Annotated in this window: 40 protein-coding genes (2 of these 40 running past the window's edge); 13 read left to right on the top strand and 27 right to left on the bottom strand. The window is 56.3% G+C overall.

Annotated elements, in window-relative coordinates; genetic code table 11:
- The 11 genes from xrtJ to HDF14_RS11925 all read right to left on the bottom strand — a co-directional run.
- A protein-coding gene (xrtJ, locus tag HDF14_RS11975; protein ID WP_183976889.1) for an exosortase J crosses the window boundary here: on the bottom strand, window positions 1–164 show its 5' portion. It extends 1,495 nt beyond the left edge of the window; 164 of the gene's 1,659 nt are visible here — the first part of the coding sequence; the start codon lies at window positions 162–164; its stop codon lies beyond the left edge, outside the window.
- Between the two features lie 57 nt (window positions 165–221).
- Entirely contained in the window at window positions 222–413 is a 192-nt protein-coding gene (locus tag HDF14_RS11970) for a PExPT-CTERM protein (RefSeq protein ID WP_183976887.1), read from the bottom strand.
- Between the two features lie 257 nt (window positions 414–670).
- A complete protein-coding gene (locus tag HDF14_RS11965; RefSeq protein WP_183976885.1) occupies window positions 671–3,373 on the bottom strand; it encodes a M1 family metallopeptidase in 2,703 nt (900 codons plus the stop codon).
- Window positions 3,374–3,754: 381 nt separating this feature from the next.
- Window positions 3,755–4,579 (bottom strand): methyltransferase domain-containing protein, encoded by an 825-nt coding sequence (locus HDF14_RS11960; RefSeq protein ID WP_260698212.1) that lies wholly within the window; start codon window positions 4,577–4,579, stop codon window positions 3,755–3,757.
- A gap of 431 nt (window positions 4,580–5,010) precedes the next feature.
- A complete protein-coding gene (glk, locus tag HDF14_RS11955) occupies window positions 5,011–6,066 on the bottom strand; it encodes a glucokinase (protein WP_183976883.1) in 1,056 nt (351 codons plus the stop codon).
- Window positions 6,067–6,864: a 6-phosphogluconolactonase gene (pgl, locus tag HDF14_RS11950; RefSeq protein WP_183976881.1), complete on the bottom strand. Its 798-nt coding sequence runs from the start codon at window positions 6,862–6,864 to the stop codon at window positions 6,067–6,069.
- Window positions 6,865–7,045: 181 nt separating this feature from the next.
- On the bottom strand, window positions 7,046–8,593 hold the full coding sequence (zwf, locus tag HDF14_RS11945) for a glucose-6-phosphate dehydrogenase (protein ID WP_183976879.1): 1,548 nt from the start codon (window positions 8,591–8,593) through the stop codon (window positions 7,046–7,048).
- A 372-nt stretch (window positions 8,594–8,965) separates the two neighbouring features.
- Window positions 8,966–9,598: an HAD family hydrolase gene (locus tag HDF14_RS11940; RefSeq protein WP_313899551.1), complete on the bottom strand. Its 633-nt coding sequence runs from the start codon at window positions 9,596–9,598 to the stop codon at window positions 8,966–8,968.
- Complete coding sequence (locus HDF14_RS11935; RefSeq protein ID WP_183977449.1) at window positions 9,595–10,446, bottom strand: oxidoreductase; 852 nt, start codon at window positions 10,444–10,446, stop codon at window positions 9,595–9,597. Before HDF14_RS11935 ends, HDF14_RS11940 begins: the two co-directional genes overlap by 4 nt.
- Window positions 10,447–10,667: 221 nt before the next feature.
- Window positions 10,668–12,665 carry a transketolase gene (tkt, locus tag HDF14_RS11930; RefSeq protein WP_183976877.1) on the bottom strand — a complete coding sequence of 666 codons (1,998 nt, stop codon included), beginning with the start codon at window positions 12,663–12,665 and terminating at the stop codon, window positions 10,668–10,670.
- Between the two features lie 108 nt (window positions 12,666–12,773).
- On the bottom strand, window positions 12,774–15,230 hold the full coding sequence (locus tag HDF14_RS11925; protein ID WP_183976875.1) for a glycoside hydrolase family 15 protein: 2,457 nt from the start codon (window positions 15,228–15,230) through the stop codon (window positions 12,774–12,776).
- 199 nt (window positions 15,231–15,429) lie between these two features.
- On the opposite strand from HDF14_RS11925, the gene HDF14_RS11920 reads away from it, so the two are divergent.
- Window positions 15,430–16,047, top strand: a complete 618-nt coding sequence (locus HDF14_RS11920; RefSeq protein ID WP_183976872.1) for a superoxide dismutase — start codon at window positions 15,430–15,432, stop codon at window positions 16,045–16,047.
- Window positions 16,048–16,143: 96 nt separating this feature from the next.
- Here HDF14_RS11920 and HDF14_RS11915 read toward each other — a convergent pair whose 3' ends face one another.
- Entirely contained in the window at window positions 16,144–17,202 is a 1,059-nt protein-coding gene (locus HDF14_RS11915; RefSeq protein ID WP_183976870.1) for a hypothetical protein, read from the bottom strand.
- Window positions 17,203–17,757: 555 nt separating this feature from the next.
- Between HDF14_RS11915 and HDF14_RS11910 the strand changes: the two genes are divergently transcribed.
- Complete coding sequence (locus HDF14_RS11910) at window positions 17,758–18,345, top strand: hypothetical protein (protein ID WP_183976868.1); 588 nt, start codon at window positions 17,758–17,760, stop codon at window positions 18,343–18,345.
- Window positions 18,346–18,678: 333 nt separating this feature from the next.
- Here the strand turns inward: HDF14_RS11910 and typA are convergent, their stop codons facing one another.
- Window positions 18,679–20,511 carry a translational GTPase TypA gene (gene typA / locus HDF14_RS11905; RefSeq protein WP_183976866.1) on the bottom strand — a complete coding sequence of 611 codons (1,833 nt, stop codon included), beginning with the start codon at window positions 20,509–20,511 and terminating at the stop codon, window positions 18,679–18,681.
- Between the two features lie 248 nt (window positions 20,512–20,759).
- Between typA and HDF14_RS11900 the strand changes: the two genes are divergently transcribed.
- The 5 genes from HDF14_RS11900 to HDF14_RS11880 are packed head-to-tail and all read left to right on the top strand — an operon-like array spanning window position 20,760 to window position 25,956.
- Entirely contained in the window at window positions 20,760–21,395 is a 636-nt protein-coding gene (locus HDF14_RS11900) for a cysteine dioxygenase (RefSeq protein WP_183976864.1), read from the top strand.
- A gap of 49 nt (window positions 21,396–21,444) precedes the next feature.
- A complete protein-coding gene (locus HDF14_RS11895) occupies window positions 21,445–22,911 on the top strand; it encodes a circularly permuted type 2 ATP-grasp protein (protein ID WP_183976862.1) in 1,467 nt (488 codons plus the stop codon).
- A gap of 12 nt (window positions 22,912–22,923) precedes the next feature.
- On the top strand, window positions 22,924–23,910 hold the full coding sequence (locus HDF14_RS11890) for an alpha-E domain-containing protein (RefSeq protein WP_183977440.1): 987 nt from the start codon (window positions 22,924–22,926) through the stop codon (window positions 23,908–23,910).
- A complete protein-coding gene (locus HDF14_RS11885) occupies window positions 23,911–24,921 on the top strand; it encodes an acyltransferase family protein (protein ID WP_183976860.1) in 1,011 nt (336 codons plus the stop codon).
- A gap of 39 nt (window positions 24,922–24,960) precedes the next feature.
- Complete coding sequence (locus tag HDF14_RS11880) at window positions 24,961–25,956, top strand: transglutaminase family protein (protein ID WP_183976858.1); 996 nt, start codon at window positions 24,961–24,963, stop codon at window positions 25,954–25,956.
- Here HDF14_RS11880 and HDF14_RS11875 read toward each other — a convergent pair.
- From HDF14_RS11875 to HDF14_RS11850, 6 genes are all read right to left on the bottom strand, one after another.
- Window positions 25,953–26,720 carry an SDR family oxidoreductase gene (locus HDF14_RS11875; RefSeq protein WP_183976856.1) on the bottom strand — a complete coding sequence of 256 codons (768 nt, stop codon included), beginning with the start codon at window positions 26,718–26,720 and terminating at the stop codon, window positions 25,953–25,955. The two genes, HDF14_RS11880 and HDF14_RS11875, sit on opposite strands and share 4 nt — an antisense overlap.
- 19 nt (window positions 26,721–26,739) lie before the next feature.
- Window positions 26,740–28,092, bottom strand: coding sequence for an FAD-binding oxidoreductase (locus tag HDF14_RS11870; RefSeq protein WP_183976854.1), 1,353 nt, complete (start codon window positions 28,090–28,092; stop codon window positions 26,740–26,742).
- A gap of 89 nt (window positions 28,093–28,181) precedes the next feature.
- On the bottom strand, window positions 28,182–28,583 hold the full coding sequence (gene rplT, locus HDF14_RS11865) for a 50S ribosomal protein L20 (RefSeq protein WP_183976852.1): 402 nt from the start codon (window positions 28,581–28,583) through the stop codon (window positions 28,182–28,184).
- A 242-nt stretch (window positions 28,584–28,825) separates the two neighbouring features.
- Window positions 28,826–29,023, bottom strand: a complete 198-nt coding sequence (rpmI, locus tag HDF14_RS11860) for a 50S ribosomal protein L35 (RefSeq protein ID WP_158790949.1) — start codon at window positions 29,021–29,023, stop codon at window positions 28,826–28,828.
- 185 nt (window positions 29,024–29,208) lie between these two features.
- Complete coding sequence (locus HDF14_RS11855) at window positions 29,209–29,829, bottom strand: GNAT family N-acetyltransferase (RefSeq protein ID WP_221304661.1); 621 nt, start codon at window positions 29,827–29,829, stop codon at window positions 29,209–29,211.
- Between the two features lie 99 nt (window positions 29,830–29,928).
- Window positions 29,929–30,195, bottom strand: coding sequence for a hypothetical protein (locus HDF14_RS11850; protein ID WP_183976850.1), 267 nt, complete (start codon window positions 30,193–30,195; stop codon window positions 29,929–29,931).
- A gap of 293 nt (window positions 30,196–30,488) precedes the next feature.
- Here HDF14_RS11850 and gyrB point away from each other — a divergent pair, with 293 nt between their 5' ends.
- On the top strand, window positions 30,489–33,140 hold the full coding sequence (gene gyrB, locus HDF14_RS11845; RefSeq protein ID WP_183976848.1) for a DNA topoisomerase (ATP-hydrolyzing) subunit B: 2,652 nt from the start codon (window positions 30,489–30,491) through the stop codon (window positions 33,138–33,140).
- A gap of 51 nt (window positions 33,141–33,191) precedes the next feature.
- Here gyrB and HDF14_RS11840 read toward each other — a convergent pair whose 3' ends face one another.
- The 6 genes from HDF14_RS11840 to HDF14_RS11815 all read right to left on the bottom strand — a co-directional run bounded on the left by HDF14_RS11840 (window position 33,192) and on the right by HDF14_RS11815 (window position 49,115).
- Entirely contained in the window at window positions 33,192–35,768 is a 2,577-nt protein-coding gene (locus HDF14_RS11840) for a beta-glucosidase (RefSeq protein WP_183976846.1), read from the bottom strand.
- 115 nt (window positions 35,769–35,883) lie between these two features.
- Window positions 35,884–37,644 carry an MOSC and FAD-binding oxidoreductase domain-containing protein gene (locus HDF14_RS11835; RefSeq protein ID WP_183976844.1) on the bottom strand — a complete coding sequence of 587 codons (1,761 nt, stop codon included), beginning with the start codon at window positions 37,642–37,644 and terminating at the stop codon, window positions 35,884–35,886.
- Window positions 37,645–37,797: 153 nt separating this feature from the next.
- Complete coding sequence (locus HDF14_RS11830; RefSeq protein ID WP_183976841.1) at window positions 37,798–40,917, bottom strand: S9 family peptidase; 3,120 nt, start codon at window positions 40,915–40,917, stop codon at window positions 37,798–37,800.
- A 244-nt stretch (window positions 40,918–41,161) separates the two neighbouring features.
- Window positions 41,162–43,162: a hypothetical protein gene (locus HDF14_RS11825; RefSeq protein WP_183976839.1), complete on the bottom strand. Its 2,001-nt coding sequence runs from the start codon at window positions 43,160–43,162 to the stop codon at window positions 41,162–41,164.
- Between the two features lie 260 nt (window positions 43,163–43,422).
- Window positions 43,423–45,459, bottom strand: coding sequence for a beta-N-acetylhexosaminidase (locus tag HDF14_RS11820; protein ID WP_183976837.1), 2,037 nt, complete (start codon window positions 45,457–45,459; stop codon window positions 43,423–43,425).
- A 71-nt stretch (window positions 45,460–45,530) separates the two neighbouring features.
- The gene (locus HDF14_RS11815; RefSeq protein ID WP_183976835.1) at window positions 45,531–49,115 is read right to left on the bottom strand and encodes a TonB-dependent receptor; all 3,585 of its coding nucleotides are present in this window, start codon (window positions 49,113–49,115) and stop codon (window positions 45,531–45,533) included.
- Between the two features lie 237 nt (window positions 49,116–49,352).
- On the opposite strand from HDF14_RS11815, the gene HDF14_RS11810 reads away from it, so the two are divergent.
- The 5 genes from HDF14_RS11810 to HDF14_RS26565 all read left to right on the top strand — a co-directional run bounded on the left by HDF14_RS11810 (window position 49,353) and on the right by HDF14_RS26565 (window position 56,062).
- Window positions 49,353–50,597: a tetratricopeptide repeat protein gene (locus tag HDF14_RS11810; protein ID WP_183976833.1), complete on the top strand. Its 1,245-nt coding sequence runs from the start codon at window positions 49,353–49,355 to the stop codon at window positions 50,595–50,597.
- 114 nt (window positions 50,598–50,711) lie between these two features.
- A complete protein-coding gene (locus HDF14_RS11805) occupies window positions 50,712–51,791 on the top strand; it encodes a LacI family DNA-binding transcriptional regulator (protein WP_183976831.1) in 1,080 nt (359 codons plus the stop codon).
- A 230-nt stretch (window positions 51,792–52,021) separates the two neighbouring features.
- Entirely contained in the window at window positions 52,022–54,733 is a 2,712-nt protein-coding gene (locus HDF14_RS11800; RefSeq protein WP_183976829.1) for a glycoside hydrolase family 2 protein, read from the top strand.
- Window positions 54,734–54,971: 238 nt separating this feature from the next.
- Entirely contained in the window at window positions 54,972–55,409 is a 438-nt protein-coding gene (locus tag HDF14_RS26570; RefSeq protein ID WP_260698239.1) for a hypothetical protein, read from the top strand.
- A complete protein-coding gene (locus tag HDF14_RS26565) occupies window positions 55,364–56,062 on the top strand; it encodes an APC family permease (RefSeq protein WP_313899567.1) in 699 nt (232 codons plus the stop codon). Before HDF14_RS26570 ends, HDF14_RS26565 begins: the two co-directional genes overlap by 46 nt.
- Before the next feature lie 46 nt (window positions 56,063–56,108).
- Here HDF14_RS26565 and HDF14_RS11790 read toward each other — a convergent pair whose 3' ends face one another.
- Both HDF14_RS11790 and HDF14_RS11785 read right to left on the bottom strand, forming a co-directional pair.
- Window positions 56,109–57,164 (bottom strand): VWA domain-containing protein, encoded by a 1,056-nt coding sequence (locus tag HDF14_RS11790; protein WP_183976827.1) that lies wholly within the window; start codon window positions 57,162–57,164, stop codon window positions 56,109–56,111.
- A gap of 10 nt (window positions 57,165–57,174) precedes the next feature.
- Window positions 57,175–57,671, bottom strand: partial view of a hypothetical protein gene (locus HDF14_RS11785; RefSeq protein ID WP_183976825.1) — the end only. 2,467 nt of this gene lie beyond the right edge of the window; only the last 497 of its 2,964 coding nucleotides appear in the window; its start codon lies off the right edge, out of view — the gene reads right to left on this strand; its stop codon occupies window positions 57,175–57,177.

Here is a 57,671-nt window from a genome sequence, read left to right as displayed (position 1 = left end):
TCCATGGTCCATAAGGTCCATAGAGCGCCCACGGTTGAAAAGATCGTGGACAGGCCCAGGATCGCAACAAGCGCCGCAAGCCCCGCGGCCCGGGATGCGCTCAGCCCCTCCGCTCCAGCCGATCGGAGCGGGCTGACTTCAGCGGTAGCGGGTAAAGTTGACATACAGATCTTGATCCAGGCAGCGCACCGGAGGAGTTAGGTGGCAAACCCAGTGGAATGCTACTTGGAAGAGTTGCGACGAGCCTTAATGCGAGCACGTACCGAAACGAAAAATGCACCTGCTGAGCCTACAACTGCAAGAATTGCAGTCGGATTCTCGGGGGAGTTCACGCATCCGTCCTGAGCGTGCAGCGGAAGAGCGACGGACGAGACGAGGGCGATGCCGGCGAGTACGAACCAGGTTTTCTTCATTTGTGTCCTCAATTGGGAAGGTACCGTTACGAAAGTTGAAAGTCAACGCAGAATCCTGCTCCCTTCATAACACTTTTGGGTACTCTTAATAATTTAATTCCTTGTCTACAAATGGCCGCTGCCAGCCTCCCCGACCTAAGACCACGCCCCTGCAACATCAGCCACCCCATGGACTTGACCCGTGTCTCCCCTCCCATCGACCCGAGTTCTATATATGCCGACTTTACTTGGACTTAAGTTGTACAAACCGCCTTCGTTCACTTCGCCTGAACCTGTAACCATGCATGCAGCTTCGGCTCTTGAACCGCCCGGACTTCAATGCAGTCGTTGATACTGTCGACCGCCTTTGCTAGAGTCCTCTCCGCCGCCGCAACCTTGTGTGTGGCAAAGAAACCAATCACCTCGTCTCTCTGTTTCACAGTACAAAACGACCCGGTAGCCTCCACCACCTCCGCTCCGGACGAGACCGTAAACTGAGCCCGCACCTGCTCCCAGTTCTTCCCGACATAGTCCCAGGCCTGGTCGCGGGTCTCGCGGTCGCGCATCAGCGTCGTCAGCATAGTCCCGCTGTCCTGGTTTCGAACCTCTCCTGAAGCAATCAGGTCAAGCGTCCGCTTCACCAACGCCGGATCACGAAACTGCCCCAGCAGCCGCAGCGCGTCGGTCTGCAGCGCCGGATCGCTGAAGTTTCTGCTCACCGCCAGCACTTTGTCATAGAGCGCCACATCGCCATGGGCCGCGCTTATCTGCACCGCCGCGTCCGCAAGCGCGGAATCCAGCGTCTTATCCTTTTGACTGTTTACGGCGAACACACGCGCCGTCAGCATCTGCGCCTCAGCCAAAACGGTGGGGTCACGCGCCTCCCCCAACAATTGGAACAGCGTCCCGCGAAGCTGCTGGCGATCATATGACTCCTTCTTCGCCGGGCCTCCAAGCGCGCTATACGCCGGCCCAAACTGCCGCCTGAGCACTGCAGCCAGTTCCTCACGGTCCTCATCCGTCGCGATATCCGAGTCAATCTTCTGAATCTCCTGATGTGCCGTATCGATCACAGCCTCACTAGGATCCTGCTTCAACTTCAACACCAGATCCAGGTAATCTCCCACTGCAACGTCTCCCGATCGCACCAGCGCCCACCGATCGCCCAACAGCCCAATCCGCTCCGGCGGCGTCAGCGAGCTCTCCGCCCTCGCCGAAATTGCCTCGAACTGCGCCGGCGTATAAACCGTGCGGTAGTAGCCTTTCGCTCCAGCATTCGCGAAGAAGAAAGGCAGTCCCTCCGCCTCTAGCATCTGGGGATGGAATGGTGAAGCATCCGGGGTCATCGCTCGACAGACAGGTTGTCCCTCCGTCTTCAGGCAGATTGGGATAGTCCACTTCCACTCCGGCAAGCGACCAGCCACCGGCCGATTCGTCTCCACCTCCGAGAGGAACCGGTTTCCCGTCACTGGAAACCCTCCAGCCTGCCGCTCGCCAAACGTCAGTAGCGGCACACCCGGCTGCGTCACAAAACTCGACATGATCTTATCCACCGGCAGGTGCGAGTTCGCCGTCTGTGCATTCCAGAAATCTTCCGCCGTCGCATTCGCATAAAGATGCGCCTTCAGATAGCTCTGCACGCCCTGCCGAAACACCTCCGCCCCCAGATAGTTCTCCACCATTCCGATCACCGCGCCCGCTTTGCCATACGAGATTCCGTCGAACATCTCATTGATCTCATCCGGCGTATCGGCCGTTGCGCGAATCGCTCTCGTCGTCTTCTGCGCATCAAGATCCAGCGTATCGTTCAGCGCCTGCGCATCGTCCTCGGCAAAGTTCCACTCCGGGTGCCACGTTGCCCCCGCCTTAGTCTCCATCCAGCTCGCGAAGCCTTCATTGAGCCACAGATTGTCCCACCACTGCATCGTCACCATATCTCCGAACCACTGGTGCGCCGTCTCATGCGCCACTACCGTCGCAACGCGCTTCTTCTCACCAATCGTCCCGATCTTTGGCTCCACCAGCAGGTCAGTCTCGCGATACGTAATACAGCCGAAGTTTTCCATCGCGCCTGCTTCAAAGTCCGGCAACGCGATCATATCCAGCTTCGGCATCGGATATTTAATCCCAAAGTATGTGTCGTAGTAATGCAGAACGTACTTCGCCGACTCCAGCGCAAACTTCGTCTGCCCCACCTTATCCGGCGTCGAGCACACACGAATCGGCACACCATCCGACTTGCCCTCCGTACACTTGAAGTCGCCCACCAGAAACGCCACCAGGTAGCTGGACATCTTAGGCGTCGTCGCAAATCGAAGCGTATGTTTCCCCGCCACTGGCCCCGATTTATCCGAGATCATATTGGCGTTCGAGATCGCCGTATCCCCGCTATCGACGACCATCGTAATGTCGTACATAGCCTTCAGCGCAGGCTCGTCGAAGCTCGGAAACGCTCGCCGCGCATCGGTCGGTTCAAACTGTGTCACCGCATAGTTACGCACCTTCGTCTTCGAAAGATAAAATCCCCGCAGTTTATCGTTCAGCACTCCGGTGTAGCTGATCTTCAGCGTCACCTTCCCCGCGGCCAACTCCTCCGGAAACGTAAACGTCGCCTGCTCCTTCTCACCATCAAGCGAGATAGTCGGGGTCTGCGGATGCCGATCCGCCTCAATTGGGCTCAACGGCTTCGGCTGCGACCCCAGCTTCCCATAGGAATACTCAGCGACCGGCAAAGCATAAGCCTTCACCTCGCCAAATTTGATCTCCGCAGCGTTCAGCGTGATGCTCTTGCTCGGAGCATCCAGCACCACGTCGATCGTCTCTTCGCCGCTAAAGGTCGCAGCCTTCAAATCCGGCGTAATCGTGAAGCCATAGTGTTCGGGGCGAACGCCTAACGGCAGCCGCTGGCCCTGCACTCCAACTGTTGCGAAGAGAAAAAGAACAAAGGCAGAAAAGATAGAAGCAGTGTTACGAACGAACATGAAAAGGCCCTCGAAACGAATGTGCATCTTGTTGAAAATTTGGAATTCAGGAGCCCCGTTGTGCGCTAGCCTCTGTCTCATCTCCGATGCTATGCTCGGCACCAGTCAGGGAGAATAGATACGATGCAAGTTCATCTCTTTAGAGGACCCGGCCGTATATTCGGCTGCACAGAGAATGCGACAGGATCCAACCTACCGTCCCAATTGGGCCCTTGGAACTCCTTCAAGTCGATAACTCTGAACCGTGATGAAGAGCCGACGCCCGGCATCAATACCCGTGAGTGTTTAGACGACATAAAGAATTACGGGTTTCACCTCACCGATGCGCACGTTCGAATCACCGAGAAAGCAACCTGATCGCGACCACTCCCTGCGAACAACTCACTTCACCCGTCCCACGCAAAGCCGAGCTGGACGGTGCTCCCTGATCGAAACCAACTCCCCGCTAATCTCCGCAGCAGCGCACAATTCCTGCCAGTCCTCGGCAACAAAGCTGCGCCGAATCGACACCGGCCCATCGTTCTTCACAAAAGGATGCCAGTCGGTCAAGAGCGACCACAGCCGAAACAGGTGATAGGGCATCGACTTGCGATGAAGATCGTCGATAAACCACCCGCGCCGCGCCGTCTGCTCCATCCAACGCAGGAACAGCACGATCTGCGAGTTGGTCAGGTGGTGTGTCAGCAACGAGCAGATCACCACATCGATCGGACCATCAGTATGATCGGCCAGCGCATCCCCAACCAGCCACTCAATCTGCTGGCTCGACGGAGTTGCCTCACGCGCCGCCCGAATCGCATCCGGATTGAGATCGATTCCCGTCAGCTTAACGGCAACGCCACGTTTCGCGGCCCATCGATCGATCTTCCGCAGCGTATCTCCATAGCCGCAGCCAACATCCACAATGCGCAACGGAGCTGAGGAAACAGGACTTGTCGCGATTAACTCTTGAAGCCAGCCAAGTGTGGGCCGCTGTGCCAGCGTAAGCCGGTTCACCCGCGCAATATCGTGCAAACATGAGCGAAGCTCTTCGTAGGGGCACGGCAAATCCATCAGTTCGATCAGATTCGCACGTCGTGAGAAGTCAAGTCCGCCCCCAAACGCAGGCGAGGAAGACGTTGAGAGGGGAGCTGAAAGGTTCTCGGAAGATCCATCGAGAATGTCTTGTGACGAGATTTCGGGGGAGGAAAGTGAAGTGGTAGGCAAAATGGTCCGCGATCAGTTACAAGTATAACGGCTGGAGAAAGAACGTCCTGGGGAAACGCGGCTCAAAAAGAGAGGCAGAAGAACCCGGACAACTTCGGAAACATGCTCTCTGCTCTGACTCGATCTTCTTCGCGAAGAGAGCATCTTCAAAAATTTTCATCCCCCGCAAATTTTGTCAAGCTCTGGAGAACGAAAGCCCCTTGTTAACCAACAACATCGGCCCGGAGTATGAGTCCTCCTTCCGACAGCTTTAATGGAAAACAGTGACCCCAAAAAACAGGCCCCCAAGAGGGGTCTTTCAAATTTGCGCCCTATCTCCTTTGATTGGAAAAACTTAGCTATAGCCTTTTTTGGGATGAAGATTCTGCAAAGCAAGTTCGTAAAAAGGGGACAGTTAGGCATACCAACCCCCGGGCTACCCCACCAGGAACTCAGGAGGATTGAGAGGCCTGAAGTGAAGCAGCGCGCTCCGAGTAGCCACAGTTCTCCGACGCCCGTGCCTCAGCATAAGCCGCCGCACCCAACAGGGCGCAAGTGTCGTCGAGGATCACGCGAACCGGAACCGACTCAACCAAAGGCGACAGCCGCCCCTTGTCGATGAAGGCCTGTGTGAAGGTGCCGTTCTTCAACGTCTTCAGAATCTTCGGAGCGATGCCCCCACCAAGGTACATTCCGCCGGTCGCGAGCACCTGCAAAGCCATGTTGCCCGCCTCCGCACCGTAGGCCCCGGTAAAGATCTTCATCGTCTCGAAGCACAGCGAGCTCGAACCGTCCTCAGCGCACTGACCGATGACCGCATTTGGGTCCTCACACAACATGCGGTCATGCAGCCACCCCGGCTCGTTGATCTTTTCGACATCACGCAGAAACGCGTAGATATTTTTGATTCCGAGGCCGGAGACAACCCGCTCCCAGCTCACCCGTCCTTTGAGTGTGTTGCGGAGGTACTCAAGCAGCGCAATCTCCCGATTACTCCGTGCAGCAAAGTCGGAATGGCCGCCCTCGGACGGAATCGGGCGATGCTTCTGGCCGTCCCAGATCAGCAGCGCCTGTCCAAGCCCTGTGCCCGCCGCCATCAGCCCCGCGTGCCCCGTGGCCTCCGGATCGCCATCGTGCAGCGTAAAGATGCTCTCCGGCGCAAGCTCGGGAATGCCGTAACCGTTCGCTTCAAGGTCGTTGATCAAAGAGATATGAGGAATCGAAAGAGACTTAACCAGATCGCGGGTATCCAGGATCCACGGCAGGTTCGTCAGCTTCAGGCGCCCATCGCGAACCGGCCCCGGGCATCCGAAGCAAGCCGCAAGGATATCTTTGCCTTGAGTTGTATTGGTGCCATCGCCAGCGAGAAACTTGAGAACCACCTCGTCCAGGCTTCCAAACTCATGTGCCGGAAACTTCTGGTCGCGGATAGGGTGCAGGCGCCCATTGGCAAAGTCGTACAGTGCAAGGTGAACCTTCGTTCCGCCAACATCACCAGCGAGAATCATCTATTTAAGCTCCAAGGTACCGGTCGAACCGGAATTCGGCGGTGCTGGCAGCTTAGCCGCTGCAGCCGCGTCGAGCAAGAGGGTCAGTTGTCCGCTAGCGGGTCGAATCAGTTGCGAGGGGTGGACCTCAGGCTGATAAGGACCCAGAAAAACATCGTGCAGCACCTGCGTTTTGCCCGCACCTTCAATCAGAAACGCCACCTCCCTGCCCTGGTTGATCACAGGCCAGGTCAGCGTGATGCGCCAGGCGTCTTTCTGCGGAACGTGATTTGGAACCACGATGTGGCTCATCTCGTTCAACGCCTCGGTGTGGGGAAACAGCGAAGCCGTATGCCCATCATCACCCATACCAAGCAACACCAGGTCGAAGGTAGGGGTCTCCGCGCCTTCGAGCTTGAACGAATTGCGAATCGTTGACTCGTAACGCGCCGCCGCAACCTCAGGAGCAAGTTCTCCCTCCATCCGATGGACGCGCTCGGCCACCAGCGGAACCTTCGAGAGCATCGCCTCATTGGTCATGCGGTAGTTCGACTCTGCGTTGTCAGGCGGCACGCAGCGTTCGTCGACCCAGTAGAGCTCGAGCTTGTCCCACGGAACCTGCTTCAAAAACGGCTCAGCAGGATCCGCCAGCTGGCCGAACATTGTTTTGGGCGTTGTGCCGCCGGAGATGGCAATGCGAGCCAGACCACGCGCCGCAGCAGCCTTCACCGCAGCCTCCGTAAACAGCTGTGCTCCGGCGCGAGCCGTGGCCGCCGGTGTTGGCGATACTCGATAGGTGACCGAAACAGGACGCGGCATAGAGATCTCGCAAAGATGAAATGAAAGTACGAACAACCCTTGAAACGGATGAACTCCGGAACAAGTTTCACACGTTCCGGAGTCCAGCTAGTCCAACCGAACATTTGATGCCTAACTGCTGAAACCGGCACCTTTTCAGAATCAGCGACCTGATCTGGAGTGGCGCCGCCTTGCTAAGGCTTTACAGCGGCTGCCACTTCCGGCCATCTTTCGCTAGAAGTTCGTCCGCGCAGTCCGGGCCCTCGGAGCCTGCCGCATAGTTAGGAAAGTGCTTACCTTCCACCTTGGCCCACGCCTCGAGGATTGGCGTGAACAGCGCCCACGTCGCTTCGACACCATCACGGTGCGCGAACAGAGTCGCATCGCCGAGCATCGCATCGAGCAGCAACCGCTCATAACCGTTCGCCGACGACTTACCGAACGCATCCGCATAGCTGAACGCCATGTTCACCTGCGCCAGATTCGTGGTCGGGCCAGGAACCTTCGCACCAAACTGCAGCGAGATCCCCTCATCGGGCTGGATCCGCATCTTGATAATGTTCGGCTCAACATTGTCTCCAGTGCTGTTGGACTTGAACAGGTGCAGTGGCGGCTGTTTGAAGACAATCGTGACTTCCGTCACGCGCTTCGCCAGCCTCTTGCCAGCGCGAAGATAGAACGGAACCCCGGCCCAGCGCCAGTTTTCGATCTCAACCCGAATTGCCGCAAAGGTCTCAGTGCTCGAGGTCGGAGAGACACGATCTTCCTGCCGATAACCGACAACATCCTTGCCATCCACCTTGCCCGGACCATACTGTCCACGCACCGTGTTATTGACCGGAATCCCTTCAATCGCACGCCACACCTTCAGCTTCTCAGTACGCACCGCCCCAGCCTCAAACGAGTCTGGCGGTTCCATCGCCACAAACGAAAGAACCTCCATCACATGGTTCTGCAACACATCGCGAACAGCGCCGGCCTTCTCATAAAACGGCCCACGCCCTTCGATACCAATCGACTCAGCAGCCGTAATCTCAACATGGTCAATGTAGTTCCGATTCCAGACAGGCTCGAAGATCCCATTACCAAAGCGGAAGACAAGAATATTTTGAACGGTTTCCTTACCAAGATAGTGATCGATACGAAAGATCTGATCTTCGGCTAGCACATCGTTAATCTCATCGTTCAGCTTGCGAGCAGACTCAAGATCAGTGCCAAACGGCTTCTCGATAATCACGCGCACCCAGTGCTTATCTCCGGCTTCCGGCTTGGCCATGCCATGTTTGCCCAATCGGCGCGTGATATCGGCAAAAAACTCCGGAGCGACCGCAAGATAGAACAGTCGATTGCCCTTGGTGTTGAACTTGCCATCAAGCTCAGCCAAATGCGCCTTCAGCTTGTCGAAACCTGCGTCATCATCAAACTCCGTCGCAAAGTAGGAAACGCGATCCATGAATGGCTTCAGCTTCGGATCATTTTCCTCAACCCCGCCGCCCTTCATAATTCCGTCCTTCATGTCAGGGCTAAACGTAGCGCTCAGGTCGCGACGCGCAACGCCAACCACCGCGAAATCCTTCGGCAAAAGCCCCGACTGATCCAGGTGATAAAGCGCAGGCAGAAGCTTGCGCTTTGTAAGATCGCCCGAGGCGCCGAAGATAACAACAATGCAGGGCTCTGGAATGCGCTCACCCTTCTTGGTGGCGTCTGCCGCCGCTGCCGATACGCCAACTGGTACTGTGCTCGTGCTCATAATCCGCTCCTTGCAAAACCTTCCACGCTATGCCCACGAATAAACCGCCAGGCGATGAAGTTCAAAGTACGTGCCAGATCCATCCCGCGCACGTCCAGCAAGACTACGACTTCTTCACGTCGTGACTACCAAAAGCTCCTCGCATTGTCGAGATCATGCGATCCGTAAAGTTATTCTCCTCCCGCGAGCGAATACGGCGAATCAACGACCCCGCAATCACTAGCGGGAAACGTTGAGATAGATCGCCTCCGTCACCGTCCAACCCCCTCCGCCCGAATCCGGAACATATTACCCGCAAGACGTAGCCGTTCTGTCATGTTGAACCCCATCTTGCCAAGTCCAATAATTCCCAGTTCCATCTATTTTCCTTCCTTATGCGGCCCGTAGGCCAAGTTGTGCAAGCTCATCTCTGAGCTGAGTAGGTGATTCAAAGCGAATCGCCCGCATGCCGTGAGCTCTCGCTTCAATACAGTTTTCAACGTTGTCATCGATAAAAAGAGCGGTCTCCGCAAGATGCCCCGAGACTTCAATCGCAGCGCGATAGATCGCAGGATGCGGTTTCATCTCATGCAGGTAAGCAGAGCAGATGAAGTAATCAAAAAATGGCCGCAGGCGAAACGCATCTAGCCGGTGTTCATTCAGTTCGCGGCTTTCGTTGTTAAGCGTAGCTAGTCTATATCGACGGGAAGTGCCAAGTTTCCCGAGAATATCGAAGTTTTCAGGATGAAGAATCTTACTTTCAGCGCAGACCTGTGGCCACAATTCGCCGAAGGTGAGATTCGGGTTTTGATTCAAAACCGTCAGGTTGAAGAAGTGCTCTGCCGTTGAAAGCCCACGCTCCCAAAAGTAGTTCGCCTCCTCATGACGCGCCTCGTAATCCGCTAGGTCTACACCTACCCTGGTCAGAACCTCCGTCCGTTGGCCTCTATCCCACCCGTTCGTGAGCAAAACTCCGCCCACGTCCCAGAAGATCGTCTTGATCTTGATTTGCGAGGAAGATCTCACTCACCCTCCGGAAAATCTGCTCCAGCGGTCACCTGCTCCCACGTTGCAATCTCTTTTTGCCAGTTGTCGAGCTTGCTCCGAAATCGTTGAAGAGCGCTCTTGCCCAACAACAGATGCAGCGGCGGATTGGAAGATTCGACCACCTGAATCATTGCCTGAACCGCCCGCACCGGATCGCCCGGCTGCTTCCCGTCATTCTCCACAAAGTACTTCCGCATATTCGCGGCCGTCTTGTCGTAGTCCGCGATCCGCGTCTTCGCGATCACTCCGGAGCGGCCCAGAAAATCAGTGCGGAACGGACCGGGCTCAATCACCGTGACGTGGATTCCTAGTGGTGCAAGCTCCGCAGCCAGTGCCTCCGACAGCCCCTCCACTGCGAACTTGGTCGCGTTGTACATGCCGATGCCCTGTCCACCGACCAGGCCGCCGATCGACGAAATATTCAGGATATGTCCGCTACGCTGCTTCCGAAGATGAGGCAGGAAAGCCCGGGTGACCTTCAACAGACCGAAGACGTTGGTTTCAAACATCGGCATAAATTCCGCCTCTGAAACCTCTTCAATCGCACCGGCAACCCCATAGCCCGCATTGTTCACCAGAACATCCACCTGGCCGAACTGTGCAAACGCCTGGGTCACTGCCGAATCCACGTGACCGGCATCGGTCACATCAAGAGCTAAGGCCCTCGCCGTCTGCGGATATTGCTTTTCTAAATCTGCAACCTTGTCGAGCTTTCGAGCTGTCGCGACGACCTTACCGCCAGACTTGAGAACTTCTTCGGCGAGGAGTCGGCCAAATCCGGTCGATGCTCCCGTGATGAACCAGACACGTTGAATCGATTGAGTCATGATCTCCAATGCTCCAAAAGGCTGCGTCTCTCGGGCCAACTCGATGACAATTCGCTCGGCCCCGGCGAGCATCATCGCTCCTGCAAGCAGCCTTCATAGTATTCAGGATAAGATGCTCGGGCCTAGCCGCAAGGCGCAAATGAGTCGCAATCAGGCTTGAGTAGATATGGAGTTTGTTGCCAAACAATAAAAAGGCGGGGCGATCAGCCCCGCCTTTTCGTCTACTTCTTTACCAGCTTCTTGGCGTGTTCCACTACGTTCGCAACGCTGAACCCTAGCTTCTCCAGAGCGATCGGTCCCGGCGAAGAAGCACCGAAACGATCCAGGCCGATTACGCCGCCGTTATGGCCGACGTACTTGTACCATCCCAGCGTTGCCCCAGCCTCAACCGCCAGCTTCGGCGTAGCTTCCGGTAGCAACTTCGCCTTGTACTCGTCGCTTTGCTCGTCGTAGATGTGGAAGCTCGGCATCGAAACAACAGTCGCGTTGATGCCTGCAGCCTTCAACTCTTCGGCAGCTTTCGTGACCAGTCCAACCTCGGACCCAGTCGCGATGAGGATCAGATCCTTGCCATGCGAAATCACCTCGTACGCACCGAAGCGAGCACCCGCACGAGCAATCGTTGCATCGATCGTCGGCAGATCCTGACGCGACAGAGCCATGAAGCTCGCGCTCTTGCGCTCCAGTGCCAACTGCCAGCAAGCCGCCGTCTCATTCGCATCCGCCGGGCGGAAGTCGGTGAGTTGTGGAATGGCACGCAGGCTCATCAATTGTTCGATCGGCTGGTGGGTCGGACCATCTTCGCCCAGGCCAATTGAATCATGCGTAAAAACAAACAGCGAGTGCAAGCTCATCAGCGCAGCCAGACGCAGCGCGTTGCGGCAGTAGTCCGAGAACGTAAAGAACGTCGAACCAAACGGAATCAATCCACCGTGTGCCGCCATGCCATTCACCGCCGCGCACATGCCGAACTCGCGCACGCCAAAAAACACGTTGCGTCCCGCAGGGTCCACATGAAAACTCGGTGAATCTTTGAAGATCGTCTTGGTCGAAGCCGTCAGATCGGCTGCACCACCAAAAAGCTCCGGCACCACGTTCTCAATCGCCTGCATCACAGCCTGACCGGCGTTGCGCGTTGCCATCGGCTTCTCAGTCGGGAAGGTCGGAATCTTCTTCTCCCAACCATCGGCCAGCTTAGCCTTGATCGTTCGGTCAAACTGAGCCGACGGCTCCGGGTACGCCTTCGCGTACTCCTCGAACTCCGCCGTCCACGAGGCATGCAGATCTTTACCGCGCAGCTTGATCGTGTCCCAGTTCTTGCGAGCCTCGTCGGGAACGTAGAAGCTCTTGTCCTCAGGCCAACCAAGGTTCTTTTTGGTCTCCTTCGTCGCCTCTGGGCCCATCGCCTCGCCGTGCACCTTGTTCGTGCCGGCCTTCGGGCTGCCATAACCGATCACTGTGCGCACGCGAATCAGCGAAGGCTTCGATGTCTCCGCTTTGGCTGCAAGAATCGCCTTCTCAATCGCCACAAGATCGTTCCCGTCAGCCACGTACTGAACATGCCAGTGGTAGCCCTCGAAGCGCTTGGTCACATCCTCGGTGAACGACAGCTCGGTCGGTCCATCGAGCGAGATCAGGTTGTCGTCATAGAGCACAATCAGCTTGCCCAGAGCCAGCGTTCCGGCCAGCGAAGCCGCCTCGTGCGAGATGCCTTCCATCATGTCGCCATCACCGCAGAGCACATAGGTATGGTGATCGACGATGTTGTACGTATCGCGGTTGTAAACCGCAGCCTGATGCCGCTCAGCGATCGCCAGGCCGACTGCCATCGCGAAGCCCTGTCCAAGCGGTCCGGTCGTGACCTCCACTCCTGGAGCCTCACCCAACTCCGGGTGGCCCGGCGTATGCGATCCCCACTGCCGGAATTGCTCCAGCTGCGACATCGGCAGATCATATCCCGAAAGATGAAGCGCACCATAGAGCAGCGCCGACGCGTGTCCATTGGAAAGAACGAACCGGTCACGATCGATCCACTTCGGATCGGACGGATCGTGCTTCATTAACTTGTGGTAAAGCAGATAAGCGATCGGAGCGCATCCGAGCGGGGCTCCGGGGTGGCCCGACTTCGCCTTCTCAACTGCATCGACGGCTAGAAAGCGGAGGGCGTTAATGGAGATTTGATCAATTTCGTGCTGCTTCGAATCCTGCTGTTCGCTCATTCTATTCCTCTACCTTTGTTGGGAGATTCGTGAACCGTTCACGGTGCTGAATCTGGAAATTCGGTCAAACTCTAACAGTGTACTCGCGGGGCCGGACTTGCTGCATCCTTACACCTTGGTAGATGCCGGAACCTCATTGATAGCGACATCAATATTTCGCCCGAGCCAACGATCCGGTTGACCCTCTACCGACCATGCAAGAGTAAATGTGATCTTGCCTCTCTGGTCAGCACCCGTCGGAATATCCACAAAAGACCTCGAATACCCTACCGTTCGCGAGTCGAGCGTAAGCGTAGTAGCCCAACCGTCACAGGTATAGACGACACGAAAATACTCCGGATCGACGATACGAAGCGTATGCCCCGCAGGTAATGAGGAAATCGGACGCCCCGGCTCAAATATTTCAATGCGGTTACTAAACGAGCGCTTCTCCTTCGGCACCGCATAACGATCTTCCACCGCCTGAATCCGGTCGAACACCCGTCCATCCGCCGCCGAGCGCAGCAGCTTCAGATACTCCGCATGAGCCCACACAAGCGGCTGCGCCGACCCCGCCGACCGCCCCCGGTACATCCCTCTCGAAGGAATATCGTTATAGTCCCAAACCTGCTCCGGAAGCATCCCTCCAACCGAACTAAACTGCTCAATCGCCTTGATGTACTTGCTGAAATCATTGCCCGCACAAAGCTCGTAGTGACCTCTCTCACCTGTCAGAATCGGCCACGCCCGCCCCTGCCCTGAGCCGTCGTACGGCCCTCCATCTTTCTTCTGCCCGTAGCCGTCATGGTTGTATCGCCGCCACGAGACCCCAAACGGCGTCTCGATCTTCAGAACATGATCCACAACCTTCAGCGAATCGACAATCAGCGGATCATCCGCGCGCCGAATCCCGTACCGCACCAGCTCCAGAAACCCACCATCAATCACCTCACGCGCCTCGAACACGTTCCTCTCTCCCGGCTCGCGATTATTAATTCGGATCATCCCGTCCGGAATCGTTTCGTCATGAAACGGCTCCCCCTTGGCCGGAGGACGAATTCGCATGTAGTGATACTTCACATCCGGGTGCAAAATCCCTTCCGTCGTAGTCGTCCACTCATCCAGGTGCGATTCAATCCAGTCCGCATACGTCTCGAGATAATCCGCCAACTCCAGCGACTCGCGATCGCGAGCAATATCCGCCGCGCAGATCAGCCCCGCGATCACCGCCGCCAGCGTAGAGGGCGAGTACCCCGCCGCCTCCTCCCACCGCTCCTGTTGAGTCACGGGCATGTACCGCATCAGAAACGCCGCCGCCCTTGCAACAAACGGAAACACATCGAAGTTCCCCAGCCCATCCTGCTTCCACAACCGCCACGCCAGAATGATCGGAAACGCAACCTCATCCAACTGAATCCCCGTCCAGTAAGGGGTTCCATCAATCCAGAAATTCTGTGCAAAGCTCCCGTCGGGTTTCTGCGTGCAAGCCAGATAAACCAACGCCCGCAGCGCCGTATCCGTCCGTCCACACGCCAGCAGAGCACTCGCGGTCTGCACCATATCCCGGGTCCAGACCAGGTGATAGCCGCCCAGATCCGAGTCACCCTTCGACGCCCCCCACGGCACCGACGCCGACGCAATAAACGCGCCCGAGTAGGTCTTGTCCTCGTGCGTCAGCAGCACGTTGTGGCTGATTCCCATCAGCTTGCCGCCATCGGTCGACGCCTTCGCCAGTCGGGCCGGCGAGCTCACCCTCTTCCACTGATCCACAAAGCGCTTCTGATGATCTACATAAGGCGTCGCCAGCGTTTGCATCATCTGCGCGATGGCAGCGTGATGACCGTCGCCAAACGAGATCGCGATCGTAAACTCGGGATTCTCAGCAATATCGACCTCGCCCATAACCGCGAGATTGCCGTCGAGAGCCTGACCAAACTGCCAGCTCATCCGCATGTCCTGGGTCAGATTCTGGAAGCCGTCGCTGGAACCAACATAACCGCACGAAGACCTGATAAAACCGCAGCTCGCGCCAAAGGCCAGCGAGGTCTCGCCCTTCCAAGCCAGCACGCAGCGCTGCCCCGCCACATCGATCGATCGAGCCGAGTTCCCCGCTCCGCCGCCGTTCAGATGCGGCGCCAGCAACGCGTAGCACTTCAGACGCGACAGAACGTCCTTGTCTCCGCTTATCTTCACGTTCATCAGCACTACCGGGTGATGCGGTTCGCTGATGAACTCCTTGGTCACCGTGTAACGACCATCGAGATCGCTCGCCACAACCCTGACCGCAGGCGCAGCGCTATCGATGTAGTGAAAGTCATACTCAAAGTTGCGCTTCTCTTCGTGGATGAACGTCTCGCCATCGCTGAACAGCAGCTCCATATCGCGGGTCTGCGGACGATCGATCGTCGGATAATAGATCTCGTTCAGGGTTCCGTGCGACACCGTAAACCACACACGGCTCGAAGCCGCATAGGCGGTGACTACAGCATCCTTCTCGCTCGAAGTCCAGCGAGGTTCCAGCCCAGGAGCCCCAAATGCGGGTCCATCGTCGTCAAGCCAGCGGTAAGAAGCAGTTAGGTCGTTCATTTGTATCTATTAGAGCGCAAATCTCCAACCTTGGTTACATCCCTCCGTCAACGGGCGATTAATCCGCAGTTAGTCTATGATTTTCGAGGGTTGTGCAAACTCCCCGAGTGCATCGCGCACCCTCCGGACAGCATCGAACTCACTCAGGCGGTCAGGATCCTCCTGACTGACACCAACGAACGACGACAGGAGAACTACTGTGGCCTACGAACTACCACCTTTGCCATACGATTACGCGGCGCTCGAGCCTTCCATCGACGAAGCCACGATGAAGCTCCACCACGACAAGCATCACCAGACCTACGTCACCAATCTGAACGGCGCGGTAGAGAAGCACCCTGAGATCGGCAAGAAATCTCCCGAAGAGCTCCTCAAGGACCTCGCCAGCATCCCCGAAGACGTACGCAAAGTCGTCCAGAACAACGGCGGCGGCCACGTCAACCACACCATGTTCTGGCAGATCATGAAGCCCAAGGGCGGCGGCGAACCTAGTGGCGACATCGCCGCACAGATCAAGGCCGACTTCGGCAACTTCGAAGACTTCAAGAAGCAGTTCAACGAGACCACCGCCAAGCAGTTCGGCTCCGGTTGGGGCTGGCTCATCTTCGAAGGCGGCAAGCTGAAGATCGTCACTACGGCAAACCAGGATAACCCCATCTCACAGGGCCATTACCCCATCCTCGGCAACGATGTCTGGGAGCACGCCTACTACCTCAAGTACCAGAACAAGCGCCCCGACTACCTCGCCGCATGGTGGAACACCGTCAACTGGGACGAGATCAACAAGCGCTTCGCCACTGCCAAAACTCACAAGTAGTCTGGCTGCACCTCCCGAAAACGCACATCCGGTGCAACGTTGGCTTCACGTTGCACCGGAATCGTCCACCCGTTGCGAGCTAATCGACGCAGTTCTCTACTTCGGCCCAGACCCCGGAACAACCGCGGCCGTAGGAATGACGGTGTTCGTATTTCCCCACAATCCCGTCGCGTTTGAACTTCCGCTCCCTGTGGCCCCACCGATCACAAACTGCTTCCACAACCGATTCTGATTGTTGACTCCCTCCGGAGTTCCAGCATGATCCGCGCTGTTCTGTCCGCAGGCACTCGTGTGCCCCGGCTTGACGTCAAGAGCGTTGAGATAGGTGGCAAAGTTCGTATAAACCGCAGCACCCCACTTCCAATTGATCGTCACTCCGGAAATACCGCCTGTGTCGAAGGTCCCGTTCCAACTCACCCTCGTGCCGCCCCGCAGACCGGCCGACGGCACAGGGACACCAGTAAGAAAGATCTCATCGTCTCCCCTCATGGGAACGGTAGTGAGCCAAGTATTCGTCATCGTACTGAAGGTTGTGGACGTACAAGACGCTGTCGGCGAGAAGGTGATCTGAGCGTTGGGAACCGAATTCGTGAGAGGCACCCCGGTCTCTGCGTCCACGATCTTGGAGCTGGTAAATGTAATGACACCGCCTGTTTTGGGGATGCCGGTTACGCTGAAGTTCGCGTTGAACCACACGGAATTGCCCTCTTCCATCGAAGATCCGTCGAAGCTATCCGTGTCGATTCCCTTGCCGGAGGTCTTCGGCGGAGGCTGCGGCCCGCAGGTAAGGCTCGTCGGCGAAAACTGAATCGGAATCGTGTTATGTCCCACTAACGAGGCGGTTCCGGTGAAGGTGTAAGTTCCTACCAGAGGAGCGAACGAGCCCCAGATCGTCGCGTCGAAGACCTGGCTCGCGGTCGCCGTAAGCGGGATCGAACCCACGATGGGAGTGCCGGCGACTGGCGATGTTTCAAACTGGTAGGCGATCTCATATTTGGTCCCCGGCGAAAGCTCCGACGCCGCTACCGAAAAGCTGAAAGAGCTGCAGGTAACCGTAACGTTGGCGCTGTCCACGTGGTTTGCGAATACAGGAGTCGCACCCAAAATAAGCAAACCCACAATCGTGCCGCAAGCAATTCGAAATCTCTGAAACATAATCACGCCCTCTTGGCTAGCTTCTTCGCTTCGCTTCTTCTCAGGTGCGAGTTACTTTCGTGCAGACAAAAGACACACTAACTATGCAGTCACCCACTAGTAACTGCACTACAACTTTGGGGTGATGGGACCCCACTCCGTTCCGCTTTGAGCGCGCTAACTGTCTCATCTTGCGAGAGAAATTCCCGGCTCTTGGACCATCGTCGCCTCATCATCGGCACGAACCAGCTGCATCAGGATTCGCATACACTCGCGCCTCCGGTACACGCGATGATCGGTGACACCACCAGCTCGCCCGGCCCTACCTCAACAAAGTGAGTCCAATCCTTATAAAACCTATTCGTAGACTCAGATCGGCCAGCAAACTTTGAATCGTTACCTACTAGTCGGTAGTCTGTTAATCCTGTCGGCGCGAGTTTTGACACTGGAATGATTTCAAGCCGCCACCTACAACGCATTACACGAATGTCCAAGCTTAAGTTTTAGACATCGGAGCAGACAGACTGATACTTCGCAACGTTTACCTACCGACTAGAAGGTAGCCAAGGAGAATACATGTCAAATACAACGCCCTACGAACCCCTGCAAGCACATCTACGAAACCTCTACTTCACCCGAACCGTAGTCCAACTGCTGTGGGCTGCCCTTGTCCTGGTAAACGCAATCAGTCATCCTCAATTGGCAGCCGGACTCCTGATCTTCTACCCTCTCTGGGATGTAGCCTGCACTGTATATGACCTCAGAGCTTCGACTCGTTCCGTCTCCGGCCCTCCCACCGCACAATACGTGAATGCCGTCCTGGGAATCCTCGCTGCGATCGGAATCTTGCTCACCGTCTTCAAGTCTCCTCAGCAGGCCGTCGTGACATTTGGTGCCTGGGCCTCCGCCGCCGGACTTGCGCAACTTGCAGTCGGCATCTTTCGCAGGAAACAGTTGGGCGGTCAGTGGGCGATGATCTTAAGCGGTTTACAGTCCGCTGCAGCAGGTGTGGCCTTTATCTTAGGCGGCCTCCACGGAAAGACACATATCAAGGATCTGGGAGGCTATGCGATCTTTGGCGGAGTTTACTTTCTCATTGCTGGCTTCCTGCTGCACCGAAAGCTATCTCAGGTTTCAAAGAGCGGCGTCGCCACCGAACGCTGAGGCTGAGCGGCGGCATACGCTACGACCACATTGTCGCCGCTTCAATCGTAGAACTCGATCATCACATCCTCAGTCGCCAGACTCAGAGGAAAATAAACTTCAAAAACGTGTCACATTTTCAGAAGCCGAAAAAGTCGATGCTTAAACTCCACGTCCACCACGCAAAACACCATCCTCACACCACAAAAACACGACACCAAAACACCCACTTTTCGCAAATACCCCTGCAAAAAGCCACATCCACCACGAAATAATTTTTTCTTCCCACCCACAAAAAAAACAACGGCCGAACCCAAAGGTCCGGCCGCCAAACCAAACATATTTCGTCAGCAACTATTCGCTGCTGCCCTTACGAGGACGCCGGTTAGCCTGCAGCACCTTCTTGCGCATGCGCAACGACTTAGGCGTAACTTCAACCAGCTCATCATCCGCGATGAACTCGATGCACTGCTCGAGGGTGAGCTGCTTGTAGGGCACGAGGCGGACGGCATCGTCCGAGCCCGAGGCGCGCATGTTCGAGAGCTTCTTTTCGCGGACGCAGTTGACGTCGAGATCGTTGTCGCGCGAGTGTTCGCCGACGACCATGCCCTCGTAGACTTCAACACCGTCGGAGACGAAGAGAACGCCGCGATCCTGAAGGCCTTCGAGCGCGTAGGCAGTGGTGGTGCCCTGGCGGTCGGAGATCAATGCACCCGAGAGACGCTGCGGAATCTCACCCTGGTAGGCGATGTAGCCGTCGAGGATGGAGTTCATGATGATGGTGCCGCGGGTTTCGGTGAGCATCTCGGAGCGGAGGCCGATGAGACCGCGCGAGGGGATGCGGAACTCCATGCGGACGCGGCCTGAGCCGTGGTTGACCATCTTGACCATCTCGCCTTTTCTTGGTCCGAGGCGCTCGATAACGGTGCCGACGAAGTTTTCGGGGACGTCGATGGAGAGGTGTTCGACCGGCTCCATCACGGCGTCGTCAATCTTCTTGGTGACGATCTCGGGACGGCTTGCCATCAGTTCGAAGCCTTCGCGACGCATCATTTCGATGAGGATGCCGAGTTGAAGTTCGCCACGTCCGAGGACTTTGAACGAATCGGGGGAACCGGTGTCCTGCATCTTGAGGGAGACGTTGGTGAGGAGCTCTTTTTCAAGACGGTCGCGGAGATTGCGCGAGGTGACGAACTTTCCTTCCCGTCCGGCAAAGGGCGAGTTGTTGACGTTGAACTGAATGGCGATCGTCGGCTCGTCAATGGTGATCTGCGGCAGAGGCTGCGGGTTCTCGAGATCGCAGAAGCTTTCGCCGATGAAGATGCCGGGGATACCGGCGATGGCGACGATGTCGCCTACCTGGGTCTCTTCGATGTCGGTGCGCTTGAGGCCGGAAAAGCTGAAGAGCTTGGTGATCTTGTGCTTGGTGAAGGTGCCGTCGATCTTGGCGACGGTGTACTCCTGGCCGGTGCGCATGGTGCCGTTGAAGACACGGCCAATGGCGAGACGACCAAGGTAGTCGGAGTAGTCGAGGTTTGTGACCAGGATCTGGAGGGTACCTTCGGGGTCGCCTTTGGAGACGGGGATGGTCTGAACGATCTGCTCGAAGAGGGGCTGGAGGTCTGTGCCGGGAGTCGCAAGATCTGCGGTGGCGGTGCCCAGCTTGCCGTTGGTGTAGAGGACGGGGAAGTCGAGGACGGACTCGTCGGCGTCGAGGTCGATGAACAGGTCATAGACTTCGTTGAGGACTTCCTGGGGACGCGCGTCGGGGCGGTCGATCTTGTTGATGACTACCATCGGCGTAAGGCCGGCTTCGAGGGCCTTCGAGAGCACGTAGCGGGTCTGAGGCAGAGGGCCTTCGGACGCATCGACGAGGAGGACGACGCCATCGACCATCTTGAGGGCGCGTTCTACTTCACCGCCGAAGTCGGCGTGGCCCGGGGTGTCGACGATGTTGATCTTGTTATCGTGATAGTAGAGGGCGGTGTTCTTGGCGAGAATGGTAATGCCGCGCTCTTTTTCAAGATCGTTGGAGTCCATGACGCGGTCGGCGACGGCTTCGTTGGAGCGGAAGGTGCCTGACTGGCGCAGCATGGCGTCGACGAGGGTGGTTTTGCCATGATCGACGTGGGCGATGATAGCGATGTTGAAGATTGGCTTAACGGCTATTGCGGTTGAGTTGCTCACTCGGGTTTACATCCTGTCTGGGCGCTTGATAATGGTTTTTTTGGGGAAGTGCGCGTCTCTCCTAGTTTACAGCAGTTGAGGGTAAATTGGCCTAAATGACGGAATCGAGAGGCGAATTGTGGCTGGAATTAGCGGAATGCTTATGTTTGGCGGTGGTAGGGTGCTGCGATGCGGTTGAGATCAGTCGATGTGGGTTGCGGGAGTATGCTTGATAGGGACGGCAGCCTGGTGCCGGGTACGGTGAGCATATGAACAAGGGTAGAACGATCGATGATACGCATCCACTGCATACGTCGGTTGGAGATTTTGTCGCGGGCCTGAAGGAGTTGGAGCGGGACCTGATTACGAAGGATCGGATTGCGGAGTATATGGCCGCGACGACCCTACGGCCGGAGGCACTTCAGCACTACATCTGGTGGCGAGATAGTTTTTATACGCGGAATTTGATCTATCGGGATGAGTTGTTTGAGGTGATGACGATCTGCTGGTCTCCGGGGCAGAAGACGGCGATTCATACGCATAACGGGCAGCTGGGATGGATGACGGTGTCCCAGGGTGAGGTGCTGACGCACGAGTTTCACCATACGAGCTGTAATGCTCCGCAGAACCAGAATGTGGTGAATATCGATTGCCTGGGTGGGGCGACGGAGTTGCAGATCGATAAAGTGCGGACGGTGGGGTGCGCGGAAGGCACGGGAATGGTCACGGTGGATAAGCTGCAGACGATTCACCAGATCGAGAATGCCAGTAAGGGCGGGTGTGTGAGCCTGCATGTCTACTCTAAGCCCTTTGATTCTTGCATCGCGTTCGATCTGGAGAAGCAGCGGTGCTATCGGCGGCAGTTGAGCTACTTCAGCAAGGACGGGGAGCTGGTGGAGAAGTAGAGATTGGGTTTGGTGGCGTGGGGATGTGCCGCTATACTCAAGGCTCCCAATGCATCCAGCTCAATCATCCCAGTTCGAGCATGCGGCTCTGAAAAACTATCTGCTGGACCATGCCTATGATGAGATGTTCCTAGGGCAGAGCGATCTGCGTCGGCACTGCGAGCCTTTGCTGGATCACTTTTTGTCGCTGCCTCCCGAGGAGTTGCAACGAAGGAAGCAGTCTGCCGATCTCAGCTTTCTGAACCAGGGCATCACGTTTACGGTGTATGGACGCGAAGAGGGGACGGAGAAGATCTTTCCGTATGACCTGATTCCGCGAATCATTACGGCCGCCGAGTGGGAGACGGTGGAGCATGGGCTGACGCAGCGGATTACGGCACTGAATCTTTTCTTGAGGGACATCTATAACGAGGGACGAATTCTGGATGACGGAATCGTGCCGCGTGAGGTGGTGTATAGCTGCAAACACTATCGCCGGCAGATGATGGGGTTGCAGGTTCCGCGGAATGTTTATATCGCCGTGTGCGGGACGGATCTGATTCGGCTGGAGAGCGGCGAGTTTGTGGTGCTGGAGGATAATCTTCGCGTTCCGAGCGGGGTCAGCTACATGCTGACTAACCGCAGGGTGATGAAGAGGATCTTTCCGCAACTGTTTCGCAGCTATAACGTGAGGCCGATTGAGCAGTACACGCAGCTGCTGCTGGGGACTCTGCGGTCGCTCGCACCCGAGGGGCGGCCGGAGCCGAACATTGTTCTGCTTTCACCGGGGGTGTTCAACTCGGCCTACTTTGAGCATGCGTATCTTGCTCGGCAGATGGGGATCGAGCTGGTGGAGGGGCGCGATCTAGTGACGCATGACAATGTCGTGTACATGCGCACGACGATTGGGTTGCGGCGGGTGGATGTGATCTATCGACGTGTGGACGATGACTTCATCGATCCGCTGGCGTTTCGTGGGGATTCGATTCTTGGAGTCGCGGGGTTGTTCAATGCTTACCGCGCGGGGAATGTGACGCTGGCGAATGCGTTCGGGACAGGTGTGGCCGATGACAAAGCGCTGTATGCGTATGTTCCGGAGATCATCAAGTACTACCTGAGCGAAGAGCCGGTGCTGAAGAATGTCGAGACGTATTTGTTGACCAGACCTAAGGAGCGGCAGCACGTGCTGGCGAATCTCGACAAGCTGGTGGTGAAGGCGGTAGGTGAGAGCGGCGGGTATGGGATGCTGATTGGGCCGCAGTCGACCAAGGCGGAGCAGGAGGAGTTCGCGCGGAAGATTGAGGCGGATCCGAGGAACTATATTGCTCAACCGACGATCTCGTTTTCGCGGGCGCCTTGTTTGATCGGTGATGAACTGCAGCCGCGCCATGTGGATCTGCGGCCTTATGTGCTGTACGGCGATAAGGTGACGATTGTGCCGGGCGGGTTGACGCGGGTTGCATTGAACCAGGGATCTCTGGTGGTGAACTCTTCGCAGGGTGGTGGGAGTAAAGATACGTGGGTGCTGAGTCAGTGAAGGGGGATGTCGATGCTGTCGCGGGTTGCGGATAGTTTGTACTGGATGAGCCGGTATCTCGAGCGCGCGGAACATACAACGCGGCTGCTGGATGTGAATCTGAACCTGATGCTGGACGAGAGTCCGATCAGCGCAGAGCGCCGATGGAAGAGGGTGCTGCAGGCTCTGGGCGGCCCGAAGAATATCGAGTGGACCGGGGAGCCGTATGCGCTGACGCAGGCGCTGACCTTCGACACGGAGAACAAGGCTTCGATTTTGTCGTGCATTATTGCGGCGAGGGAGAACTCGCGGCATGTGAGAGAGCAGATTTCGACGGAGCAGTGGCATCGTCTGAACAGCCTTTACCTGCAGGTGACGCGGCCGGAGTTGCAGCATCGTACGCAGTCGGAGGCCTTTGGGGCAGGAGTTACGCAACCCAGTGAGTTTCTGCAGTCGGTGTTGGAGGCTGCGCATCAGTTTCAGGGTGTTACCGATTCGACGATGAATCACGGCGAGGGCTGGCAGTTTATTCAGGTGGGACGGTACATTGAGCGAGCGAGCGCGACGGCGCTGTTGCTCCAGGCGTACCACATCGATCTGTGGGGGTACCCTGAAAGGGCGACCGATGGCAATGAGTACCTGGACTGGATGGGGCTGTTGCGTTCTGCGACCGCGTTTGAGGCGTACTGCAAGGTATACACCGCCGACCTGACTCCAGAGCAGATCTTCGAGTTTCTTCTGCTCGATGAAGAGTTTCCACACTCAGTTCGATTTTCGATCGATAGTCTGCAGTGCGCGCTCGAGAAGATTCAGGGGGACAGCGGCAGGAGCCGCGCTGAGGGCTTACGTCGGTTGAGCGGGCGGCTGCAGTCGTCGCTAAACTACAGCAGTGTGGACGAGATTTTGAATCAGGATGTGGTGGCGTACCTGGGGGGTATCCAGGCTCAGTGTCGAGCGATTCATGAGACGATCTACGAGTTGTACGTGGACTATTCCATTCAGGCGGCACTGGCAGGGTAGATGATCGAACAGGGACAGACGGCAGCCGCAACATTGGAGCCGATCACCAGCGGGAAGCGATCAAATATTGTGGACCTTGTGAAGGGTCTTGCGATCATCCTGGTCGTCTATGGCCATACGGCACAAGGGGTCGAGCACCGGGGCTGGTGGACGGGTCCAGGGATGGCAATCTCTGAAAATTTCATTTACAGCTTTCACATGCCTGCATTTTTCTTTGTCTCGGGGCTGTTTGTGTTGGGGAGCATTCGGCGACGAGGAGCGAGCGACTTCACTCTCGAAAAGGTGAAGACGATTCTGTATCCCTATTTGCTGTTCGCTGTCATCTCCGCGGCGCTCGGTCCCGTGATCGGGCGATTCCAGGTAAGCTATTCTCCTTTTCACTGGAAGACATTTCTGATGAACGTTGCGGACGGAAGCGTGAGCTGGTTCCTGTTCACGTTGTTCTTCTGTCTTATGGTGGCGTTATTGACGTCTCGGCTTCCGAACTGGCTGCGGTTTTTGCTCGCGGTGGTGGCTGCGATAGCGCCGGCCTACGGTTCGTACATCATGAACCGCGTGCAGTGGGAGTTCTGCTTTGTAGCTGCCGGAATGTGGGTCGGCCATCAGATCTTTCGGCTGGAACGTGTCCCAAAGTGGATGGCTGCCATTGGCTTTGTGCTGGTGGCTGCATTTCAGTTCGCGGCTACTTATTTCTATGGGTACCCGAATCGGTGGACCTATATCGGTCTGGGTCTGACCGGGACCGCCGCACTTCTTCTACTTGCGCGGGTGCTTGAGAATCACCGGGTGGGCGTGGCGCTGGTGTGGGTGGGACGAGCGTCGCTGGCGATCTTCCTGTTGAGCGCGTTTGCGCAGGGAGCGACTCGAACCGTGTTGTCGAGCGTGTTTCATACGAATAACCTTTGGCTGCAATTGTTATTGCCGACGGCGTTCGCGACCGTTCTACCTGCTATTGTTTGGTATCAGCAGGACCGATGGCGGCTCGGCTGGCTCTTTAACTGGCCGTTTTAGAAGATGCAGCATATCCCGCGAAATCGAAAGGGAGAGGTTATGTACTATTCGATTCGCCATCTGACGAAGTTCCTGTACAGCAACCAAGTCAGCGAGAGCATGATGGAGACGCGGATGCACCCGCGAAGCGATCAGAATCAGCGCTGCCTGACGTTTCATCTTTCGGTGAGCCCGCGATGCAGAGTCTTCAGCTATCGCGACCATCTGTCGAATCATGTTCACCACTTCGACATTCCTGGGATGCATGGGCAGTTGGTGATTGTTGCCGAGTCGCTGGTAGAGGTGCAACCGGCGGCACAGGTCCCGGCATTTCTGGCGCCGGACGCGTGGGCGGATCTGGACGCCATGGTGGAGCAGGGCGACTACTGGGAGATGCTGCTGCCGAGTGAGTTTACTGCGCCGACGCCGGCGCTGGACGCTCTGGCTCGGGAGCTGGATGTGCGGCGCAGAGATGATCCGCTGATGGTGCTCCATCACTTGAATCAGCAGATCTATGAGTACTTCGACTACAAGCCGAAGTCGACCAATGTCGATTCGCCGATCGATCTGGCGTTAGGTACGAAGGCTGGTGTTTGCCAGGACTTCGCGCACATCATGATTACGCTGGTGCGGTCGAAGCTGCGGATTCCCTGTCGCTATGTGAGCGGGTATCTGTTTCATGGTGAGAGCGACATGGACCGGTCGATCAGTTCGGCCACACATGCGTGGATTGAGGCGTTGATTCCGCATCTGGGGTGGGTTGGGTTCGATCCGACGAACTGGCTGGTGGCGGGAGATCGGCATATTCGTACCGCGATCGGGCGAGACTATTCCGATGTGCCACCTACCCACGGGATCTTTCGCGGACGCGCCGCGAGTGAGCTGACCGTTGCGGTGAGGGTGACGCCGAGTTTGGGGACTCCGTCGCTCGATCAGGAACTTCCGGTGCCTGAGGACTGGTCGATTCTGGTGGAGAAGGCGACGCAACTACCGGAGCAACCGCCTCCGCCGACGCGGCAACAGCAGATGGCGCAACAGCAGCAGGGCAATAGCTAGAGATTCAACTTTTTGAAGATGCGCTCTGGAATGTTGCGGATGATGAACATGATGGGCTGCCACTGAAACGGGACATAGAGGATGTCTTTGCGCTTGTCGATGGCGCTGACGATAGACTCAGCCACGGATTCAACGTCGGCGAACTTTTCACTCTTCGGCATGTTGGCGGTCATTGCGGTTTTGACGGGGCCGGGCTTGATGGTGAGGACGGTGACGCCTTCGCGGTCGACGCGGTTTCTCAAGCCGCCTAGGAATGCTGACAGGCCGGCTTTTGAGGAGCCGTAGAGGTAGTTGGATTTGCGGCCTCGGTCGCCAGCTACAGAGGATATGACGGCAAGAGTGCCAGCGCGACGCTGGACGCAGAAGTTGGCAAGCCAGGTGAGGAGCGATACGGGGGCGACGAAGTTAGTGTGGAGGATCTGGGCAGCGGTGTTGAAGTCACGCTCGGCTTCGGCCTGATCGCCAAGGACGCCATGGGCGAGGTATGCAATGTCCATGCCGGTGAGGGAGTTGACGGCGTGGGCGAGGAGTGCGGGATGCTGTTCGGTGTCGTCGAGGTCGGCGACGGCGGTGTCGACGTAGCTGGCGCCGCGGGTTTTGAGATCGGCGGCGACTGCGGCGAGTTTTTCGGCGTTGCGGGCGACGAGGAAGAGGCTTGCGCCCTGGAAGGCCCAGATGCGGCAGGTGGCTTCAGCGATGCCAGAGGTGGCGCCGAGGACGAGGATCTTGCGCGGTGGAGTTGTCGCTTGCGGGGTGGTGCTCATAGGCTTGCTGTATCCGGTCTTATGAATTTTGAGTGACGCGCTCCCAGAAGCTGGAGGTAAGGAGGGGGTCACGGTATTGGGCGAAGTGCTGCCATTGGGGGTAGAAGGCCTGGAACTGAGGGGCCGTCATGGCGGCGTCTTTGGCAGGATAGAGGCGGCCGCCGAACTCAAGGGTCATGTCAGCTAAGCGCTGAAAGAGGGGGAAGCTCTTGTCGGGCTTGATGGGGAAGTCGAGGGCGAGGGTGATGCCCGGTTTGGGGAAGCTCATCATGCCGGGAGAGGGTACGTCACCAAAAGCTTTGAGTACGGCGAGAAAGCTGGCGAGGCCTGATTTGGCGACCTCGTGGAGGATGGCGACGGTTCCCTCTTTGGCGTGCTCCCACGGGATGACGTACTGGAACTGGAGGAGTCCGCGCTTGCCGTACATGCGGTTCCAGCGGAGGACCTTGTCAAGTGGATAGAAGAAGGGCTCGTAGTCCTGGAGAGCGACAGCGCGTTTGTGGATCTGCTTATGAAAGAAGGCTGTGTTGAAGAGGCTGACAGTCAGGGCGTTGAGGGCGAAGCCGGGGGCTTCGAAGGGGAAGACAAGCTTTGGCTTGGGCGAAGGTTTGAGGTCGTCTTTTTTCGTTGAGTGGTCGCCCTGCATGAAGACGCCGCGGGCAAAGTTGCGTCCGGTGGAGGTGACGTCGACCCAGCTGACGGTGTACTCGATGTCGTGGGCCTGGTTGGTGAGGTCGAGGAACTCGTCGATGCCGTGGAACTGGATGCCTTCATAGTCGATCTTGCGGGAGACGATGGGTTTGAGACGGAGGGTGGCCCAGGTGATAACGCCGGTGAGACCAAGGCCCCCGATGGTTGCAGAGTAGAACTCGGAGTTCTCTGTTGGGGAGCAGATCATTCGGGAGCCGTCAGAGCGGACGAGCTCGAACTGCGCGATGTGGCGACCGAAGGTTCCGGCGGAGTGATGGTTTTTGCCGTGGATGTCGTTGGCGATTGCTCCACCAAGGGTTACATATTTTGTTCCGGGCGTGACGGGGAGGAAGAAGCCACGGGGGACGGCGAAGTCCAGGATCTGCGCTAGGGTTACGCCGGCTTCGGCAGTGAGGAGGCCGGTCTCAGCGTCGAAGTCGATGAGGCGGTTCATCGCGGTGGTGACGAGGAGGTTGCCGTCCTTGAGCAGGCAAACGTCGCCATAGCTGCGGCCCATACCAACAGGGAGAGCACCGTTGTGGAGGTCGGCGGTGAGGGCGGGAAAATCGCTCTGCCAGTGGAGCGGGAGCAGCTTTGCGCCGTAGGTAGGGTAGCGGCCCCAGGATTCGAAGGGAGCTTGCACTTGAGAGGTAGCTTCCTCTGGTGCGATAGGGTCTGGCATAAGGACAGGATACCGGTTCGCGACGATGGCGGAATTAAAAAGCAAGAGGCACAGCGTGGGCCGTGCCTCTTTTGAAACGGCTGATGCGTTTAGGCAACAGCAGTGCTGCGATTTGCGGCGTGCTTGTCTGCTGCAATCTTCAGGGCTGTCTTTGCCTGCACGGTAAGCGAGGCAAAGCCAGCTGCGTCGTTGGCGGCGATATCGGCGAGGACCTTGCGGTCGAGCTGATTGCCGGCGAGCTTGAGGCCGTTGATGAAGGTCGAGTAGCTCATGCCGTTGATGCGGCAGGCTGCGTTGATACGGACGATCCAGAGCGCGCGGAACTGGCGCTTCTTCTGTTTACGGCCGGTATAGGCGAACTTGAGTCCGCGCTCGACGGCTTCCTGAGCGGCCTGGTAGAGCTTGGATTTGGTGAGGAAGTAACCACTCGCGCGCTTGAGGATCTTTTTGCGGCGATCGTTGCGTTTTGTACTCCGTTTTACACGGGGCATCTTGCTTCTCCTTTTGCGTACTTCGTTTAAGCGGCTGGAGGTAAGGGTCGCATTCTCGTCTCAATCAGAACTAGTGGGTGTTCTGAAGGGACTCGTGAGAACGACGATGTGGCCTCTTCACTCGCTATGCAACTTCAAGTCTCGGTGGAATCGCTAACGCGCTTCCAGGGGCCGGAACGCTTTGCTGGCCCTTTGCTTTTAGACGGCTCGACTTGAACAACTGATGATTCCCTGCCTGACAATCAGGCGTAGGGAAGCATCCGGGCAACCTTGTGGTGATCCGCATCCGAAATAAGCGCCGACCCGCCGAGCTTGCGCTTGGTCTTGGTGGCCTTGGAGGTGAGGATGTGGCGCATCTTAGACTGGCCGCGTTTGAACTTGCCGGTGCCTGTCTTATGAAAGCGCTTGGCTGCGCCGCTGTGTGTCTTCAACTTTGGCATGGTGTTCCTGACGAAAACTGTGTTCTGGACAACTTACTGAGTATATACGAGGATGACGTCCGGCTCGTATCTATTTCCGGGCGGCATGACGGGTTCAAGAGGAACATCCGAGAGGCATTCGGGCAAACTGTTGTTAGCGCTAGGCTTAACGGGGGCTTAAGTGGGGAGACAGGTGAGGATCGGGTCTACGGGAGCGGTTTTTCCATGACGACGAAGTACAGGTCGTCGCGGAGGGGCACGCCGAAGCGCTGGTCTCCGTAAGGAAAGGGCTCGCGTTCGCCAGTGAGGCGGTAGCCCCGGCGTTCGTACCATTCGATAAGGGTGTTGCGAATCCAGATTACGGTTATTCTGACGCGATCGGCGCCCTGGGCCTTTAGGTCACCTTCGGCCTTTGACAGGAGTGTTCTGCCAAGGCCTTCGGCCTGGCGCTGGGGATCGATGGAAAGCATGGATAGATATCCGGCGGAGAATCCGGGGGTGTGCTCAAAAGAGACGCATCCTGCAAGTGGGCCGTGCTCACGGTCCCTCATTAAGAGGATTGTGAGGTTGTCCTTTGTGAGCATGGAGGCGAGCATGCCGGAATCGATCCTCTGGCCGGCTATTATTTTGGCTTCGCTGGCCCAACCGGCCTCTGCGGCTTGACCCCGGTAGGCATTGTTGACGAAGGTGACGAGTTCCTCTATGTCGGCTTCTGAGGCAGTATGGAAGATCATTTCATTGATTATCGTAGTTCCCTTCTCTTTGTTCCCTTCTCTTTTCGAGTGGCCAGCGAGGTTGAGTTGTTTGATAAGGCAGACACAGAGCAAGAAAATGACCCTCCGAAGAGGGTCATTTTGGGTGATTGTCGGGTTCCAGCGAGCATTCGTATGCCTCGACGGGTCAGACTTGGAAGGGCTATTTGCTGATTAGCCTCCCTTGGGGCCAGTCGAGGGTGGGGCTGTGGTGGAGCCGCCGCCACTACCGCCGCTACCGTCGTGTCCGGGGCAGTTGCCGCCTTTACCGCCACCATCATTACCACCGCCATCGTGGCCGTGGTCGTGGTGGCACCAGCCGAACCAGGACCACGAGCTACCACCACTGTCGTGGTCGTGATCACAAGCGAAGGCTGAGGTTGAGGCTGAAAGCAGTGAGAATCCAACAATCGAGACAGCGATCAAACGGTTCAATTTCATTGGTTCACCTCGGGGGAGTTACGAGCCGAAGCATAGCAAGCCATGCGGGTTAGGGGAGTACAACTTTCGAAGCAGCGAGGGAGGTTACCGATGGGCCAAGACGTGCTTCGGGGAGGGCTCTGAGTGGGTACGCCGGAGGGGTTCCGGCCCCCTTCCGCGTGGTATACTTAAGAGACTGAGAACCAGGCTGGAACGTGTATAAAGCGCTGTAACGGCGCGGGTTTTCGCGGATTGCGCGGACACGGAACGGACTGAAAATCCTGCAACTTCAGCAACCCGCTGAACGGAGATACATGGCATCGACTGCAATCCCCACCGAAACTGCTCTTTTAGAGCTTGAAGCTGGCAAAATGAAGGACGCTACCGGAAAAGGAAAAGAAGGTGGCGGCTACTCGGCTGAGAACATTACTGTTCTGGAGGGCTTGGCTGCGGTTCGGCTGAGGCCCGCGATGTATATCGGCTCGACCGGCGAGCAGGGGCTGCATCACCTGGTATATGAGGTAGTTGATAACTCGGTCGACGAAGCGTTGGGTGGGCACGCGACGAAGATCGATGTGACGATCCATGTCGATAATTCGATCACGGTGGTCGACGATGGCCGTGGGATTCCGGTCGACGACAAGGTAATCAATGGCGAGAAGATGCCGGCGGTGCAGGTGGTGCTGACCATGCTGCATGCGGGCGGTAAGTTCGATGCCTCGAACTACAAGGTTTCGGGTGGTCTGCATGGCGTGGGTGTGAGCTGCGTCAATGCGCTGAGCGAGGAGTTTGACGTCGAGATCTGGCGTGACGGTCATGCGTGGGAGCAGGATTACTCGAAGGGTGCGCCGATCAGCAAGCTGCGCAAGATGGGTGCTTCGACGCGCAAGGGCACGAAGGTCCACTTTCTGCCGGACAAGTCGATCTTTACGGTGACGGAGTTCAACTACGACACGCTGGCGCAACGGTTGCGGGAGCTCGCCTTTTTGAATAAGGGGCTGGAGATCCATCTGACGGACCAGCGCACGACGGACCCGAAGACGGGAGAGTTCAAGCACCAGGAGTTCAAGTACATCGGCGGCATTGCGGAGTTCATCAAGCATCTGAATAAAGGCAAGTCTGTGCTGCATGACAAGCCGATCTACATGGAGGCTGAGCGGGATAACGTGGCCATGGAGATTGCGCTGCAGTATAACGACGCCTACTCCGAGACGGTGTTTACGTTTGCCAACAACATCAACACGGTTGACGGTGGGACGCATCTTTCGGGCTTCAAGACGGCGCTGACCAGGACGATCAATGCGGCGGGCCAGTCGCTGGGCCTGTTCAAGGACGTCAAGGAAAACCTGAGCGGCGATGATGTGCGCGAGGGTCTGGTGGTTGTGATCAGTGTGAAGCTGTCGCAGCCGCAGTTCGAAGGACAGACCAAGGGCAAGCTTAACTCGGATATCGCAGGGACGGTGCAGGCGTTTGTGAACGAGCGGCTGGGCGCGTTCCTGGAACAGAATCCGCAGGTCGCGAAGAAGATCATCAATAAGGCAATCGATGCTGCGCGGGCGCGTGAGGCTGCGCGCAAGGCTCGCGACCTGACTCGGCGTAAGGGTGCTCTTGATGGCGGCGGATTGCCGGGTAAGTTGGCGGACTGCTCGGAGAGGCAGCCGGATCGTTGCGAGCTTTATCTTGTCGAGGGAGAGAGCGCCGGTGGAACGGCCAAGCAGGGACGCGATCGGAAGTTCCAGGCGATTCTGCCGTTGAAGGGAAAGATTCTGAACGTCGAGAAGGCCCGCTACGACAAGATGCTGGGCCATGAAGAAATTCGCGCAATGATTACAGCGCTGGGTTGCGGCATTGGTAAAGACGACTTCGACGCGAGTAAGCTGCGGTATGGCAAGTTGATTTTGATGACCGATGCCGACGTAGACGGATCGCACATCCGTACGCTGCTGCTGACTTTCTTCTTCCGGCATATGACGGAGTTGATCAAGCGCGGGCATGTATATATTGCGCAGCCGCCACTGTATCGGATCAAGAAGGGCAAGTTCGAGCAGTACATCAAGGACGATCGCGAGTATGTAAGCGTGATGGTGAAGCGTGCCTCCGATGGCATGGTGATTCGCTACGGCAAGGACGGCAGTCGGCTTGAAGGTGCGGCCCTGACCAAGTACATGGGACAGCTGAACGACTATCTAGGCTTCTTCGATAAGGTGCAGAAGCGGTTGCGGAATGATGACGTCACGCAGGCGTTCGCTGAGCTGTTCGCTCATGAAGGTAAGGACTCTGTGCGACGCGTGGACTTTGAAACGCCCGCGAAGGTCGAGGCCATGCGCGAGCGGCTGGTGGGGATGCAGAAGACCTATCAATTCAAAAATGTTGGCGATGTCGTGATGGATGAGGAGCACAGGAGCTACTCGGTGAGCTATACCGATGCCCAAGGCGCGGTGAGGACGGTTGACTGGGCGCTGGCTTCTGCGCCGGAGAGCCGGCAGATGCTGGCCAAGCACGCACAGATCAAGGAGCAACTGGTGGCGCCGTTCTTTATCGAGTATGCGGCGAAGACCAAGGCCGAGGCCGCTGCAGAAGAGGCTGAGGAGATTGCTTCTGAAGAGGGCGTGGCTGAGATTGCTGCGGCTCCGGGAACTGTGGCGGAGGTAAAGCCGAGCAAGAGAGCGAGCAAGGCGTCTCAGGACCCAGTTGAGAAGCAGACGGCACGCGATGTGTTCGAGTATGTGATCGAACAGGGCAAGAAGGAGTATCAGGTTCAGCGGTACAAGGGTCTGGGCGAGATGACGGCTCCGCAGCTATGGGAGACGACGATGGATCCAGAACGGCGCACACTGCTGCAGGTGAAGCTCGAAGACATTGCGGCCTGTGAAGAGATTTTTACGACTTTGATGGGCGAGGATGTGGAGAGCCGCCGGAAGTTCATCGAAGAAAATGCACTAGATGTGAAGAACCTGGATATTTAGCTCTGATTGCGGCGCCGCACATCGCGGCAACAACCGCAGTGCGAATGCGACCTATTCGCTAACGGGTATTCGGACCGTGTGATCAAGTTGCACTACGGTTTTGGCAAGCACCGTCTCTGCGGAGCTGCCGAGCAAAAGAGTGTAAGAGCCGGCATCGGCCTGCCACTCGCTGGTCGACGGATCGAAGTACGCGAAGCTGCGCGGATCGAGTTCGATGGATAGATGTTTCTGTTCACCCGGTGCGAGCTCAACCCGGAGATATCCCTTCAGCTCTTTTGCAGGGCGCGGAACCGATGGGTTGTTCTGGGAGACGTAGAGCTGAGCTACGGTGGCCCCCGTTACGTTGCCAGTGTTCTTGACGTCGAAGCTTGCCGTGACATGGCCTGTCGCGCTCGATTGCGTCGTAAGGTTCGACATGTTGAAGCTGGTGTAGGAGAGGCCAAAGCCGAAAGGATAGAGAGGTGTCGTGTGACTATGCTCGTAGCCTCGATACCCTACGAAAATGCCCTCCCGATAGACGATCTTGTTCGTGCCAGGATCGGGGTAGTAGTTTGCAAAGCTTGGATTATCGGTGATGATTCGTTCCCAACTAATGGGAAGGTGACCCGAGGGGCTGACGTAGCCAAAGAGTAGTTTTGCGAATGCATTTCCTGCCTCCTCGCCCGAGTACCACGTCGCCAAGATGGCGCGCACGTTGTCTTTCCAGGGAACCACATCCACGCTACCGCCCGAGGTGATCGCGACAACGGTGTTCTTATTCACTGCGGCAACCTGCTGGATCAATTGTTGCTGACCGAAGGGTAACTCGAAGGTGCGATCGCCGCCCTCTGACTCTTCGGTGTTGTTGAATCCAACGGCGAGAACAACCGCGTCGGCCATCTGTGCGATCTTGATCGAATCAGGATCCACGATAGTCGCAAGATCTGCGATGCCCATGCTGACTCCAATGGAAGAAGCTCGACGCTGTGAGTTGACTTCGAGAACTACTTTATGCGGGGCTCTGGTCAAGTCCATCGTGGTCTGGTTCAGGATGTATTTAGGAAGTGTAGTGTTGTCGAAGACCAGGCGATCATCGAAGTAAAGACGGAAGCGGCCATCGGTGTGCACAAAGACCGCGTGGGGACCCGCTTGCTCTGGCGTGAAATATCCTGTCCAACGATCCGATGCCTGGGGAACTTTAAAATCAGAGCCTTTATGGCTATAGAAAGCGTTGATCTCCTGCGGCTCCGGTCTGCGATGGGTGCTGCCTGGAATGAAGACAACTGGCTCGACCGTGGTGGACTGGACTGGCCCCTGTAGGTTTATCTGCGAGTAGTGCTCGACTGTGAGACCGGGCTGGCCGCCGACGATCGCGGTCGTGAAATGAGTGAGGAGTGCAAGCTGGTCCACGGTGTACATCCCCCGAGAGTAGAGGGTCTTCTTTGTGTCCCCAAGCGCATTGCTGATTCCGGTAATGAGGTTTGTGTTTGCGAAGCTGACGACTTCGCCGCTGCCGCCACCGGTGGTCAATGTCTGCACTGCGGTGGGTCCTATTACAGCTATAGTCTTCACCCTCTCCTTGTTGAGGGGAAGAAGTGCTGAGGTGTTCTGCAGCAGGACAGTGCCCTCCAACGCAGCTTGCAACGAAACCTCGCGGCCGTGGAGATTGTATCGGGGAATGCTGAGGTCCAATGCTGGATGATCGAGCCAACCGAAGGTCGCGGCGAGGCGAAGGATGCGTCGGACCTTATCATCGAGCGTGGCCTGAGCGATCGTTCCGTTCGCTAACAGTGGCTCTAGTTTTTCGCTGGAGAAATACTCCCCAAAGGGCATCTCGAGATCCAGGCCCGCATTTGCTGCTGCGGCTGTATCGTGAACAGATGTCCAATCGGACATCAAGACTCCGGGAAAGTGCCACTGCTGCTTGAGAACATTCAGGTCAAGACCACGATTCTGGGTCATATGTTCGCCATTAGTGATGTTATAGCCATCCATCACGGCGCCCACATGAGCTTGTTTCACAGCGGCCTCGAAGGCTGGCATGTAAATCTCGCGGAGCGAGCGCTCATCGATGACTGAATCGGTTTCGTATCGCAGATACTCCGAGTTGTTCCCAAGGTAGTGCTTAACCGTTGCCGCTACACCCTGGCTTTGAACACCACGGATATAGCCGACCGCGGTTCGGGCAGCAAGGAAGGAATCCTCGCCAAAATACTCGAAGTTGCGGCCGTTCATTGGTGTACGGTAGATGTTTACGCCCGGTCCGAGCAGAAAGACCGCGCCTCGCGAACGAGCGTCGCGCCCCAACTCGCGTCCAAGCCGCTCAGCCAGATCGGGATCCCATGAGGCGGCAAGGCCAATGCCACCGGCGTAAGCGATGGTTGGCGCGGGAATGTGAGCACCCACTGGGCCGTCGGCCATCTGAAAATAAGGAATGCCCAGACGAGAAATGGCATGCGTGCGGAACGGAGTGTCTCCACTAATGAGGTCGATCTTCTCTTCCAGCGTCATTCGTGAGAGTAGACCGTCGACTCGAGACTCTATGGCCGGATCATCCGTTCTAAGCGCCTGCGCAGACGCGAATCCTACTAAGCACAGCAACGAGACGAAATGCGCGACGCCTCGCACCGCGCGAAGTTGGAGATTCACCCACGAGCTCCTTTTTTGAGGAATGTGTACTGCGCTCATTGCCAAGAGTACATATCTCACCGCTGGCCAATTATTCCACAACGAACGAGCACTGCAGACATACTTCGCGATACCGTCACAGGTCTACGACTAACTCGTCGTTTGGCTTGCAACAGCAAATCAGAATATGGCCGTCGGCCGCGGCCTGGAGCGGTTCAAGTTGATAGCGCACGGTGCCAGATATCAGGCTGGTTTCACAGGTGTGACAGACGCCGGTGCGGCATGCCCACCTCACGGGAACATCACAGGCCTCAGCCAACTCGAGCAGACTTTGAAATTTTTGGTCCCAAGCGACCGTAAGGCCACTGCGTGCAAAGGAGACAGGCGGCCCAAGTCCTTCCGGTGCGGCGGGCGGGTGAGGTGATCGAGCGGGTGCAGCGATCACGCCTGGGGTCATCGATCCGCCGGGACCAAAGGTTTCTGCATGCACGCGTGCGGCATCAACTTCCCATCCCACGAGGCCCGTGGTTAAATCGCTTATAAACGTTGTCGGCCCGCACAGATAAAAATCGGCAGTGCGGGGCACCCTTAACTCTTCGATTGCGGTCACGTCGAGATGACCAGGCGCATCGAAGTCTGCACCCAAACGGTCGGTCGGAAGCGGTCGACTGTAGCGTATATGGCTCCGTCCGTGCTGCAAACTCACCAATAGATCGCGTGACTCCCTTTTGAACGGATGATCGTCGGAGTTTCGCGCGCCGTACAGCCACCAGACTCCACGCTGCGAGGATTCGGCGGCGAGTCGATGCAACATTGCCAATACCGGGGTTGCTCCCACGCCGGCGCTGAGCAGGACAACAGGGCCCTCTCCTGGGAGCAAAGTAAAAGTGCCTCTGGGCGCACTTACATCAAGCACGTCGTCGCTATGCACCTGAGTGTGCAGATAGCTGCTGGCTGCACCATTCGCTTCGCGCTTGATGCTCACGCGGTAGCAATCGGCATTTTGAGTACCGGAGAGCGAATAGCTGCGCAGCAGCGGTGACGCATGCTCTTTCGGGTGTAGTCGAAGAACTACAAACTGTCCCGGGAGAGGTGGGCTTAATGGTCGCCCGTCGGTTGGCGAAAGCGCGAAGGAGAGCACGCTGCTACTCTCGCGGGTTATGTGAGAAACCCGCAGCTTGCGGAACCCCGGCCACGCTGGTGATGGTTCGTGCGTCGGTGCAGGTCCGGTATTTCCCGTCGATAGTCCACGCTCCTCCTTTTCGAGCATGGTCCGAAAGGATGCCTGCCACCCAAGGCTCAAAGCGGAAATGTTTAGCGCACGGCGTAGTTGATCAGGGGAATGTGCGGGGAGGTAGAGCAGTGCATCGGCTTCGGCCACAGTCATGTGCATTGGGCCGTCCGCAACTTTGACGATCTCGTCCTCGCTTCCGACATCACCCTCTTCCAGAACACGGAAGTAAAAGCCAGGCCTGTGATGCGCGACGAGAAGCGATGCCATACGAGGTTCGTTCATGCGAATACCCACGCGGTAACAAGTGACGCGTGGCTGCGTCACCTCGAAGAGAGCGTTCCCAATCCGATACTGATTGCCAATGCAGACCTCATCATCGGGGAGACCATCGACTGTGAAATTTTCGCCGAACTGTCCGAATATGAAATCGCTTCGCCCGAGTTGTTTTTCCCAGTAGCGGTAAGAGTCGATTTGATACACGAAGACTGCGCGATGCTCGCCCCCGTGGCCTGCAAGATCACCTTGACCATCGCCTTCAATGCTAAGTCGACGCACGAAACGTCGCCCCTGCACGGGACTCTTCCAGATCCCTGTGTGGACTACCCTCCCTTCCCAGTCGATATCGCGTGGGAGACCAACGTTCACTGACAACAATTGGGCCATCGAATCACCTTTTCAGGATGCACTCATAATACGTCTCGCTTGAGTTGCTGCGGCCGTTCATTTTTGAGGAGATCATAGAGCCGTTGAATCTCCGTTATACCCACAGATTTCGTTGTTGAAGAAGGAATGGTCCTTGCGACGGAATGAATCGCCTTATTGAATAGGCAACGAGGAGACGATGTTCAATGTAACCTCGTTTGACTGCACCACTAGATTCTTGTCGGCGTCTTTGCGATACACGCGCACGGTGTACTGTCCTGGTTGGCTGAGGTGAACCAACTTCGACAGATGAGCCGTCTGAATTACTGTTCCGCCCGGCGGTACGTGATCTACGGTTCGGACGTCTGAAGCTCCTGAGCTGTTGGCAATGTTCTCTCCCATCAAGCGGCCCGCGGCGTTTCGAACCAGGAAGATAAACGAGAACTCTGGATTGTCCGTGCCCGGACAATGGGCAAACAGAATTGGATGATCTGAGACATTCGTCAAAGTAATCATCACGCGCGCATCCTCGCCTATTTGTAACTTGTTCGCGAGAGTACTGATCGAAATCGCAAAGGACCCTTGCGAGATGTTCTGCGCGGGAAGCGGTGGAGGCAGCGCCTGTGGCTGCGTGCGCGGTCTATTCAATGGCGGCGTTGATGGAGCAGGCACCGTCTGCGAAACCGCGGGGTTTGCTGTCTGGGGATTCTGTTTCGTCTTTGAAACTTCTGGTAATTCAGGCACGGGAGCGCGTGGCGACGTCTCGGGCGTGGATGCTGGGCGCGGACTCGACTGCACGACGGGAGCCGGAGTCGGCATCGTGATGTGCGTGGGCGCGGAGAGCGCAGGGGCTGGCTGAACCGGCGGCACCGAAGATGCGCTGGTCGCAATCGCGGGCTTGGTAGGCGGTGATTGCGTTTTCGTCGACTCTGGCGCAGTCGGTGCGACCGGTCGAGATGAAACAGGGACGGGTTGTGTTTTCGTCGTCTCGGGTACTGTCGCGAGCGTAGCCGGCTGCGTCGAACCCGTTGCATACCGATTCGTCTTCGTCCACCTGTCGCACCAGTCGCCGATCGACTCGTACCAAAGCTTTGAATTCTGTGGTTGATCTTCGAGATGTTCGTCATTGGGAAGATTCAGCATCCGGCTTTGTACATTCAGCCGTTGTAGCGCGGTATACAGCTGTTGCGACTCCGATACGTCAAGCCGGTTGTCGCGCTGCGAATGAATCACAAGGGTCGGGGTCCTGGCGTTTTGGATCGATGGCATCGGTGACCACTGTTGAATCCTCTTCGCATCTGTTGGGCCGGTTGCTCCGTACGTGCTCTCCAGGTTGATCATCCCATCATGCGTCACGAGGCAGGCAAATCGGTTGGTGTGCGTCAAGATCCAGTTCGCCATTAATCCGCCGAAGCCCGCGCCCAGCGTGCACTCGCGCGCCTTGTCAATAAAGTTGTAGTGCTGCTCGGCATAGTCGAGCCCTTTCAACAGGTCTGAATAGACTTTCCCACCCCATTCGCCATTGAGCCCATCTAGAAAGGCCTGCCCGTATCCTGTGGATCCGCGAGGATTCACCATGACAACCACATAGCCAGGAGCTGCCATCAGTTCGGGGTTCCATCGATAACTCCACTCATCTCCCCAAGCCTTATGGGGGTCTTCGTGAATCAAAAGCTTCACTGGATATTTCCGCGAAGGGTCGAACGCGGGCGGCGGGATCAGAAATCCCTGCAGCTTCGTGTTGTCTTGCGCTGCAAACCAAAAAGATTGCATTTTCTCAAGCGCGAGGCCCTCGAGCAGCCTATCGTTCAAGTGAGTTAGGGCTTCTGGCGCAACTGGTACTGCACGATCTATGGGTGGGTTTGCCTTGTCTTCCGCCAATGCCAGTTTCAGGCCTATCTTTTGTTGTTTCACCTCGGGCGCGTCATCGGTGAAGATTCTTAGGCTGGTGCGAAAGATCTCCGCCGGCCGTTCAACCTTCGTAGAGGTCGAGACGAGCCACGATCCGTCGCTTGAAATCTGGAGTCCGCCGGATTCGTATTTCGTCTGCGACACGAGCAGCGTGAGATAGCCCGTCGGCATGGGGACGTAATGGATCGTGTCTTCATCGGCCACTGCAACGGAATAGATTTGCGACTCACCGCGGTCGTGGGTTGCAAAGAAGATGGAGCCCGAATCGGGTGCCCATGTAAACTCGTCGATACCGCGATCGAAGTTCGGCAAGGTATCGCTGATTATCCCCGATCGGCGATCAAGAAGCCTCAATTTAAACTGATCGTTCTTTTGTCCGGCGAACGCCTGCGAACGAAACGCAAGCCACTTTCCGTCTGGTGAATAGGCTGGTACATCATCGCTTCCCGGCGAGGACGAGAGCTTCAATGGCCGTGCAGTAGCATCATTCAGTCTCAGCACAAAAATATTGTTGCTTATGGTCGCTTCCGAAGAGTGGTCGGTGTTAGCGACAAACGCGACCTCCATCGAATCGGGTGCCCACTCATATCCGACTCGGGACGAGCCCGATGAAAACGCAGGCACCCCCGCGTCGCCAACGTTTCGGCGCGGAGTCAGGTCGCGTATCGCGTTACCATTCGTGGCAAACACCACCAGCATATGGCTGCGCTTGGATACTGGAGCGGAATTCTGATCCTGGCGGGCAGCGTGATTCGAGGTTTGCGTCTCAGCGGAATGGATGCCCGCTACCTCGTCCTTCGCTTTGTTGCAGGCGTCTTCCGCAGCCCAGGCTGCTTCGTCGCTGCACTCCGGGTATACGCGCGATGTAAACAGAATCCGCTGCGAGTCCGGTGACCACCTAGGCCCATCAACCCCTGTGATTATGTTCGTCAGGCGCTTGGATGTACCAGGCTTGCCTGCCGTGTCGTCCCAAGGTGCAACAAAGAGCTGCGTGCGACCCGTCTCTCTGTCGTTTGCGATAAACAGCAACATCTTTCCATCTGGTGAAAACCTGCCTCCGAACTCTCCCTCTTTGGTAGATGTAATCTGCCACTCACGCGCTCCAGACGCGACGTTAGCTACTCCCCCCAGAGGTACAACCCAGAGATGGGTCACCATCGAGTTTCTATCAAGGCCGACCTCTGTTTCCGAGAACATCACCCATTTACCCGACGGAGAGATTTGTGGGTCGCTGACCCGCTTCATCCGCTGAAGATCGTCGAATTTCATTGGGTGTTTCGCCGCGGGCGTGGCCGATAGGCTGCCAGCCTGACCCCAACCCCAGCGCGAAACGCCAGCGATTGTTGCGGCCAGCAAGGTGACTCGGATTACTCGGTTCCTCATCGCGCCACTTTACTCCTCGTTTTTGCGGAGTTTGATTACACGCGCGGACCAGCACCACATCCGCGATTGCGTCCACGAGGATAACAATGTTACCCCGTCCTCGACGAGGTTTGAGTTTGATGGCGTGAAGTTATCCATCTCAGTAGTGAATTATTAAGGTGGTACGTTTCTATTAAGCGTTCATACGCTTTTTCTTCCCTTAATAGCAGAGCAGTCCAATCAATCGAGCCTTCCCGACAACGTCTCAATTGATAGGAGTTGCATTGCGCTGATCGAGCGTTATGGAGTTTGGACCGGGGTTGAGCTGAATTGGCTGGCCCCAGACGAGTGCCTGATTGTTGTAGCGAGTTGAGATCATGAGGTAGTAAAGACCGGGAGCAACTCCAGGAAAGCTGCCAGTGCCGTTAGCGTCGGCCCGGACTGCGGAGGCGGCGTCAGCCTTCACGGCATCAATGATTTTTTGGCATTCAGGAGTGCGGCTGGAGCAGGTGTTTGCGACGAACTTGTAGGGGGACATGCCGGATGGGACGGTCATACCTGCCTTGGCAATGATGTTGGCATAGCTGTCGCGGAGCAGAGTGTAGGGGTGACCGGCGAGAGGATTGGGAGCGCCTGGCTGTGGGGCCAATCCGGAAGTGATCGCGAGGGTGGCGTTGCCGAGGGCGCTACCGGAAGTGGAAAGAGTGCTGGGGCCCCTCGCCGTAGGCGGAACTCCGGCTGTGGCGGAGGCGACCATTGTTGATGCTGATCCTCCGCCAGAGGGGATGGTCTGGCTTGGAGCGAGACGGGCGAGGTTGCAGGTCTGCTCGAAAGGGGCGAAGGTGAAGTTGTCGTTGTTGTCCTGGCCGGTTACGGTGCGACCGTGAACCTGGTAGGGACCGTCGCCACCGGGGTCGAGAGAGCCGTCAGATTTGAAGGCGAGTGTGAGTGGGTGGTCGGGCGCGTTGATTTTGACGACCGCTCCGGTCCCGCCAGGTTCGACCGTATAGGGATAGGCGCGGGCAGCGTCGGGGCCGCAGCCGAGAATTACGGATTCTGGATAGAACTGAACACTGAAGCCGGTTGATCCGGCGAAGATGCCATGCATGCGGATGCCCGGAGGTGTCGGTGGGCCTTTGTCGCCGCCGAACATACCTTTGAGCAGGTCGGTTTGCATTGTTTGTATGCCAACCCCTGCGCCTTTAGAAGAAAGGTCGAGCGCGGGGCAGATGGTTCGACGAGGAGAGAAGGTTGTTTGTCCGGGAGTGTAAGTGCCGGGGGTGTAGGTACTTTGGGTGGTGATGCTCTTGAGCGAGTAGGAGCCGCCGTCATTAGTGAGGTTGGAGTCACCGGCATGCACGCGGGCGTCGGTCTGCGTGAGTGGTTGATAAGTTGTGACGTCGTGGGTCTCAGTGCGGCCAGGGGTGGAGGTGCCGCCGGTGGAACCGCCAGCTACAACTCCATCGATGGTGACGGGGCCGGGACCGACAATGGTTCCATCCGCGCGAAGAGTGAGCATGAGAGGCTTCGGTTTGGTGTCGACGACGATGACGGTTCGATCGCTCTTGAAGTCGATAGTATAGTTCTCTTGATTGGGTGAGAGGAAGGAACAGTTGATCAGATTGCCGCCGTCGATGAAGTCGAGGCGCCAATGTCCGGCACCTTCGAAGACGCCGGCCATGTTTGGCCCTGGAGCGGGTGGCTTGTCAGCGCCGGGAAAGACCTGAGACAGCATCTGCCCAAAAGCGCCGAGGAGCGAGTTGCCAAGGCATGAGGATGGGAGCCGTCCTGAGGTTACGCCGCGGTTTGTTGCGCGCTCCTCTGGAGTCCTGGGTTTCTGCGGTTGTCCGATGGGGACAGGCTGCGTCGCGGCAGTAAGTTGGTCGTTCGCCTTCTGCACATTTGCGTTATAGATGTCCTGCTGTTTCTTCTCAAAAGCATGTGAGGCGGCAAGCTGCTGCGCGGTTGGCTGCTTGCACGTGGGAAACAACGTCTTCAATGCTCCACGTGTCATCGTGGTGTACTGCATCAGTCCGTTCGGCATGACGTGATCCGGATGCCCAACCATGCAGGTGGCGTTGTCGGAGAGATCTCGAATATTGCAGTTCTCGATGAAGATGCGCTCGCCGTTGCAGACGTAGGTGATGCCAGGGGTGAGGTCTTGCGCGGCGGCGAGGGTAGTGGCGAAGACGCTGAGCAGTATGGCGATGCTCAGCCTCAGGAGGAGATTTCTTTTGTCTCGGTGGATCGAAGGGATGAGTCCCATATGATCCCCCTTGTCTTAGAAGTGCGGCAACATCGCCGGGAGAGGTGCCGTCGAGTCGAAAAATGTCCCTGGGGAGATGACATAGTAAAACGTGGAAGAGATAAAGAACAAGCCGCGTCCTGACGCGGACGGGGATGGGGATAGGGTTCGAATAAAGCCGCGCGAACGAGTCCTCGACGCGCGGCTCTGTATCAAACGAATCTGGAGTTGACGGTGATCAGTTCCTGATCATAGAAAACCGCCGGGCCGGTGTATGCAATTCAAGGCGTAGTTGCATTCAATAGCAGTTTTACTGAAGGCACGATCATATCGAGCAGAACTGCTTGCGGAGCCTCCGCCGATTTCAGGAAAGAGAGCTGTTGCTGTCTGACGGACGCGCTCACTGGCTTGTGGTTTTGCAAAGAATCAAGCGCCGAAAGACCAATCACCGCGGTTTGATTTAGGGTGTGCGAAACTGGCTCCAGTTCGGCGGTCAGATCGGAGTGCGGCAATATCGGTTGCAGCCTAGCATCGTTATCTCGCCAGAGAATGAGCCACTCGCGTGCTTGTGCCCACTGCTCAGGACTAGCCTTCCCTGCTGCGATCAGCGAAGCGAGATGGTGAAACTCGCGAGCCCAATTGCTTTCGGGAGGCACCGCGTCAACCATCCTGTTGAGTGGAGTGAAGCTGTCGTAGCTGGCCAGCGATTCGCGAGCGTATTCCTTCGGCGGTTCGAGGGCGCTCGCAAGAACCTTCAGCGAGGTCACATCGTTCGCTCCAACCATACGTTGCAGCATCTGCTCATGGATTGCCTGATAAGTCTGGCCGCTATGAATGAGATCGTTCGAGACGATTGCCAGCCGACGATACATCGAGTCAATATCAGTAACTTCTTTTGGGGACCATAGACGCTCGGCGATAGCGGCGGTGCGTGGCCAGATTCGGCTTCCCACGTTTTCCGGTGTCACAAACTCAGACCACATGGTCGCTTCACCACCAAGGATGTTGCGCTGCTGCTCTGGAGTGAGTTTTGCCGCGGCCTCTGTGAGGGGATCGGCAGCGTAGTGTTGAGACGCAGGCTGGTTGAGGTCAATATAGTAGCCGGCGGAGAGAATGCCGCGGTTGCCGCGCTGTGCTGCCTGGGCGAGCGAATCTGGCCCTCTCCATGACTGAATGACGACGTCCTTCGGGGTGTCGGGCTGCAATACCTCGTCCCAGCCAATCGTGATTTTGCCGCGCTTGGTCACCAGTTTTTGCACACGGCCGGTAAAGTATGCCTGTAAAGCGGCGTTGTCTTTAAGGCTATGTTCGCGCATGTACTGTTGAATCCGGGGGTTCGCGTCCCACTCTTTGCCGTTGCACTCATCGCCACCGATATGGAAATAAGCATCCGGGAACAGTGATGTCATCTCGCCTATAAACGCATCAAGAAAGTCGTAAGTGCTTTCACGGGTGGGATCCATCGCCGGATCGAAGATGCCCCATTTTCGCTCTATGAGATAAGGACTTTTGCCGCTCGCAAGGTCGGGGTAACCAACGAACCAGGCGGTGGAATGACCTGGCATATCGAACTCTGGAATCACACGGATGCCACGGTCACGCGCGAAAGCGATGATGTCACGAACCTGATCCTGCGTGTAATAGTTTCCGTCTGACCCTTTCTCTTGCAGGAGCGGATAGAGCTTGCTCTCGATGCGGAATCCCTGGTTCTCCGATAGGTGCCAGTGAAATACGTTCAATTTCACGGCTTCCATTCCATCCAGAGTCTGACGAATGACTTCGAGCGGCATGAAGTGGCGGCCTGAGTCGATCATGATGCCTCTCCACGGGAAACGTGGAGAGTCATGGATGGTCACAGCGGCAATCGTGAATCCTTGCGGCGTCGTGTCTACCAATTGGAGAAAAGTCTGTAGGCCGTGGAGAATACCAAGCGGATTGGGCGCACTGAGTGTCACCTGAGTTGGTGAAACCTCGAGGTGATAGGACTCGTCCTCGCCCAGTTGTTGGATTTCTTTGCTAGGTCCTTCGGTTTTTATGATGAACTTTGGTCCGCCCGGGCGATCGTTGAGCCAAAGGGGGATGCCCGTCTTGCTGGTGAGGTTTGCGAGGAAGCGGTCCTTTGCGCGCTCGAGGCGTGGTTCGGTGTAACCCTCGATGCGGACCTGAAAGGTGCCGTCGACAACGAAGCTGCCCGTGCCTGGAGCCGCATGCGCCGGGAGCGGCATGATGGATAACTGAGTGTCTGCCTGAAGGGTTGCGCTTGTTGTAAAGAGCAAGGTCGACGTGAAGACAGCTAGCAACAATCTTGCAGACAGCATTCCGAATTATCCTCCGATGGCGGATCGATGTTATTTCGTTTGGCGCATGCTTTTATCAACTCATGGGCAAATTAGAAGACAAATTTTCCTGCTAGTTGAAGGATACGTGCGTTGTGCGCCGCTGTCGCCGTTAGAAAGCCGTCGGAAGCACAGGCGGCTCCATAGCAGTCTGCGGTCGCGTCGATCGTGCTCCATTGGGTGTGATTGAAGACGTTGAATGCCTCTGTGCGGAACTCGAAGTGCATGCCCTCACGAACGGCGAAGTTCTTGAACAGGCCCATATCGAAGTTTGTGTGAGCGGGAAGGTTGAGAACGTTGCGACCCGCGTTGCCATAGGTTAGCCCCTGCGGCGCGGCAAAGGCATCAGTGTTATAGAGACGAGGACCGAGTTGCCCCCCGGGATGTCTTATACCGACCGCGCCGTGGAGGTGCCCAACAACGTCCGGATAAGATTGAACAGAACTGCCTTGGCTGGTGGCGAACGAATTTCCTGTGCCTGCATTGTCTGCGATGATCGAATTGGTGACGCTGAATGGAGTACCGGTCTGGAAGCTGGTCAGATCAGAGATCTGCCACCCTCCGAGAAGAGAGTGCAGGAGTCCTGGATGGGTAAAGAGTGGAATGTCATAGACGAGACTGACTGCGAGGATGTGTCGTTCGTCGAAGTTCGAACTCGCCCTGCTTTGGCCGAGGTTGTAGCTATTGACGATTTCGGTGTTGCCATAACCGCCGGCCGAACCGTTGTCGATGGAGTGACCATAGGTGTAAGCCACGCTGCCGTTCAGGGAGCCGAAGTACCGGCTGAGTCCGATCTGCACGGCGTCATAGCTCGAGTTGATGACGTTTGCGGAGTTATTGATGCTACTGAGACCTGTAAACGGCCGGAACTGATCAGCAGAGGCACCGCAAGCGATTTGGAGACGAATTGCGGCATCGCCAGTCAACGCCTGTCCATTTACAGTGTTTGTGTTGCAGTCGCTTGCTGAAATTGCCTGGCCTGGACCATACGGATTCTCAGATGCGGACAGCGGTCTGAGCTGATTCAGGTCGTACCACGTAGGCAGATGTCTTCCTAAACTGCCTACATATGCTACTTGCATTACCGTGTGGCTGGGCAATTCTCCCTGAACGGCCAGGTTGTATTGCTGGACGTAGGGCCAGACTGCGTGAGTCGGAATGGCGAATACTTGCAGGGGGAACTGCAGAGGGGTTCCGCCTGAGACATTGTATCCGGGGAAGTTGTACCTATTCGGGGTCTGCACTACTGGAGCCGAACCCTCCAAAGCCTCGGAGTTGCTTTCATTTCCATTCGTATGTTCGAAATAAATCCCAAAGCCACCGCGAACCGAGAGCTTGCCGTTACCAAAGACGTCGTAGGCAAAACCGAGACGCGGAGCTGGATTGAAGAGGTGGCCCGACATGCAACCAGAGTAGACACCGTTGAGACCGCAAGAGACGACGCCGTTGAAGATGTTTCCGGAGCCCGGTACGAGTGCTCCTGCCTGGCCTGTCACCGAACCGTCTGTGTCGATCGTTGGCGCGTTCGCCGCGTTCCATGTCGCCGGTTCGAAGTTTCCGGACTGGTTGCTGATGTCGTGATAAGTGCCAAAGAGGCTAAGGCGAAGACCGAAGTTGAGGGTTAGCCTGTCGGTCGCGCGCCAGTTGTCTTGAATGTAGGGCTCAACGATTTTGTAACGGTTGTAGTACTTCGGCTGGGCTGAGGTTTGTGTGAACTGAGCAACCTGTCCGGTCAGGAGATCCGCGAACGCGTTTCCCGTAGTCACTGCAGACGAAGTGCTGAAATTGAATGTTCCTTGGTTGTTTCCAGTCGAGGGTTCGTTTTTCTGCGCCGCGATAAAACTGGCGCCGAAGATGAGCGTGTGACGCTTCAGTGTTTTGGTGAGGTCGTCGCGGTACGTGTATGTGGGGTTCGAGTTCTGCCAGGGGAAGTAGCCTGTGGTCTCACTAAAGCCGCCGCCATATGCCGCGTCTCCCTGTACGGAGATTGAAGGCAGAACGTTGCCGTAGCCGTTGGCGAAGAAACCGTTTCCGGTGAAGTTGCCGCGGCCAATATTATTCGTGGTGTTGATAAGCGTGATGTGATCGGTGGTGTAGTCGGCAACAAACTCATTGACCAGCGTTGGCGAGGCTGCGTAAGTGAGGCTCGCTACCATGTCGATGCCGGGGCCGGCAAAGCTGTTTTGAACAGTTGGGAACGATCCCGACTGAAATGTTGGCGGTGTGCTCGTTGTCGACCATGAATCGTAGATGAAGCGATAGAAACCACGCAGTTTTTCGCTGAAGATCTGGTCGATGCGGAACAGCTCTTCGCGATTAGTCGTCAGCTGCGAGGGAGACGCTGTGAAGAACGAAGACGTGCCTGAGCCGGTGTTTGCTGCCGGGATCAGCACGAGAAGCGCCTGACCGTTGGGATCGACCGGGACCTGGTTGTTCGCGAAATAAGCACCTATCGGCTGATTGACCGAGTGATCGACCGGGCAACTAGGAAAATTTACCGTATCGACAGGGGTCCCCGGGGCTGGACAGAGATCCGAGAAGTTTCCACCACGCTCGGCGTCTGACGGTACCTGCTGATTAAAGAAAGTTCCAGGTACATTTTCGTGACGAAACTCCTGCGAATAAAAGAAGAAAGTCTTCCGTTCCGCTGGAGTGTAGAGGTGGGGGATGTAGACCGGGCCTCCGATCGTAAATCCATAGTCATGCTTTTTGTAAGTCGGAACTGTCTGAGAGAAGTAGTTTCGCGCGTTGAATGCATCGTTGCGGAGAAACTCGAATACGTCCCCATGCAGACGTTCGGTTCCGGACTTCGTCTGCGCCTGGACTGTACCGGATGCATTGCGTCCGTATTGGGCACCGTAGTTAGAGGTAAGCACTTGAGTTTCGGCAATGGCGTCGACATTGGGGTACACGTTGAGCGTGGTGTTGCTACCGTTGTCCATGATGCTTGCGCCGTCGAGCTCCCAGTTGTTGTACTGTGGGCGGCCACCGTTCAAGCTATATTCAACGCTGCCGGCGACACCGGTCTCACCCTCATCCTGGCCAGTCTGACTGACGACACCTGGGGATAGGGTGACGAGCTGACTGAAGTTACGGCCGTTCAAGACGATCTGCGTGATCTGCTTTCCCGTTATGGTGAATGAAATCTCAGGCGACTCTGTCTGGACTACTCCCAAGTCGCTGCCGCTAACCTTCACTTCGGTGGACGCGCTACCAACCGCGAGTTGCGCGTCCACTCTCTCTTTGCGTGACACACGAACGACGATGCCAGCGGCTGCGAACTTCTCGAATCCCGGGGCGGTGATCTCAAGGTTATAGGTTCCGGCTTCAAGACCGGAAAGGGAATACTCTCCAGCAGAGTTTGTACTCACGACGATACTTGTTCCCTGCGCCGTGTTCGTGAGCGTCACGCTGGCATTCTGGATGGCCGCTCCGCTTGGATCTGTGACTGCGCCGTTGATTGCGCTGGATTGCTGCGCAATGGACATGGCCGGTAATAGCGAAAGCAAAGCCATGACCAGGTAGCGGAGGATGCGGCGGTGCGAGACACTGACAGGCCGGTCGGCCACGGTGGACGAGACATGGGTGAGAGTGTAGGTCTCTGGCGTGGGAGAGAAGGAAGAAGTGTGGGAACGCATGGGATTAAATGCCTCCGTGACTACGCAGGAAATGAAGAAGCTGCAAATTCTAGAACTCGGTTGCAACGGACTACGCAGCCCAATCGGATATCGCTATGCTCGGCGTGTCACTCATATTAGAACGTTTGAATAGTCTGTCAAGAAAAAGTTTTATTTGCATAAAAATTTGTGTGATTTGAACGATGGTCGACTCATCGGTTTATCTTTGACTGAAATTATCTTGAAGACTCCAGCCGCTTGAATCCCCACGTCCAATCTCGATGTCTGCTTCCGTTCTGCCTGCTGATCGCGGGTGGCTGCCAAGCTCTCTATGCAACTCCTCTCGTGGCATTGCTAACCCGCGAACAGGAGATGCTCGTATCTGTACAGAACGCCGCGACATCCACGCACGACCCCGCAGCCATCTTCTCTCAGGGAGCACAAGCGTTGAAGGACGGCGAGTTCAGCAGGGCAGACGAACTTTTTCGACGGGTCATCGCGCTCGATCCAAAGTCCGGTGCAGCGCACATCAACCTCGGCGTGATTTACATGCGCGAGCGCCGATGGGAAGATGCCTTGGCCGAGTTGCATCAGGCTGAGACGATCTCTCCGAAAGTATCAGGCATTCAACTCAACATTGGGCTCATCTACTACCGCAAAAGCGATTTTGATGCAGCTATTGAGCCATTCTCGAAGGTCTTGAAACTAGAACCGGATTCGCTGCAGGCAAGCTATCTGCTGGGCTTGTGCTACTTTTTTACGAATCGATATAAGGCTGCCGTGGAGACGCTGGCTCCTCTATGGAAACAGGAGTCGACCAACTTGAACTACCTCTATGTGCTGAGCATTGCGGCGAACAAGTCGTCCAATACGCCGCTACAGAAGGAGGCCTTCGACCAAATGATTGCAATCGGACAGAACACTCCGGAGTTCCATTTGTACGCGGGGAAGGCGTGGTTGGCGGGACATGACACCGACCAGGCACTGGAGCAATTTCAGATGGCTGCTGAAGCGAAACCGGATCTTCCCCTGGTGCATTATTTTTTGGGACGAACTTACCTTGAACGCTATGCCTATTCCGAAGCTGAGGCGTCGCTGAAAAAAGACGCGTCCATTGAGCCGGAGTTCGCATATAACTACGAAGAGCTGGGTCTTCTCTACGTGAAGCTGGGGCAGCCCGAAAAAGCAGAGATGTCTTTTCGCAGAGCGATTGAACTCAACCACGAGTTAGTGAACTCCTACTTCGGCCTCGCCAGGTTATACCGGGACTCAGCGCACTACACCGACGCATTGGAGATGTTGGACCATGCCGAGGCCCTTGCGCCTCAGAGCGCGAGTATTCACTACACGAGGGGACAGGTGTTGACTCATCTTGGAGAACGCGCGCAGGCGCGTCAAGAGTTCGATATGGCCTCGAAGCTTCTGAAATCCTTCAACGATCGCCTACAGCAAGATCCTTCCGGAGATCAATCTGCCGACGCGCAGAACGCAGCGCAGCAATAGTGTAGTTAGGCTTGGGCAATGCGTGGAGGGTCCTCACCTTGAGATCGGCAGGTGAGTGCTACCGGGAAGAGTGTGCTATAACTTCAGCATCTTATCGTAACGGCTCATTAGTTTATGCGTAAAACCTTGAACTCTGGAAGAATCACGCTTGCCGATGTAGCGCGCGAGTCCGGATTTTCCTCCTCCACCGTGTCAATCGTTCTCAACGAAGCGCCGCTCTCCCGGTATGTAGCGGCCAACACGAAGCTCCTAATCAAGGAAACCTCGAAGCGGCTCGGTTACCGCCCGGACGCATTCGCGCGTTCACTTCGTCGACGCAGAAGCCTGACCATCGGCATCATGGTGTTCGATATCTCGGACCCCTTCTGCACGCTCATTCTCAAAGGCATCCACAAGACGCTACAGCCTACCGGTTACCTGCCGATCATCATGGATGCGCATAACGAACCGAAGCAGTTCGAGCGCTATCTTGAGATGATGCTTGAGCGCAGGCTCGAAGCCTTGATCATCGTTGCCAACTGGCTGTTCGTTGATATCGAAATGCTTGGCGAACTCGAGCGAGAACACATTCCTATGGTGATGGTGGGACGGTCGATACCGATTGGCTCTATGAGTTCGGTGATGGTTGACAACGAGGCGGGCGGGTATGCTGCACTGCAACACCTGTACAAGCTGGGTCATCGCAAGATTGCATTCGTGCGCGGTCCGATGAAGTTGGAGGACAGCAGCGAGCGTTTCGATGGCATGATGCGATTTGCGCAGGAGGTTGGATTGAAGATCGAGCCCCAGCTGATCGTCGACCTGCCGAATGCATTGGATCCTCTCTCCGGGTTTTATGAGGGCTGTCGACTCACTAACCAATTGCTTGCGACGGGTAAATCATTTTCGGCGATCGCAGCCTTCGATGACCTGACCGCGTTTGGAGTGGTGCGAACATTGCGTGAGCAGGGAGTCGGAGTACCCGAGCAGTGTTCCGTTATCGGCTTCGACGACGTTCCTCATGCGGCGCTCTTCAGCCCGGGGCTGACGACGGTGCAGCAGCCCATGGAAGAGATGGGCCGAATTGCTGCGCAGCGTGTACTGCGTGGAATCGATGCGCTCGGCGAAGACGCGCAAGCCGCCGGTAACGACGGCCACACGCGATTGGTGCCAACCGTTACCGTGCGCGAGTCGACGGGCAGACAACGCAAGTAGCGAATCTGACAAACTCGGCTACCAACCTTCGAAACTAAAGGTTTTTATTGACATTCAACTGGAAATAATCTTAGCTACTCGTATTCATTTATTCAATCGTTGTAATACCTTTATTCGACGAGTGGTTTTATCGTCCAAGACTCATGAGGGATTTGGCACGGCGCGGCGTCCAGAAAAAGCGCATGGCACTTGGTACATGATTGGAACGGGCTCTGGAGGGTTCAAAGTCGATGATTCTGTATAAGCAATCCGTAAAATACTTGTCCCTGCGGGGATCTCTTCTCCTGGCGCTTTTGTGGCTCGTCAATATGTACGCAGCGCCCGCATTTGGTGCGGCCGATTCGTCATTGACCAGCAGCATGCCGCTCAAGTCCGGTTGGACAGTTCAGTCCGATTGCAAAATCCACGGCGATGGAGCGAAGCTCTCTACCCCTAGTGCGCAGACCGAGGGTTGGTATAGCGCGACTGTTCCAGCAACCGTTCTTGCGGTGCAGGTTGCTGCGGGCGAATTCAAAGATATCTTCGTTGGTACGAACCTGCGTTCGATTCCGGGCACGTCTTATCCGCAGGGGGAGAACTTCTCCAATCTCGACATGCCCGCCGACAGTCCTTATCGCTGCGGCTGGTGGTATCGGAAGGCTTTTAGCGTCTCCGCTATGGAACGCGGAAAGACCTTTTGGATTCGCTTCGGCGGCATCAAATACCGGGCGGACGTTTGGTTGAACGGTCAGAAGATTGCGGACTCGACACAGGTGCAGGGCGCTTACCGTACTTATGAATTCAACGTCACGAAAGCGCTGAGGCCTGGCAAAGAGAACGTGCTTGCCGTCGAGACCTTCGCGCCAACTCCGACGGATCTTGGCATCAACTGGGTGGACTGGAACCCCTGCCCTCCGGACAAAGATATGGGGCTTTGGGGACCTGTCACGCTAATAACGAGCGGCCCGGTCGTAGTTCGATCGCCGATGGCGACGACCCATTTCCCCGATGAGTCCCTGAAGGCGGCAGAGCTCACCGTTCGCGCGGAGGTCAGCAACACAACCGATCATCCGACAAAAGGGCGACTCGAGGGTACCGCAGCAGGCATAGTTATTTCGCAACCTGTGATGCTGGATGCCGGCGAAACGAAGACGATTACTTTCGCACCGGAGAATTTTTCACAGCTACGGATCACGAGCCCAAGAGTATGGTGGCCGGCCGATGTAGGCGCGCATCCGCTGGAAACATTAACGCTCCGATTTGTTCAGGACGGCTCTGTTTCAGATGAGCAAAGCATTCGTTTCGGTATTCGAGAAGTCACGTCAGAACTTACGGCAAAAGGTTACCGCTTATTTCGTGTCAACCAACATCCGATTCTGATACGCGGTGCCGGATGGACACAGGACATGCTTCTGCGCCAGCAGCCTGAACGACTGGCTGACGAGTTTCACATGGTGCATGATATGCACCTGAACACGATTCGACTTGAGGGCAAGATGGAGACGGATGAATTCTTCCGTCTCGCAGATGAGCAGGGCATGATGGTGATGGCAGGATGGTGCTGCTGCGACCATTGGGAACACTGGAATAAGTGGACGCCAGAGACTTTGGACGTTGCCACCGCTTCACTGAGATCACAAATACGACGGATTCGCAGCCATCCGAGCCTGATCGCATGGCTCAATGGCAGTGACAACCCTCCTCCAGCCGACGTGGAGTCCGCCTATCTGAAAGTGCTCGCGGAGAACTACTGGCCGAATGCCATCCTGTCCTCTGCGACGGCGACGCCGACCACTGTAACCGGCCAGAGTGGCGTGAAGATGACTGGACCATATGATTTTGTCGCGCCATCCTACTGGCTCGTCGATTCTCACTATGGGGGAGCCCATGGATTCAACACCGAGACTAGTCCCGGTCCCGCGATTCCATCGCTGGAGAGCCTAAAGAAGATGTTGCCGGCCGACCACCAGTGGCCTCGCGATGCGGTTTGGGGATATCACGCAGGCGGTGAAGGATTTCAGAATCTTAATGCGTTTAACGACGCCATGAATGCGACCTATGGCGAGGCTCAAACGCAGGAGAGGTATAACCAGGTTGCGCAATCGATGGCCTTCGACGGAGAGCGCGCTATGTTTGAAGCCTATGGCCGCAATAAGTACACCTCCACCGGCGTAATCCAGTGGATGCTCAATAATGCGTGGCCTTCGAGCATTTGGCATCTCTATGACTATTATCTGGACGCAGGCGGCGGTTACTATGGGACAAAAAAGGCTTGCGAGCTGCTGCATGTCCAGTATTCCTACGACGATCATAGCGTTTATGTCGTCAATAGCGTCTTTGTGGCATCGCCCGGACTGACTGCAGTTGTCCACGTGTACGATCTTGGATTAAGGGAGCTCTTCACTAAATCAAGCAGTGTCGATGCTGGCCCTGACAGCGCGGTAAAGGCGATCGACATTCCGCAGGAGATCTTTCAGCCGGAGTCGGGCACCTACTTCGTCCAGCTCGAGTTGAAAAACGCAAAAAGCGCGATTGTGAGCAGAAACTTCTACTGGGTGCCGGGCAAATTGACAGAGTTCGACTGGGCAAAGACGGACTATACCCATACGCCAGCTAAGACGTTCGAAGATATGACCACGCTCGGTACCCTGCCTGCGGCACACATTGCAGCGACCGCGCACACCTCAGGCAATCTCATTCATGTGAGTCTCTCCAATCCATCGAAGGCACTGGCGTTCCAAATCGCCGCCGAGTTGGAGGATCAGCACGGGGCGAAGCTCCCACAGACAATATGGACGGATAATTACATTGAACTGATGCCAGGCGAAGAACGCGAACTGACAGCGTCTATCCCATCAGATACGGTTGCAAGCGCGAGCCCCAAGGAAGTTGCAGAGTGGAAAGTGAAGATCGAGGGATGGAACACCACTGCGGTCACCATCCCTTCAAGGCCAATTAAGTAGGCTTCGGAGTGATAAAGAGAGGGCCGAATACCTACCAAGCTGGATGATGGACAAGGGGTCACGCTCAAGCGCAGCCTGCGGTATCGCGACCTCATTCTTTACGGGATCGTCCTAATACAACCGACCGCGCCAATGCCGGTGTTCGGAGTGATTTATCAGGAGTCGCGCGGCCATGTCCTGATGGCCATTGTCTTTGCGCTTATTGCTATGCTATTTCACCGCTTATAGCTACGGTCGAATGGCACGCGCCCATCCGAAAGGCGGCTCAGCGTTCACGTATGTGAGCGAAGAGTTGCATCCCGGTCTCGGGTATATGACTGGCTGGTGCATGGACTACATCCTCAATCCGCTTATCTGTACGATCTGGTGCAGCAAGGCTGCGATGAACTTCGTCCCCGAGGTTCGTTGCGTCGCGTGGGTGTTCCTCTTCGCGGCTTTGTTCACCGCGCTCAGCCTTCGCGGCGTCGAAACTTCGGCGCGCATCAATTCCGCGGTTGCTGCTGGTCTTGGAATCTTGATTGCACTCTTCTTGTTCGCTGCCCTACGGTACATCTTTCATTTGCACGTGAGTTCGTCCGCGTTCTATCTCGATCCTACCTTCTCCGCGCCCGCTGTGTTCGCGGAACCTCGATCGCGGTACTCACCTATATCGGCTTTGACGGCATATCGACCCTGAGTGATGAGGCTCAGGATCCCGCGCGTACTATTCCGCGCGCGATCATTCTTACTTGTCTGATCAAAGGTCTACTTGGATCTGTTGAAGTGGACTTGGCGCAACTTATGTGGCCGCGTGGGGCTGCTTTCCCTGATCTTGATACAGCCTATGTGGCAGTCGCACAGCGCGCTGGCGGAACTTTCCTCTTTGTTTTGATGAACGGTGCCCTGTTGATCGCTACCATCGAGTCAGGCATGGCGTCGCAGCTGGGAACAGCGAGACTCTTGTTTGCCATGGGTCAGAACGGAGCCTTGCCGCGCAGATTCTTTGGGACGCTTAACCCGGTCCGCCGAATTCCTCAAAACAATCTTCTGTTGATCGGGGTAAGTGTGCTGATCGGGTCTCGATACAGAGCTGTTGAATTATGGCGCGCTTCTGGCCTTCATGGGTGTCAACGCTGCTTCAGCAGTTCTGGCGTGGCGTACGAAGGACTCAAACCGTGGCTGCCCATACTTCTCTCCGGTTCTGGCTTCGTAGTGTGCTTCTTCCTGTGGCTGAATCTTGGCCCAACCGCACGATGGGCGGGGACTGCTTGGGCAGTTCTAGGGATCGCTTTGTGGCTGGTCCGCCGAAATCAAATGACCGCAGATAAGCAGTTCACAGGTCCTTCATAGTTGAAAGTATGTCGCCTTGTGACGCACAATCTGCCTTCCCGTGGGATCATTGCGAAACAGCATCAGGGCCAGGTAGCGGTAAATTGTCCGCGGCCTGCGTCTGCTGGAGAAGGCGATATCCGTCCCGAGTCCGGATGTGATATTTTTGCAGATTCTTTCCTACAAGCTTCACCGTGATAGTGCGCCAGCCTCGATTGGGGTTTGGCTGCGGGTAGTAGCTAAGGGTGTAAAGGTGGGCCAAGTCATCCCGGATAGAGGAAAATGCCTGCTTCTCATCTCGCCAGCTCTTCGAAAAATAGGCTTTGCCACCAGTCACCTTACTCATTCGCTCAAAGACGGCAGTCGATACAGGCTCATCTTCAGCCTGTTGAGTACTGATCATGTAAATAATTGTTCCGGTGGACTGAGCTAACTCTGCCACATCCTCCGGGGGAACTAGGCTTGCGTTGTCGGGGCCGTTAGAAAAGACAACGATGGCTTTCTTTCCCGTCAACCGAGCGGCATCCTTAACGGTCAGCAAAAGACTGTTATAGAGTGCAGCGTCATCACCGGCAACTGTGTTGCGCACGCCACGTAATACCTGCGACCGATCGGAGGTGAGCGAGGATACCCTGGAGAGGTCACGGCTGTATGAGTAGAGCGCAACCTTGCTGACGCCTTCCAACGATCGGATGAAATCGGCGATAGAGTCCTGGGCGAATACAAATCCGCGGTACATATAGTTGCTCGTGTCGAACAGAATAAAGACGTTGGCACCGGAGGCCCACAGATCTGGCATCTTCGCTTGATCGTCACCGGGCTTCGACACTACGTTCTGGACGGACGAATGACCACTCGATGGAGGAACGTCTATCAATCGCCGGGTCGGTTCGTTCCCTTCCTCAAATGTGGCTGCCTTTTCGGGAATTTTGTCCTCGGTGATAGAGAAGTCTTCTGGACCGAGACCGCTAACGTAGTTTCCTTTTCCGTCAGTTACTGCGACATTCAGCTGTACCAAGACGACGCTTACGCGAATGCGCGAAGTATCATTCTGGGCCGTACTGAAGCCGCCCCCGCAGAAAGGGAACGAAATTAACCAAAGAAGCAGAAAATTTCTCTTCACCTTAATCCTCCTAACGTGTGTTCGCATCGTTTCCAGACGGCACTGACATAGTCGAAGTGACTTTGACCCCGGGTAACCCCGCAGTTTTGCCCTGTCGAAATTCCTCTCCAGTTTCTTGAATAGCACGAAGAATTGCCGGCCAATCGTCAGGCTCTGTCGCGAAGATCTTTGTGACTGCCCGACGACTAAGCTCGGGAACAAGGCTGTTCAGAGCTACAGGGGAATAACCCATCTCATCGGCAAGGCGAGCCCAATATAAATTGCTGGACTCCCAAGACTCACCGAACAGGCGGCTTGAATAAGATCCAAAGAAAGGAAACGGCTTTACATTCAGCAGTTGGCAGGCGTTCGTTCTGGCCAACGTCGGATGAGGTACACCGAAGTCTTTCGAGAGACGCCCCCAATTTACTTCATCCGGATAACTCCGTTGGAGTTCCCGGAGTTGTTGACTTGCGGGCCCCCACGAGACATTTTCGTCCGGAAATCTATTGCCGTACTCGGCCGCGA

The sequence above is a fragment of the Tunturiibacter gelidiferens genome (genome assembly GCF_014201335.1).
GTDB lineage: Bacteria > Acidobacteriota > Terriglobia > Terriglobales > Acidobacteriaceae > Edaphobacter > Edaphobacter lichenicola_E.
Note: the sequence above shows the minus strand (reverse complement) of the source record. Positions and strands in the feature narration are given on the sequence as shown.

What these genes read in the sequence shown, in the direction of transcription:
- HDF14_RS11970 (WP_183976887.1), bottom strand. Translation starts at nt 413, where the DNA reads ATGAAGAAAACCTGGTTCGTACTCGCCGGCATCGCCCTCGTCTCGTCC.
- HDF14_RS11965 (WP_183976885.1), bottom strand. Translation starts at nt 3,373, where the DNA reads ATGTTCGTTCGTAACACTGCTTCTATCTTTTCTGCCTTTGTTCTTTTT.
- glk (WP_183976883.1), bottom strand. Translation starts at nt 6,066, where the DNA reads ATGATTCTCGCTGGTGATGTTGGCGGAACGAAGGTTCACCTTGCACTG.
- pgl (WP_183976881.1), bottom strand. Translation starts at nt 6,864, where the DNA reads ATGCCGCGTCCTGTTTCGGTCACCTATCGAGTATCGCCAACACCGGCG.
- zwf (WP_183976879.1), bottom strand. Translation starts at nt 8,593, where the DNA reads ATGAGCACGAGCACAGTACCAGTTGGCGTATCGGCAGCGGCGGCAGAC.
- HDF14_RS11935 (WP_183977449.1), bottom strand. Translation starts at nt 10,446, where the DNA reads ATGACTCAATCGATTCAACGTGTCTGGTTCATCACGGGAGCATCGACC.
- tkt (WP_183976877.1), bottom strand. Translation starts at nt 12,665, where the DNA reads ATGAGCGAACAGCAGGATTCGAAGCAGCACGAAATTGATCAAATCTCC.
- HDF14_RS11925 (WP_183976875.1), bottom strand. Translation starts at nt 15,230, where the DNA reads ATGAACGACCTAACTGCTTCTTACCGCTGGCTTGACGACGATGGACCC.
- HDF14_RS11915 (WP_183976870.1), bottom strand. Translation starts at nt 17,202, where the DNA reads ATGTTTCAGAGATTTCGAATTGCTTGCGGCACGATTGTGGGTTTGCTT.
- HDF14_RS11910 (WP_183976868.1), top strand. Translation starts at nt 17,758, where the DNA reads ATGTCAAATACAACGCCCTACGAACCCCTGCAAGCACATCTACGAAAC.
- HDF14_RS11900 (WP_183976864.1), top strand. Translation starts at nt 20,760, where the DNA reads ATGAACAAGGGTAGAACGATCGATGATACGCATCCACTGCATACGTCG.
- HDF14_RS11895 (WP_183976862.1), top strand. Translation starts at nt 21,445, where the DNA reads ATGCATCCAGCTCAATCATCCCAGTTCGAGCATGCGGCTCTGAAAAAC.
- HDF14_RS11890 (WP_183977440.1), top strand. Translation starts at nt 22,924, where the DNA reads ATGCTGTCGCGGGTTGCGGATAGTTTGTACTGGATGAGCCGGTATCTC.
- HDF14_RS11885 (WP_183976860.1), top strand. Translation starts at nt 23,911, where the DNA reads ATGATCGAACAGGGACAGACGGCAGCCGCAACATTGGAGCCGATCACC.
- HDF14_RS11880 (WP_183976858.1), top strand. Translation starts at nt 24,961, where the DNA reads ATGTACTATTCGATTCGCCATCTGACGAAGTTCCTGTACAGCAACCAA.
- HDF14_RS11875 (WP_183976856.1), bottom strand. Translation starts at nt 26,720, where the DNA reads ATGAGCACCACCCCGCAAGCGACAACTCCACCGCGCAAGATCCTCGTC.
- HDF14_RS11870 (WP_183976854.1), bottom strand. Translation starts at nt 28,092, where the DNA reads ATGCCAGACCCTATCGCACCAGAGGAAGCTACCTCTCAAGTGCAAGCT.
- rplT (WP_183976852.1), bottom strand. Translation starts at nt 28,583, where the DNA reads ATGCCCCGTGTAAAACGGAGTACAAAACGCAACGATCGCCGCAAAAAG.
- rpmI (WP_158790949.1), bottom strand. Translation starts at nt 29,023, where the DNA reads ATGCCAAAGTTGAAGACACACAGCGGCGCAGCCAAGCGCTTTCATAAG.
- HDF14_RS11850 (WP_183976850.1), bottom strand. Translation starts at nt 30,195, where the DNA reads ATGAAATTGAACCGTTTGATCGCTGTCTCGATTGTTGGATTCTCACTG.
- gyrB (WP_183976848.1), top strand. Translation starts at nt 30,489, where the DNA reads ATGGCATCGACTGCAATCCCCACCGAAACTGCTCTTTTAGAGCTTGAA.
- HDF14_RS11835 (WP_183976844.1), bottom strand. Translation starts at nt 37,644, where the DNA reads ATGGCCCAATTGTTGTCAGTGAACGTTGGTCTCCCACGCGATATCGAC.
- HDF14_RS11830 (WP_183976841.1), bottom strand. Translation starts at nt 40,917, where the DNA reads ATGAGGAACCGAGTAATCCGAGTCACCTTGCTGGCCGCAACAATCGCT.
- HDF14_RS11825 (WP_183976839.1), bottom strand. Translation starts at nt 43,162, where the DNA reads ATGGGACTCATCCCTTCGATCCACCGAGACAAAAGAAATCTCCTCCTG.
- HDF14_RS11820 (WP_183976837.1), bottom strand. Translation starts at nt 45,459, where the DNA reads ATGCTGTCTGCAAGATTGTTGCTAGCTGTCTTCACGTCGACCTTGCTC.
- HDF14_RS11815 (WP_183976835.1), bottom strand. Translation starts at nt 49,115, where the DNA reads ATGCGTTCCCACACTTCTTCCTTCTCTCCCACGCCAGAGACCTACACT.
- HDF14_RS11805 (WP_183976831.1), top strand. Translation starts at nt 50,712, where the DNA reads ATGCGTAAAACCTTGAACTCTGGAAGAATCACGCTTGCCGATGTAGCG.
- HDF14_RS11800 (WP_183976829.1), top strand. Translation starts at nt 52,022, where the DNA reads ATGATTCTGTATAAGCAATCCGTAAAATACTTGTCCCTGCGGGGATCT.
- HDF14_RS26570 (WP_260698239.1), top strand. Translation starts at nt 54,972, where the DNA reads ATGGCACGCGCCCATCCGAAAGGCGGCTCAGCGTTCACGTATGTGAGC.